Source organism: Ancylomarina longa, assembly GCF_003996985.1.
In the GTDB taxonomy this organism is placed as follows: domain Bacteria; phylum Bacteroidota; class Bacteroidia; order Bacteroidales; family Marinifilaceae; genus Ancylomarina_A; species Ancylomarina_A longa.
This window is the reverse complement of the sequence record NZ_RJJX01000014.1, coordinates 1-57,671: the sequence shown is the minus strand read 5'-3', so window position 1 is coordinate 57,671 and position 57,671 is coordinate 1. Positions and strand designations below refer to the sequence as shown.

At 35.5% G+C, this 57,671-nt stretch carries 39 protein-coding genes and 2 pseudogenes (1 of these 41 running past the window's edge); 15 read left to right on the top strand and 26 right to left on the bottom strand.

Annotated elements, in window-relative coordinates; all coding sequences use genetic code 11:
* The 10 genes from DLK05_RS10900 to DLK05_RS10855 form a co-directional block, all read right to left on the bottom strand.
* Positions 1-318, bottom strand: the start of a protein-coding gene (locus DLK05_RS10900; RefSeq protein WP_127344039.1) for an aspartate aminotransferase family protein. The gene continues 645 nt to the left of window position 1, outside the view; the window shows 318 of its 963 coding nt (coding positions 1-318); the start codon lies at positions 316-318; its stop codon lies off the left edge, out of view.
* Between the two features lie 16 nt (positions 319-334).
* On the bottom strand, positions 335-1,555 hold the full coding sequence (locus DLK05_RS10895) for an ATP-grasp domain-containing protein (protein WP_127344038.1): 1,221 nt from the start codon (positions 1,553-1,555) through the stop codon (positions 335-337).
* A gap of 12 nt (positions 1,556-1,567) precedes the next feature.
* Entirely contained in the window at positions 1,568-2,731 is a 1,164-nt protein-coding gene (locus DLK05_RS10890) for a DegT/DnrJ/EryC1/StrS family aminotransferase (protein ID WP_127344037.1), read from the bottom strand.
* Positions 2,710-4,170, bottom strand: a complete 1,461-nt coding sequence (locus tag DLK05_RS10885) for an MOP flippase family protein (protein ID WP_127344036.1) — start codon at positions 4,168-4,170, stop codon at positions 2,710-2,712. Before DLK05_RS10885 ends, DLK05_RS10890 begins: the two co-directional genes overlap by 22 nt.
* 12 nt (positions 4,171-4,182) lie before the next feature.
* Positions 4,183-5,406 (bottom strand): non-hydrolyzing UDP-N-acetylglucosamine 2-epimerase, encoded by a 1,224-nt coding sequence (gene wecB, locus DLK05_RS10880; protein WP_127344035.1) that lies wholly within the window; start codon positions 5,404-5,406, stop codon positions 4,183-4,185.
* Positions 5,407-5,463: 57 nt separating this feature from the next.
* The gene (gene wecC / locus DLK05_RS10875; RefSeq protein ID WP_127344034.1) at positions 5,464-6,684 is read right to left on the bottom strand and encodes a UDP-N-acetyl-D-mannosamine dehydrogenase; all 1,221 of its coding nucleotides are present in this window, start codon (positions 6,682-6,684) and stop codon (positions 5,464-5,466) included.
* 19 nt (positions 6,685-6,703) lie between these two features.
* The gene (locus tag DLK05_RS10870; protein WP_127344033.1) at positions 6,704-7,228 is read right to left on the bottom strand and encodes a UpxY family transcription antiterminator; all 525 of its coding nucleotides are present in this window, start codon (positions 7,226-7,228) and stop codon (positions 6,704-6,706) included.
* 767 nt (positions 7,229-7,995) lie between these two features.
* Complete coding sequence (locus DLK05_RS10865) at positions 7,996-10,254, bottom strand: NADP-dependent malic enzyme (RefSeq protein WP_127344032.1); 2,259 nt, start codon at positions 10,252-10,254, stop codon at positions 7,996-7,998.
* Positions 10,255-10,578: 324 nt separating this feature from the next.
* On the bottom strand, positions 10,579-11,070 hold the full coding sequence (locus tag DLK05_RS10860; protein ID WP_127344031.1) for a HEPN domain-containing protein: 492 nt from the start codon (positions 11,068-11,070) through the stop codon (positions 10,579-10,581).
* Positions 11,060-12,265, bottom strand: a complete 1,206-nt coding sequence (locus DLK05_RS10855; RefSeq protein WP_209319837.1) for a DUF262 domain-containing protein — start codon at positions 12,263-12,265, stop codon at positions 11,060-11,062. Before DLK05_RS10855 ends, DLK05_RS10860 begins: the two co-directional genes overlap by 11 nt.
* Before the next feature lie 581 nt (positions 12,266-12,846).
* On the opposite strand from DLK05_RS10855, the gene DLK05_RS10850 reads away from it, so the two are divergent.
* The gene (locus DLK05_RS10850; protein WP_127344030.1) at positions 12,847-13,593 is read left to right on the top strand and encodes a hypothetical protein; all 747 of its coding nucleotides are present in this window, start codon (positions 12,847-12,849) and stop codon (positions 13,591-13,593) included.
* Between the two features lie 602 nt (positions 13,594-14,195).
* On the opposite strand, the gene yidC is transcribed toward DLK05_RS10850, so the two are convergent.
* The 3 genes from yidC to DLK05_RS10835 all read right to left on the bottom strand — a co-directional run bounded on the left by yidC (position 14,196) and on the right by DLK05_RS10835 (position 19,884).
* Entirely contained in the window at positions 14,196-16,046 is a 1,851-nt protein-coding gene (yidC, locus tag DLK05_RS10845) for a membrane protein insertase YidC (RefSeq protein ID WP_127344029.1), read from the bottom strand.
* Between the two features lie 35 nt (positions 16,047-16,081).
* A complete protein-coding gene (pyrG, locus tag DLK05_RS10840) occupies positions 16,082-17,680 on the bottom strand; it encodes a CTP synthase (protein ID WP_127344028.1) in 1,599 nt (532 codons plus the stop codon).
* Positions 17,681-17,916: 236 nt separating this feature from the next.
* The gene (locus tag DLK05_RS10835; protein ID WP_127344027.1) at positions 17,917-19,884 is read right to left on the bottom strand and encodes a DUF349 domain-containing protein; all 1,968 of its coding nucleotides are present in this window, start codon (positions 19,882-19,884) and stop codon (positions 17,917-17,919) included.
* A gap of 508 nt (positions 19,885-20,392) precedes the next feature.
* Between DLK05_RS10835 and trmD the strand changes: the two genes are divergently transcribed.
* Positions 20,393-21,070, top strand: coding sequence for a tRNA (guanosine(37)-N1)-methyltransferase TrmD (gene trmD, locus DLK05_RS10830; protein ID WP_127344026.1), 678 nt, complete (start codon positions 20,393-20,395; stop codon positions 21,068-21,070).
* A 48-nt stretch (positions 21,071-21,118) separates the two neighbouring features.
* On the opposite strand, the gene DLK05_RS18055 is transcribed toward trmD, so the two are convergent.
* Positions 21,119-21,280: a rubredoxin-like domain-containing protein gene (locus tag DLK05_RS18055; RefSeq protein ID WP_369073572.1), complete on the bottom strand. Its 162-nt coding sequence runs from the start codon at positions 21,278-21,280 to the stop codon at positions 21,119-21,121.
* Between the two features lie 57 nt (positions 21,281-21,337).
* Positions 21,338-21,647 (bottom strand): annotated as a pseudogene (locus DLK05_RS18050) (rubrerythrin family protein); the annotation flags it as partial.
* 488 nt (positions 21,648-22,135) lie between these two features.
* Between DLK05_RS18050 and dapB the strand changes: the two are divergent.
* The 3 genes from dapB to DLK05_RS10810 all read left to right on the top strand — a co-directional run bounded on the left by dapB (position 22,136) and on the right by DLK05_RS10810 (position 25,074).
* Positions 22,136-22,849 carry a 4-hydroxy-tetrahydrodipicolinate reductase gene (gene dapB, locus DLK05_RS10820; protein WP_127344025.1) on the top strand — a complete coding sequence of 238 codons (714 nt, stop codon included), beginning with the start codon at positions 22,136-22,138 and terminating at the stop codon, positions 22,847-22,849.
* Between the two features lie 49 nt (positions 22,850-22,898).
* Positions 22,899-24,287: a signal peptidase I gene (lepB, locus tag DLK05_RS10815; protein ID WP_127344024.1), complete on the top strand. Its 1,389-nt coding sequence runs from the start codon at positions 22,899-22,901 to the stop codon at positions 24,285-24,287.
* Positions 24,288-24,426: 139 nt separating this feature from the next.
* Positions 24,427-25,074, top strand: coding sequence for a WbqC family protein (locus tag DLK05_RS10810; RefSeq protein WP_127344023.1), 648 nt, complete (start codon positions 24,427-24,429; stop codon positions 25,072-25,074).
* Here DLK05_RS10810 and DLK05_RS10805 read toward each other — a convergent pair.
* Entirely contained in the window at positions 25,063-25,497 is a 435-nt protein-coding gene (locus DLK05_RS10805) for an NUDIX domain-containing protein (RefSeq protein WP_127344022.1), read from the bottom strand. The two genes, DLK05_RS10810 and DLK05_RS10805, sit on opposite strands and share 12 nt — an antisense overlap.
* 21 nt (positions 25,498-25,518) lie before the next feature.
* A complete protein-coding gene (locus DLK05_RS10800) occupies positions 25,519-26,313 on the bottom strand; it encodes a C40 family peptidase (protein WP_127344021.1) in 795 nt (264 codons plus the stop codon).
* Between the two features lie 189 nt (positions 26,314-26,502).
* Between DLK05_RS10800 and DLK05_RS10795 the strand changes: the two genes are divergently transcribed.
* The 4 genes and pseudogenes from DLK05_RS10795 (at position 26,503) to DLK05_RS10780 (ending at position 32,674) form a co-directional block, all read left to right on the top strand.
* Entirely contained in the window at positions 26,503-28,632 is a 2,130-nt protein-coding gene (locus DLK05_RS10795; RefSeq protein WP_127344020.1) for an HD family phosphohydrolase, read from the top strand.
* A gap of 360 nt (positions 28,633-28,992) precedes the next feature.
* Positions 28,993-30,648 (top strand): Zn-dependent hydrolase, encoded by a 1,656-nt coding sequence (locus DLK05_RS10790; protein WP_127344019.1) that lies wholly within the window; start codon positions 28,993-28,995, stop codon positions 30,646-30,648.
* 148 nt (positions 30,649-30,796) lie between these two features.
* Positions 30,797-31,840: pseudogene (locus tag DLK05_RS10785) on the top strand (TonB-dependent receptor domain-containing protein); the annotation flags it as partial.
* Positions 31,841-31,951: 111 nt separating this feature from the next.
* A complete protein-coding gene (locus DLK05_RS10780) occupies positions 31,952-32,674 on the top strand; it encodes a hypothetical protein (protein WP_127344017.1) in 723 nt (240 codons plus the stop codon).
* Between the two features lie 383 nt (positions 32,675-33,057).
* On the opposite strand, the gene DLK05_RS10775 is transcribed toward DLK05_RS10780, so the two are convergent.
* Together DLK05_RS10775 and DLK05_RS10770 are read right to left on the bottom strand one after the other, a co-directional pair.
* Positions 33,058-34,509, bottom strand: coding sequence for a SusD/RagB family nutrient-binding outer membrane lipoprotein (locus DLK05_RS10775; protein WP_127344016.1), 1,452 nt, complete (start codon positions 34,507-34,509; stop codon positions 33,058-33,060).
* Positions 34,510-34,526: 17 nt separating this feature from the next.
* Positions 34,527-37,772 carry a SusC/RagA family TonB-linked outer membrane protein gene (locus DLK05_RS10770; protein WP_127344015.1) on the bottom strand — a complete coding sequence of 1,082 codons (3,246 nt, stop codon included), beginning with the start codon at positions 37,770-37,772 and terminating at the stop codon, positions 34,527-34,529.
* Between the two features lie 535 nt (positions 37,773-38,307).
* Between DLK05_RS10770 and DLK05_RS10765 the strand changes: the two genes are divergently transcribed.
* The 3 genes from DLK05_RS10765 to DLK05_RS10755 all read left to right on the top strand — a co-directional run bounded on the left by DLK05_RS10765 (position 38,308) and on the right by DLK05_RS10755 (position 41,097).
* A complete protein-coding gene (locus DLK05_RS10765; protein ID WP_127344014.1) occupies positions 38,308-39,771 on the top strand; it encodes an aminoacyl-histidine dipeptidase in 1,464 nt (487 codons plus the stop codon).
* 202 nt (positions 39,772-39,973) lie between these two features.
* Complete coding sequence (locus DLK05_RS10760; protein WP_209319836.1) at positions 39,974-40,756, top strand: HD domain-containing protein; 783 nt, start codon at positions 39,974-39,976, stop codon at positions 40,754-40,756.
* Between the two features lie 116 nt (positions 40,757-40,872).
* A complete protein-coding gene (locus DLK05_RS10755; protein ID WP_127344012.1) occupies positions 40,873-41,097 on the top strand; it encodes a (2Fe-2S)-binding protein in 225 nt (74 codons plus the stop codon).
* Between the two features lie 106 nt (positions 41,098-41,203).
* Here the strand turns inward: DLK05_RS10755 and DLK05_RS10750 are convergent, their stop codons facing one another.
* The 7 genes from DLK05_RS10750 to mce form a co-directional block, all read right to left on the bottom strand.
* Positions 41,204-42,760 carry a citrate lyase subunit alpha gene (locus tag DLK05_RS10750; protein WP_209319835.1) on the bottom strand — a complete coding sequence of 519 codons (1,557 nt, stop codon included), beginning with the start codon at positions 42,758-42,760 and terminating at the stop codon, positions 41,204-41,206.
* Complete coding sequence (locus DLK05_RS10745; RefSeq protein WP_127344011.1) at positions 42,750-43,976, bottom strand: aldolase/citrate lyase family protein; 1,227 nt, start codon at positions 43,974-43,976, stop codon at positions 42,750-42,752. Before DLK05_RS10745 ends, DLK05_RS10750 begins: the two co-directional genes overlap by 11 nt.
* Positions 43,977-44,197: 221 nt before the next feature.
* Positions 44,198-45,835, bottom strand: coding sequence for a sodium ion-translocating decarboxylase subunit beta (locus tag DLK05_RS10740; protein ID WP_235831988.1), 1,638 nt, complete (start codon positions 45,833-45,835; stop codon positions 44,198-44,200).
* A 31-nt stretch (positions 45,836-45,866) separates the two neighbouring features.
* Positions 45,867-46,289 (bottom strand): biotin/lipoyl-containing protein, encoded by a 423-nt coding sequence (locus tag DLK05_RS10735; protein WP_127344010.1) that lies wholly within the window; start codon positions 46,287-46,289, stop codon positions 45,867-45,869.
* A 5-nt stretch (positions 46,290-46,294) separates the two neighbouring features.
* Positions 46,295-46,645 (bottom strand): hypothetical protein, encoded by a 351-nt coding sequence (locus DLK05_RS10730; protein WP_209319834.1) that lies wholly within the window; start codon positions 46,643-46,645, stop codon positions 46,295-46,297.
* Between the two features lie 12 nt (positions 46,646-46,657).
* Positions 46,658-48,214: an acyl-CoA carboxylase subunit beta gene (locus tag DLK05_RS10725; protein WP_127344009.1), complete on the bottom strand. Its 1,557-nt coding sequence runs from the start codon at positions 48,212-48,214 to the stop codon at positions 46,658-46,660.
* Between the two features lie 32 nt (positions 48,215-48,246).
* Complete coding sequence (gene mce / locus DLK05_RS10720) at positions 48,247-48,651, bottom strand: methylmalonyl-CoA epimerase (RefSeq protein ID WP_127344008.1); 405 nt, start codon at positions 48,649-48,651, stop codon at positions 48,247-48,249.
* A gap of 522 nt (positions 48,652-49,173) precedes the next feature.
* Here mce and purL point away from each other — a divergent pair.
* The 3 genes from purL (at position 49,174) to DLK05_RS10705 (ending at position 57,483) form a co-directional block, all read left to right on the top strand.
* Positions 49,174-52,863 (top strand): phosphoribosylformylglycinamidine synthase, encoded by a 3,690-nt coding sequence (gene purL, locus DLK05_RS10715; RefSeq protein WP_127344007.1) that lies wholly within the window; start codon positions 49,174-49,176, stop codon positions 52,861-52,863.
* 125 nt (positions 52,864-52,988) lie between these two features.
* On the top strand, positions 52,989-53,393 hold the full coding sequence (locus DLK05_RS10710; protein ID WP_127344006.1) for a hypothetical protein: 405 nt from the start codon (positions 52,989-52,991) through the stop codon (positions 53,391-53,393).
* Between the two features lie 187 nt (positions 53,394-53,580).
* Complete coding sequence (locus tag DLK05_RS10705; protein ID WP_127344005.1) at positions 53,581-57,483, top strand: PKD domain-containing protein; 3,903 nt, start codon at positions 53,581-53,583, stop codon at positions 57,481-57,483.
* Positions 57,484-57,671 lie beyond the last annotated feature (188 nt).

The window sequence follows — 57,671 nt, the reverse complement described above, 5'->3', positions numbered from 1 at the left end:
CTTCTTTAGAAATTCTGCCATTTCATTCTTAATCCCAAAATAATTAATGTACAAAAAGGCTTCCTCTGGTTTTGGTAAACTCTTAATAATAGGATCTAAATTTCTGTCAATATCATAAAATTCATATTCAATTTTGAGTTTATTTAATGGTTCCAGAAGTACTTTGCAGGAATAACAAGGCAGATATAATTTTTTATAATTTCCTGTCCGGAGCAGATACTCCAGACAATTGCGTCCTGTATTTAATTTCAAGAGATGTGGATGATATTCCTTTCCCTTTGATAGTTCCAATTCAAAGTATCCTCCGATCGCCTTCATCTCTATTTTGTATGCTTTAGATATTCCCTACTTTTTCAAAATCGCCAACAATAACTTTGATATGATTCTCAAAACCTTCTATTTTATTTATCATCTCTTTACGCGTCGCAAATTTCAAAAGTAAAACACCGATTGTCGCATCCGAACCCTGAAAAGAGATTACCATATCTCCCGGATTTTTGAAGACATGCTTTTCTACAATATTTTTATCAATATTCTTAGAAAACTGAATTTCTTTAAGTACCCCATCGATATCACTATGAATCACGCAATAAGCATAAAATCCTCTTTTCTGAATAGGAGTTTCAAATTCATAATTCCCCATGGCCACTTCAACAGTAGCCTGAACCATGTCAAAACTACTTGCATACTTTTCTAATTGCGGTACTAAATTTCCTCCATTCCGAGGTCCTACTTCCATTAAAAAAATATCTCCATTATTATTAACTCGTGCTTCGATATTAAAAGCTCCCTGCTTGATTTGCAATAGCTCTATTAATCGCTGAAATTCATTTTCTATTTCTTGCAATACAAAATTATCGTGTTCTGATGGTAGCGTTGTGGAATAGGGAACAAAATAATTTACCCTCTCGTTGTAATGATGATCCCCCAGATAGCAAAAAATCACCTTGCCATTCATCACAAAAGCATCGCCATGAATTTGAGGTCCTTTTTTCTCTACAAATTCCTCAATAACGATTCGCTTTGCTCTTGAATAGTTTAATGCATATTCGAAAGCACTTGGCAAACAAACCGTAGAGTTAATTTTTATAACGCCCTTACTTCCGGAAGAATCTACAGGTTTAACCATTACGGGATAATGGAAATTGCCAATCTCCCTATACGCATCATCTAATTTATCGAATCCTTTCGCTTTAGGGACATTAAAACCATTTTCAGAAAGAAACTTTCGGTAAAGATCCTTTTCTGCCAATATCTTCACAGAATTATAAGGATTTCCAGGCAAATTCATTTTTTCGGCCACATAGGCTGCTGTAGGTGCAGCAGGATCGGAAGCATAGGCAACAATTCCCTCAACTTTCAACTTCCTTGCTAATTCCAATACCAATTCTTTATCCGTAGTGCTGATATTATAATATTCATCTGCGTACTGATGACCTGGATTTTCAGGAATATAATCACAAGTAATCACATAGTAACCTGCCTGTATGGCATATATTATCGAGGGAACTTGAAAATAAGAGCCTCCCAATAGTAATATTTTCCTTTGATTCATTCGATTAGATTTTTACTTTCTGTGAGATTGACGCAGAACTTTAACGGAGACTTTCTTCTTCTGAATTTGAGCCATATTGCGGAGTAAGGAGAGAATAGTATCTACTACCTCATCAGGTAAATCGGGATATAAGGGTAAGCAAATAACCTGTCGTGAAATTTCATGGGCAATATCCAGATTCTTTGCAGAAGCTAAGCCTCGATAGGTTGGAAATTCACTAATCAATGGGTAAAAATATCTTCTCCCAAAAATATTTTCTTTCTTTAAGGCTTCAAATACATCATCTCTGCTGTGCCCAAACTCCAATACATCTATAAATATTGGGAAATAGGCGTAATTGTGATCTACCGTTTCCATTTCTTCCAAAACCCGGATGCCTGCGATATGCTTCAATCCTTCGCGATATTTATTGGTTATATGTTGCCGTGCATCAATAACAGTATCAAAATATTTCAACTGAAGCAAACCGTATGCAGCCTGTAACTCATTCATTTTGGCATTAATTCCCGGAGCCACAACAGTTGTTTCATTGGCGATTCCAAAGTTCTTAAGATAATCTATTCTCCGTTTTGTCTTTTGATCGTGACATATAATAGCGCCACCTTCTATCGTATTAAAAACTTTTGTCGCATGAAAACTCACGATTGATAAATCCCCAAAATTCAAAATACTGGATCCATTCTGCCGTACACCAAAAGCGTGAGCAGCATCATAGATTACCTTTAGCCCATATATATCAGCAAGATTTTGAATTGCATCCACTTCGCATGGATTACCATAGACATGAACCGGAAGAATAGCTGTTGTTTCCGGTGTTATCGCAGCCTCAATCCGTTTTGGATCCAGGTTACAAAAACCAGGTTCTATATCTACAAATACTGGCTTTATTCCATTCCACCATAAGGCATGCGTACTTGCTACAAAACTATAGGGTGTGGTAATTACCTCACCTTTAATATGCAAACATTGCAAAGCGGCCATTAAAGCCAGGGTTCCATTGGCAAATAAACATACGTAAGGAACACCCAAATAAGCTGCAAGTGCTTTTTCAAATTCCTGATGGTATTTCCCGTTATTGGTCAGCCATCTGCTTTCCCAAATATCTGCCAACAAAGGAATAAATTCGTTTAAAGGAGGTAGTTGAGGGCGTGTTACTAATATTTTACGTTTTTCCATCTTCGTAAGGGTATGATTTCTTTTAAAATTAAAATACCATCCACAACAGCTTCTTGTTTGGTAGCAAAAGCCAATAGTAAATAAGTAGAGATACCACTAAGTATCTGATAAGAGAGTGTGAGAATTTGATCCTGAATTAACCAGCCAATACTCATTACTGCTGCCATTATTAAAGTGATAATAAACGTCTGGCTAACATCTTTTAATTGCTGGGGAATGGTATATGCAATCAACTTTCCGGTATAAAAAGCATTGATGAAAAAGCTGATAAATGAGGTACATATTTGTCCAACAACCAGACCGATAATACCCCAATTCAGACCAATGACAATAGCTATTACAACAATCCCCTTTTTAATTATCTCCAGATAAAGGAATAAATCTGATCTTCCTTTTACTTTTAATATATTCAGATTGGAGGCATGCAAAGTGTAGATCATTCCGGCAATACAGAGTAGCTGAAAGTAAGGAACAGATGGCAACCATTTGACTCCTAGAATAAGTACCAATAAAGGTTTTGCGATAATTGCCAATCCTATCATCAATGGGAAATTGATGAAAACCAATAGCTTTATTAGCTTACGGAACCCCACTCTCAAACGCTCATTTTCATCCTGAATTTTCGAGAATGCAGGAAAAGTTACATTTCCAACCACCTGCGCCAAAGTAGCAACAGGCACTTGTTGTAATTTTCTGGCTTGGGCATAAAAGCCAAGAGCTGTTGCGGAAAACATTCGTCCTATTACGAGCAAGTATATATTCTCGAAAGTTTGACTGATTAATCCGGATAATAATAGTTTCGATCCAAAATTAAACAGGCTTTTAAATGATTCTAACGAGAATACAAAAGATGGTCTCCATTCACTCTTTATCCAAAACAGAATGGTCCTAAAAGTATAAATTCCAATAATTTGACCGGCTAAAGCCCACACGCCGAAATCTAATAATGCCATTCCTATTCCAACAATAGCAGATAGTATATTTGCAATTACTACCACTTGCGCTATGGCCTTAAAATTCATTTCGATTTTGAATTTGACGAATTGAATTAAACCAAAAGAATTGACAATTAATATGAGACAAACAACTCTGGTTAAGTTGACCAGTTGTGGTGCTCTAAAAAAATCAGCGATTGCCGGAGCGGCAAAAAACAAGATGATATAAAGTGCAAATCCTATACTGATATTAAAATAAAAAACAGTTGAAAAATCAGTTTGATTTACATCCTTCTTTTGAATTAATGCATTATCAAAACCACTGTCAATAAAGGCTTGTGAAACCGCAATAAAAATTGCTATCATCCCTAATAATCCAAAATCTCTTGGTTCCAGAATTCTGGCCAGAACAATTTGAGAAATCAGCAAAATGAACTGACTCCCGAATTTTTCCAGAAAACTCCAGAATACACCCTTTATGGTTTGGCTCTTTAATTCAGACATCTGTATTATAATCTAAGCTACAATTCGTTCCCTAACAGATATTGCTTTCTTCAGTTCCTGAACAATTCTAATACATGCTTTTCCATCACCATATGGATTGTTTGCGTGTGACATTTTACGGTAAACGGCTTCTTCGGTAAATAACATCTCCACTGATTCAACAATCATCTGCGAATCTGTTCCTACCAATTTAACAGTCCCGGCACTAAGCGCTTCGGGGCGTTCTGTGGTATCTCGCATCACCAATACCGGTTTACCCAAAAACGGAGCTTCTTCCTGAATTCCTCCTGAATCTGTCAAGATCAGATAAGATAAATCCATGAGATATACGAAAGGCAAATAATCTATAGGGTCAATTAGAAATACATTCCTGCTTGTGCTTTCCCCATTAATTCTTTTGTGATCTAAGATGTCGTAAACAGGTTTCTGAACATTTGGATTCAAATGAACCGGATATACAAAATCTACCTCCGGATATTTTTCAGATAAAAACTTGATAGATTCACAAATATTTAAAAATCCCTTTCCAAAATTTTCCCGTCTATGTCCGGTTATCAGTACCATTTTTCGTGCTCGATACACCCAATCAGCAATCAATCTTGTTGGAATTCCTTTCGACTGCAATCCGTTGATAATCTCCATAACCACCTTTGAAGAACGATGTATTTTTGTCAGAGTCAATTGAAGTGCATCTATTACAGTATTTCCCGTAACCAGAATTCTATTCTTACTAATCCCTTCATCCATCAGATTCTTTTGTGCTATTATGGTTGGAGCAAAATGCCACTGCGCCAGTCTTCCTGTAATTTGTCGATTTGCTTCTTCGGGCCAAGGGGAATATAAGTTATAGGTTCGCAATCCAGCCTCTACATGAGCCACCGGAATCTGCTGATAATAGGCGGCCAATGCTGTTGTTGATGATGTGGTTGTATCTCCATGCACCATCACCAAATCGGGTTTTGCGGCATTAAAAACATCCCGCATACCGGTAAGAACTCTACTCGTGATATCATACAAATCCTGTCCTGGTTTCATGATGTGCAGGTCATAATCAGGTTCAATTTCAAATAAATCCAAAACCTGATCCAACATCTCTCGATGCTGACCGGTAACACAGACAATCGTTTCAAAATCATTCGAATGTTTCTGAAACTCCTTCACCAAAGGAGCCATTTTTATAGCTTCGGGTCGGGTTCCAAACACCAGCAATACCCTATATTTATCGTTTAAACTCATAAGTTGGTAGGTTTTAAAAGTGAAATATGTAATCCTTTACTTGTACTCGTGTTCAATTTATACTTGGTGCTTACTTATGCCACAAAAGTCGAGTATCAATTTGTTACTTAATTTAGGGAGATTTAAAAATTCATCGTGAGCTACCAGATAAACCACTAAATCAGCCCTATCGAAAGCCTCCTGATAGTTGGTTAATTTGAAAATATTATGCTCTTTGATATTGGGTTCAACCACCATCATTCCATTTTGCTCTGCCTGCATCACTTTCTGAGCAATGTATTTCGCCGGAGATTCTCTCAGGTCATCAATATTTGGTTTGAAAGCCATTCCCATGAGTGCAATTTTTGGATCGCGTCCATTTTCGAGTCTATATTGCAGTTTGGCATTCTTTATTTTCTCAACACACCAAAATGCTTTATAATTGTTGATTTCCCTTGCCTTTCCGATAATCTGACTTTCGAGGGGATAATCCGAAACTATAAAATAGGGATCCACCGCAATACAATGCCCGCCTACTCCACAGCCGGGTGTTAGAATATTTACCCTTGGATGTTTGTTAGCCAACTCAATTAATTCCCAAACATTAATTCCAGCTTTATCGCAGATGATCGATAGCTCATTGGCAAAAGCGATTTGCACATCACGAGATGAATTTTCGACCAATTTGCACATTTCGGCTGTTCTGGAATTGGTTTTGTGTAATTTGCCTTGAACAAAACATTTAAAGAAATCACATGCTTTTTGTGTCGACTGCTCATCAACTCCTCCAATCACCCTATCATTATGCTTTAATTCGTAAATAATATTACCGGGTAATACGCGCTCAGGACAATAAGCAATAAAAAGTTTCCCCTCCAACTCTGGTCGTTTCGAATAAATGAGGTCTTTAAGCTGTTCTGTCGTTCCAACTGGAGATGTGGATTCTACCACCACAAGGTTACCCTCCTGTAAAATAGGAATGATCGAATTTGTAGCTGCTAAAACATAAGAGATGTCGGGTTCAAAATTACCTTTAAAGGGAGTGGGAACTGCAATAGTGTAAACTTCGGCCTTTTGCGGCTCGAGATACGCCGTTAACATTTTGTCTTCAACAACCTGCTTTACCAGTACATCTAAATCAGGCTCCACAATAATAATTTCTCCTTTATTTACTGCATTAACTGCCTTTGGGTTTACATCAATCCCATTTACCAGGATTCCGCTTTTGGCAATTAAAGTAGCCGTAGGAAGCCCAATATACCCCAAACCAATGGTGGTAACTACTTCAAAATTTTCCATAAGATGATCTGGAATTTATTTAATCGACAAGTTGAACTTGTTTAAGGTGGTGTAGAGCTACATCCGTATAAACACAAGTCCCTAAGGAATCAAACCGAATCACAATCCGATTCTGACCTTTTATTTGTAAGATTTCGCCTTGAACACCTTTTAAGGGGCCGCCTACAACCTCAACTAATTCTCCTTTTTGAAGATTCTCCTGACATAGATCTACCTTACGATTTTCATCTTGTAGAAATGTCCGAAGTGCTTCAATCTGACAATCAGGTATAGGCACAGCTTTGCCACCGAAAGTTACATACCCGACTGCATATCTTGAGTTGATAGCATCGTAGTATTCCCTTTCGCTGACTCTTACAAATAAATAGGATCGAATTAATGGTTCTTCTACCCATTTTGTCCGATCGCTCCATTGCCGGAGCTCCTTTTTTAAAGGAAGGTAGCACTCAAAGGATTTTGAGCACAGATCTAGAAACAGCCTCTTCTCGGCACGCGATCTGGTATAAATCGCATGCCAGGCATAAGGCTTTTTAATGGCACGCATGGTTGATTGAATTAAGGTTTATTACCAGTGAATATTTAAGAGTACAAGAGAAAGACATTTAGATGGTTGAAAACTAAAATTATCTTTTTCAGGAGAGGAGTAGTAGTTAAACTATTATTGGCACGGCTTCGCTCCCTCGGTCACAAGTAAGCTCCTTGCCGTCAATTTAAAATCAGAAAAGTTCAAAACTTTTCGAGTGTAGTTTTATCGTTTTTTTGGGGCGGTAAGATTTTAAAGTAAGATTGCAGTAATATAATTACAGAAGTTTTGTACCATATATCACCCTGTATGCTACTTTCTACTTATAAAATCTAAATAGAATTTCGTGAGATTTTAGGAACTGTACAAATTTGAAGCTGTTATACTTAGAATCAATCTAATCTATTTTGGTGAGAGGATATTCTAAGCTGACCAACGCCCCCTTTTGCCTGATAGTGAATGGATAAGAAATATTAAACAGGGCAGGTATGTTTATTTTATATTAAAACCTTTTTTCAATTCATGAACACATTATTTCGAAAGACTAAGGTATTTTTTGTTATTTTTCTGATTTTCAAAAACCATCTATTTCGGAAATAATTCTTTATTCACAAGAGAATAACTGAGTTATACAAATAGCATATCTGCCTTTACAAAGAAGACCAACTTGTAAATCACGACAATAGAATGACAATAAAAGAAGCAATCTGCTTCTTGCGATGACTTTCCGTTTAGACATCACATCAACAGATTGCTTTAAATTTTAAGCAACAAAAAAAGTCAATTACTTACTGCGCATCCACTACCGCCATAGTTACCATATTCACAATTTCGCGTACCGAACTTTCTATAGGAACGATGTGAATAGATTTGTTTAGACCTAATAATATTGGACCAATGGCTTCTGCACCACCCAATTCCTGCATTAATTTATAAGCAATGTTACCACTACTCAAATTGGGGAAAATGATCGTATTTACTTTACGGTTGGCTAGTTTTGAAAATGGAAACATTTTACTTCTCAATTCTCTATTAACTGCAAAATTCATTTGAATATCACCATCTACAATCAATTCAGGATAATCCCGATGTAATATTTCCACGGCTTGCTGCACTCTTACAGGACTACCAGTTCTAACGGCTCCAAAATTGGAATAGGAAACCATAGCAATCACCGGTTCTATATTAAATTTACGGACGGCCTCAGCAGTTAAAAGTGTAGTATCTACAATAGTTTTGGCATCCGGACGGGGATTTACGGTTGTATCGGAGAAGAATATAGGTCCTCTTTTTGTCATCATTAAATACATTCCTGCAATATGATTGATCTTTGGACGAATTCCCACAGTTTGAATGGCTGGTCGAATTACATCGGCATATTTTGCAGTAGATCCACTAATCAGTGCATCTGCTTCGCCTACTTCCACCATCATTGATCCAAAGTAATTCCGATTGGTCATTTTCTCTAAGGACTCGGAATAAGTCAAGCCTTTTCGGCTTCTCTTCCCGAATAAAATCTGAGCATATGCTTCCCTTCGCACTTGTTCCTCCGGAGCTCTCCAATTTATAATAGAAACATCCTCCAGATCCAGATCATTCTCCTTAATTAATCTATGAATATTATCAGGATTACCGAGTAGTATAGGAATTGCAATTCCTTCATGCTTTACTGTTTGTGCTGCTTTCAGCACTTTAAAATTGGCACCTTCTGCAAATACAACTCGCTTGGGATGATGTTTTGCTTTGTCTGTTAAGGCACGAAGTAATTTATTATCCCGACCCATCCGGTGTTCCAAATCTGCCTTATATTTTTCCCAATCGGTAATCGGAGCATGAGCAATTCCCGAATCCATTGCAGCCTTAGCTACAGCAGGCGCTACAACGGTAAGCAATCTTGGGTCTAAAGGCTTAGGAATGATGTAATCCTTGCCAAAGCTAATATTCATTTCTTCATAAGCCGTATTCACAATGTCCGGCACATCTTCCTTTGCCAAAGCTGCTAATGCTTTTACTGCTGCTATCTTCATGGCTTCGTTGATACCCGTAGCCTTCACATCCAGTGCACCACGAAATATAAAAGGAAATCCAAGAACGTTGTTTACCTGATTCGGACGATCAGACCGACCTGTTGCCAATAGGATATCTTGCCGGGTTGCGATAGCTACTTCATAAGATATCTCAGGAACTGGGTTCGCCAATGCAAATACAATAGGACGATCTGCCATGCTCCTCACCATCTCCGGGCTTACCACATCTGCAACAGACAAACCCAAAAACATGTCCGCACCTTTCATCGCTTCCTCCAGCGTATGTATGTCTCTATTGGTGGCAAATTCTTTTTTGACCTTGCTTAAATTGCTTCGGGACTGATGAATTACTCCTTTACTATCGAGCATAACAATATTTTCGGGCTTTACCCCCAATGAAAGATATAATCGGGTACAGGCTACCGATGCCGACCCGGCTCCATTCACAACCAGTTTTAAATGCTCTATCTTTTTATTTTGTAGCTCGAGGGCGTTCAACATTGCAGCCGCAGATATAATTGCAGTTCCATGCTGATCGTCGTGCATAATTGGAATATCCAACTCTTTTTTAAGTCTATCCTCTATCTCGAAACATTCCGGTGCCTTAATATCCTCCAAATTAATTCCCCCAAAAGTTGGAGCTATTCCCTTCACAATTTTCACGAATTCGTCCACATCTTTGGTATCCACTTCTATATCGAACACATCGATATCCGAAAAGATTTTAAAGAGCAGGCCCTTGCCCTCCATCACCGGTTTTCCGGCTTCAGGACCAATATCTCCCAAACCCAGAACTGCCGTTCCGTTTGATATTACCGCAACCAAATTTCCTTTGGCAGTATATTTATACACCTCCTTAGGATTATCTTTAATCCTAAGGCAAGGCTCAGCTACGCCGGGCGTATATGCCAAGGATAAATCAATTTGTGTTGAATGTGGTTTTGTTGGAACTACTTCTATTTTTCCAGGGCGAGTACCTTCGTGATAACGAAGTGCATCATCAATTGTGAATTTTGACATGATTATTGTTTTTAGTCTTGATTTATATCACTGTTTAATGTCAAGATATTTCTGAATAAGGAAAGATTTCTAAATTGTGCCAATCAATTTTTAGAGGACTAAAAGACAGATGTCTTTGTGTTGTTTTTAGCAAAACTGTCCAACTTCACTGGCCTGCAAACATTCGTTTTGTACTATCAAATTCCGTAAAATTCTGTTTAGATTAAATTTAAATAGAAATACGAAACTGCTTTTTCTATTAAAGATCGGTGAGATAGATAAAGGGCATAAAAAAATTTCCGCTTGGGAAATTTTTCATAAGATAATGTACTGATTTGTTTACTGTTAACTCCCAACCACGTCATCTAATATTTTCAATACTTCAACTGTGTCTTTAAAATACGTTCTTATATTTTCAAATGATGATGGTGGCGTTTGTCCATGAGCAAATGTATTTCTAGCGGTATTTAATGAATCTAAAGAAGATTTTATTCTCTGAGTATCCTCATGCGCCTTAAGTTTATCTTTAAATATATCATTCCAGGAAGTATCAAATTTTTTTAATGTTTTACAGATATTATCTAAGCTCGGATTCATAGAGCTATTCCGTATTGTACTATCCACATAATTTACAATTTGGGGGCTCTGCTCAGAATGTATATCAGAGATGATTGTTTTAAAACAAAATTCAACGGTACCGCAAGATTTTACTATTGCATAGTTTGTTAAAAATGGCACAATAGGGCTAGTGTGCCCGAAACCTTCAATAAGATGAAAGATTCGCTGTAGTTCATCTACACAGCTTTCAATTGAATCAAGAGCTTCTTTATTCTTCATATTTAATTCCAAAAAGATAGTTTAATGCTTTATCAATACGACCATGAATATGTGCAAGTTGCATTGTTCCTTCACTTGTGTATTTTCTAAAATCAGGGTCCTTTAACATTGCTATTCGCTTAATCTCAAGATTATCTTTTGGAATTTCATTTCCTAATCTTTGATAAGCGATTGAAACAGCAGGACATATTGCATCAAAAATAGTTGGGTAAAATCGTTTTCTTATTTTAAATTCTTCTCCAGAAACTATATTATAAAATGCATTTTCACCGATATGCATATGAATAAAATCCATAACGAAATTAAATTTATCACGCCTATTTATTATAGTTTCATGGCTTTGAGAGTTCTCATTTCCCATGAACTCATTTAAGTATTTTTTGAGTGATATAGTTGAAGCTTCTGTAGAATGAATAAATTCTGTATCCAAAGCAAGAAATCTCAAAATAAATTCCATATCTCTCATCCTTGAATCCTCAACTTCTTTTCCAAAAAGGATTCTCCAATATTGATTTTTATTTAAATCAAATAAAAGGTCATTAAAATGGCCTTGATTAACACAGTTTCTAATTTCTTGTGGCATTAAAGCTCTTCCCCCTGTATTAATTCTCTCAAACACTTGATATAAACTTGTATCATTATCTGCAGGTGATCTTTGCTCAAAAACAATCGCATGAATTGTCGTACTCCGTATCCTTCTTTGATCAGCTTTCTCTAATTCTCCAAATGCCTTTCCCCTCCATCGTTCATTTATTTTTTCAGTATTGGAAAGTTTAAATATTTTACCATCCTTAGTCCAAACGCCACTAACATAGTCAAAAACTGTCATTATTCTCTGATAACCATCTATTATCAGTTTTTTCTCATCTTTTGTATTCGCTAAAAAAATACTTGGAACAGGTAATCCCAGTAAAATAGATTCGACAAACCTGCTTGCTTCAGACTTATCCCAAACATATTTTCTTTGAAGTTCAGGTTTTAACAATTCCTCTTCTTCATACATCGAAATTAACTCTCTAAAAGATAAATCTGCACCCCATGAATTTATATTATATAAATCATCATTAGAATACGAATCTTCCAATTCCTCCTTTATTTCCTCAATCTCACCTTGTTCATTCTCTAACATCATATAGTCATTTATTTTTTGGTAGATAATTTCATTTAAATAATACTCACAAATAGCTTCATTCAATCTAATTTTTCCTTAATTGATCAGATAGTCCAATATTAACTTTCCATAAAAAAAACAAATCACAAAATTAACCATTATTTTTTCGACAACTAATTTAATCATATATACTTAAACAGCAAATTGAATCGCTTATTCATTTTCATTTAAAACAAACAGACAAGCGAGTACTATTGCCAATGTAACTTAATGCTTGCACCTACAATAAAAAGACATGGATATATAATCTGTTTTTTTAATTTACGGACACACTTATAGCTTTTAAATTGCCTTTAAAGCATTTCAACATACTTTAAGCAATTGGGTATTTTTCAACACTCCTTTTTCTAATTTACTACCACAAATGTTTTTTTTAACATTTATTATCAAAACTCACCTATCCCTACTAAACATTAACAGTGCAGATAATTCGAACCCCTTTTCCAGCATAATAATTTAATTATTTTTCAACCTCCATTTTGTTATTACATCATAATTTTATACTTTCAAAATCGTTTTACAGAACAGACTAACAAATTTAATTTTTTAACACGTGCAGACGGATTGGTGATAGGGGAAATTATAAACCTTTAAACATTACTGTTATGACAGAATTAGAAGCTTACCAGGAAACATTACCTGAAATTAATGTAGTGCAAAAAGAGGATATCAAGTACTGCAACATGCCATTGGAAATCTTTATCCACGAAGCCAAAGGATTACACAAACGTGCTACTATCGATTTTACGGTATTGAGTAGCATTGGTCTGGCTCAGGAAAAATTAGACAAATTGAGCACGCTGACCGGAGCATTGGTTACTGCTCAATTGAACTGGGAACAAGAAACCACCGAACGGCAAGATGCCATAAAAACATGGAAAGACAATGCATCGGATATGCTTGAATTGCATAACGATTTATTAGAGAACATGAAGTTCGCCTATAGAAATGAGCCTGAATTAATGGATATTCTGAAAGGCATAAAGGAAGGAGATACAAATGCCGATGCGGTAATGGATTTGGACAGACTAGGCACATTGGGAAAAGCACATCCCGAACATCTGCAAGCCATTAACTTCGATCTTACATTATGCGATAAAGCTACTACCGAATCGGTACGTATGGGGGATTTACTAGCATCAGTAAATGGCACCATGTATGTCGATGACGATAAAAAAGTAATCCGCAATAAGGCTTTTACCCTTGTGAAAGAGCTTGTGGATGAGATTCGCGAGTATGGTAAATTCGCTTTTCGCAAGGACGAGGAGCATGCTCGTTTATACGCAAGTAAGTATAATCGCCATCGCAATAAAGAGTACCGTAAGAAACAAGTAGTTGATAATGAAGAATAATCTCTGATTTTAATAATAATTGTTTAATTTTTTATTTTGGTTTGATGGGGAGTCTTTACGACTCCTTTTTTTATGCTGTAATCTCAACAGTTCAATATTTCCTCTCTGCCCAATAATGGCATATTTGGTGAGAAATGGGGGTTCCGGAGTGAGAAATAGTAACTCTCTTGGTGAGAAATACAGGTTCAATGGTGAGAAATTGGCTTCCGAAAGTGAGAGGAATAGGTCTGGAGGTGAGAGGAACAGATTTCAAGATGAGAAAAAGAAATAAAAAGAGGAGAGGGAACTATTGCTTTGTAAGTCTAAATACAAAATCACTGTAACTATTACGGAACAAGTAACGAGTAGGTAAATACTATTGCAATTGAGCATGTTCTACAATCCGTAATTTAAAAAATTGCCTCACCCTATCCCTCTCCTGAAGGAGAGGAGAGTACAGCTCCCAAAAAGCATTATCAAATCAAGAGGTTCAATGGAGATACCCCTCAAGGGTGATACAGTTTACCGCAACCTCTCCTATTCTACTACACATACATCATTTCGTATAACAGAAAAGAGCTCCAAAACTGGAGCTCTTTCTATTTTATATTGATTGATATTGCTTATTTTTTAAGTCCTTTATAACCTTTTTGTTTAGCAGCATCCTCAATTCTTTGTTGAAATTTAGATTTCTTCACAGGCTTCTTTTTGGCAGCATTCAACATTGCCAATACCTTCTTATCATCAACCAAATATTTACGGATTGCCCAAGTTTGAACTACAGTAAATAATGTTGCGATGAAATAGTAATAACTCAATCCGGCTGCATAATTATTAAACCAGAATAGGAACATTAACGGCATTAAATACATCATAGATTGCATTCCCGGCATTTGCGAGGAAGTCTGCATTTGGCTATTCATGCGAGTGTACACCAAATTGGTAGCCGCCATTAATAAACAGAACAAACTTACGTGATCGCCATAGAATGGGATATGCCAAGGTAAGTGTGCTATGGAATCGTAGGATGATAAATCGGTTGCCCATAAGAAGCTTTTCTGACGCAATTCGATAGACGCCGGGAAAAAGCGGAACAAGGCAATCAGGAATGGAAACTGCACCACCATCGGCAAACAACCACCCATCGGGTTTACGCCTGCTTTTTTATACAAAGCCATAGTTGCCTGTTGGCGCTCCATTGCTTTATCCTTAGGTATTCTTTCATTAATCTCATCAATCTGAGGTTTCAGCACTTTCATCTTGGCTGTTGACATGTACGACTTGTAGGTCAATGGTGCCAATAACAATTTAATGATGATGGTCAAAATCAAAATGATAATACCATAATTCGATATATATTTCTCAAGGAAACCAAAGATTGGAATTACAAACCACTTGTTTACCCAGGAGAAAATCTTCCATCCTAAATTAACCAATGATTGTAGTTCTATATCTTTCCCATACTTTTTAAGCGTTGTATATTTGTTTGGACCAAAATAAAACTTCATGGGATAGTTTTCCATATTATTTCCCTGATAAGGAAGGCTTATCTCAGCAGAGAAATCTTTTAAGATAGGCGAAGTTTCGTCCATTGTTGAAGATTTCAACTTAATTCCTTTAAAGGGCGTTTCGGCAATCAGTACCGAGGAGAAAAACTGCTGCTTAAATGCTATCCATTTTACCTTTGTGTTCAATTCCTTTTCTACGTCACCGCCAGCGGACAAATTCTCCACATCATCCTCAAAGAATTTATAGTAAAGTGCTGTATACTGATTCTCGAATTTTCTTCCTTTTTCCTGACCTGGAATATCTGCTTTCCAATTAAAGGTTACAAAATTAGAGTTTCGGGAAATTACATCCTGCATCCCTACTATGCTGACATTAAAATCAACCATATAAGAATCGGGCGCAAGCGTATATTTATATTCGATATATTTATTTTCACCAGCATATAAACGTAAGCTAACTACCTTTTGAGAAGAAGTAGCATCTACTGAAACTTGCTTATCCATTGAAGCAAAAACCAGATCTTGCGTATTCATTGCTTTGTTCTCAGAATAAAACGTTAAGCCGAACTTACTATTTTTCTCTTTCCACAAAATCAATGGCAGGGAGTCATGTGTTTGGAATTTTTTCAACTCCACAGAACTGATACGACCTCCCAGGGTATTCAGATTTATCTTTACCAAGTCGTTCTCCAGGGTAATAATTTCTTCTTTTTGATCTACCGTTTTAGAAAAAGCACCATAAGTCGCTTTACTAATTGTCGAGTCTTTCTTCGCTTCCGAGTATTCTTCTTTCAATTTCTCGATACGCAAAGCCTCTTGTTGATCCTTTTTTAAACGCTCAACTTTAGCTATTGAATCTCGGGTATTTATGGCTTCAATCTCTTTATCAGAAGGTTTGGTCAGGTACGAATACCCAATTAAAATCACTCCAATAATGACTAAGCCTAAAATTGATTTTTTATCCATTTCTATATAATTTCTTTGATGTTTTTTCTAGTGCTCTATTCCATGGTTTGTTTTACAAACTCTACAAACAATGGATGTGGTTTGATAACTGTACTCTTGTACTCTGGATGGAATTGAACTCCTACAAACCATTTGTGACCTTCTAATTCTACTATCTCAACCAATCCGGTATCAGAATTCATCCCCATTGCCTTTAAACCTGCGGACTCAAATTGCTCTAAATACTCGTTATTGAATTCGTAACGGTGACGGTGGCGCTCCGAAATCTCTTTTTGCCCGTAGGCAGTCATTGCTTTCGAGCCATCCTTTAAAGTACAATCATATGCACCTAATCTCATGGTACCACCTTTTTCGGTAACATTTTTTTGCTCTTCCATCAGGTTGATAACAGCATACGGCGTTTTTGGATTCATTTCCAAAGAATCTGCATCTTCTAATTTCAGTACATTTCTTGCAAATTCAATCACCGCAATCTGCATACCTAAGCAAATTCCTAAATATGGGATATTATTTTCGCGTGCAAACTTTGCAGCTAATATCTTTCCTTCAATTCCTCTATGTCCAAATCCTGGTGCAACCAGAATTCCTTTTAAATCCTTTAATTGATCCTGATAATTGCTATCGGTCAACTTTTCGGAATGAACCCATTGAATATTCACCTTGCACTCATTCACAGATCCTGCATGAATAAATGATTCGGCAATAGACTTATATGCATCGTGTAATTCAACGTATTTACCAACCAAACCAATTGTAACTTCGGTTTTTGGATGTTGCAGGCGTGTTAAAAATTTAGTCCATTCCTTTAACTTAGGTTCCTTATTTAATGGCAATCCTAATTTTTCACACACGGTGGAATCTAATTTCTCCTCCCGCATTTTTAAAGGAACCTCATAAATGGTAGATACATCAATAGACTCAATAACAGCCTTAGGCTCTACATTACAGAAAAGTGCAACTTTACGGCGAACATCTGCAGTCAATTCATGTTCGGTACGTAGTACCAAAACTTCTGGTTGCACACCAGTTTCCAATAAAGACTTTACAGAATGCTGAGTTGGTTTTGTTTTCAATTCTCCTGAAGCCGCCAAATATGGCACCAATGTCAAATGAATTACAAGTGCATCATGTCCCAGTTCCCATTTCAACTGGCGAACGGCCTCAATATATGGTAAAGACTCAATATCACCAACGGTACCTCCTATCTCTGTAATCACCACATCAAACTTTTGTTTACTTCCCAAAAGTTTAATATTCCTTTTGATTTCGTCGGTAATATGAGGTATAATTTGAACTGTTTTTCCTAAATAATCTCCTTTTCGTTCCTTATTAATAACATTACGGTATATTCTACCAGTAGTAACATTATTAGCCTGAGAGGTTGGAATGTTGGTAAAACGCTCGTAATGCCCTAAATCCAAATCTGTCTCTGCACCATCATCGGTAACAAAGCATTCGCCATGCTCATATGGATTTAAAGTTCCTGGATCTACATTTAGATAAGGGTCTAATTTTTGGTTCGTTACTGAGTATCCTCTGGCCTGAAGTAATTTAGCCAAAGATGATGCAATAATTCCTTTTCCCAATGAGGAGGTTACCCCGCCTGTTACAAAGATGTATTTGGTGTTTGACACTTTCTTGAACGTTTTATGGATTATTAAAACTGCAAAAGTAGTCAAATTATAGATTTATAAGAAACAATTTCCATGTTTCAAAAGATCTATAAGTCAATTTGAGAATATTTATTTACAGGATCAGATTATTAACATCCACAAGCTTAACATTTAGCCTATCCAACCAAACAATTTCACCTGCAAAAAAGGGGACATTTTATAAGAATATCCCCTTTGTAATTTCAACCAATAATCAACTAAACCAAACTATCAATCACCAATAGCTTTTGGTTTAAAATATTTAAATTCTCCTTTCCCCTTTCAATCTTTTGTTCTATATCTTTCACAACAGTAGAATTCTTTGAGGAGGAAAAGAAACCTATATTATTTTCCCAAAGGGAGATGTCGCTTTCCAATTGTTTTATTTTAGTTACAATCTTATTCCTTTCGTTGATAATCTTATCTTCGGAGTGATCCATTGACAGAAAAGAATCAATTTTAGATCTGAATTTTTGAACCTCCAAATTTTCATTATCTAAATTCATTTTTTCATAAAGAGAATTTATTGCTTTTCTGAAATCGACTTGAATCTTATCTTTTTTCTTAAAAGGAACATGCCCAATTTCTGACCATTCTTTTTGAAAAGATCTGATTGCAGACAAGTTGATCTCATTGTCTTCGGATAATTCATAAGTATTTACCTTATCGATAAGATCCTGTTTTAAATTCAGGTTCACCACATAATCCGAATCTACATTATCGTAGTGTTCCGCCTTGTTATTAAAGAATTTATCACAGGCAGCTCTAAATCTCAACCATAATTCTTCGGATACTTTTCGAGGTACAGGTCCGGTTTTTTTCCATTGCTTTTGTATCGCAATTAATTTTTCTGTAGTCTCCTTCCAATCTGTACTATCCTGTAATTCTTCAGCCGTAACACAAAGGCTGGTTTTTTTGACCAAATTTTCATTCAGCACATCCTTTAGCTGCAAATAATAATCCCGCTTACGGTTGAAATACAAATCGCAGGCAGCACGAAATCTTTGGTATATCCGGTTATTATCTTTTTTGGGAGCAAAACCAATGGTTCTCCACTCCTTTTGCAAATCAATTATTTGCTTTGAAGTGGTATTCCAATCTTTATGAGAACCAATTTCTGCATTCGCAATCGCTTCTGCTTTCTCGCAAAGCACTTCTTTTTGTTCTAGATTTTTCTTTTGATCGGATTTTAAATTCTCATAAAACCCCTGATGTTTTCGGTTAATTATAGTTGTAGCACTTTTAAATCTTGTCCAAAGATCTTCTTTTTGTTCCCTGGGTACCGGTCCAATTTCACGCCATTGTTCATGATGTTTTTGGAGTGTATTAAAAGCTTTTACTACCGAAGGTTCGTCAATTAGCTTTTCCGCTTCCTCACATAAACGAATCTTTAAAGCCAGATTCTTCTTCAAATCTAAATCCCGTAACTCCTTATTTATCTTGATATAATCATAGAAATTCTCAACATGATGATGGTAGGTATCCCACATATTCTTTAAAGCTTGTTGTGGTACCATACCTATTTCATGCCATTTTTTTTGTAGTTCTCTAAATTCATGAAATGTTTTATCGAAAGCCTCTTCCCGATGAACCAAATCCTTTATTCCCTCTATAATCTTGTATTTCTCCTGAAGATTCGATTCTTTTTCCTGTTCTAAATTTCTACTTATCTGCGATCTGCGATCTTTAAATTTTTGGAGCAGTTCCTTCATTTTTACTTGTAATTCATCCCCGCCAATTTCAAAATCCTTCTCAGCCCCACCATCTGCAATAAATTTAGCTTTTGCACTTGCAATTTCCTCCCGGTTCTTTTTATAGAAATTTTGCTTTATCAACTCAACGCGATCTTTTAATCCTGACAAAGATTTATTTTCGAGAATTAACACCATTCGATCCACCAACTCACTTTTCTTCATAGAAGCGTAATTCGGCTCCTCCTGAAGTTTAGAAACAGCATCTGTTACCGGTGGTTCTGCATTCTTAGACGGTGTCTTTTCTTCTTTGGCTTCTTCCCCACCTGATACAGAATCAACAACTTCCTCTTCTACATGGGACAATTCATCATGGTCTGGAGGTGTTTCATTTTTAATTTCGATTTTTTGAGAACCAGTAGACTCTTGTTGTGTTTCTAAATTTTCATTCAACTCATTCTCTGGTGAGGGTTTAGTTAGATCTCGTGCGTCCATACAATCTGGATTAGTTTGGGTTATCTATTCAAAAGAAAAACCGCGTTAGCAATACAATTGTGATAAAAACTCTAATCACTACTCTTACGAATTTAACTAATTATGTGCTAATCCTCAAAGATTTTCCACAAATTTCCATCCCTTTAAAACATTAGTGGTTTTGCAGGGAATTACCTTTCCTAATTATGGCTTAAGAAATTCGGAAACTATATTTAACACTTCCTCCTCCATTGCCACTTATTCTGATAATTGAAATTAACTAAAAATGCATATCAAAACATCCATCAGCCACTATTATTTCACGTCACAACCGCTAGAACAATATGTTTTTCCAACACAAAACACTTCTTTTACTCTCTTAAACGAACCATTCCATGAATCGGAGCAAACATACCTGCACTTTATTTGAAAAATTATTCTTTATCCCTATTTGTTCCTGTTTATAAACCTTACATTATTTTCTTGCAAGACAACAAACGGATATTTACTTTTACACAAAATTTAAAAAATGAGAATCGATATTCTAACAGTTGTTCCGGAATTACTGGAAAGCCCACTTAATCACTCCATCATTCAAAGAGCAAAAGACAAAGGTGTTGTAGAGATACATATTCACAACATTCGTGATTTTTCTGAGGATAAATATAAAAGGGTTGATGATTACGCCTTTAGCGGTGGGGCTGGGATGGTGATGCGTTTAGAACCAATTGTTAAAGCAATTGAGTCGTTAACCAATGAGAGAGAATATGATGAAATTATTTTCACAACTCCTGATGGGGAACAATTCAATCAAAAAAGTGCAAATACCTTATCTCTAAAAAAGAATATAATTATTCTTTGTGGTCACTATAAAGGAATCGATCAACGAATTAGGGATCATTTTATTACAAAAGAAATTTCTATTGGTGATTTCGTTCTTACTGGTGGTGAACTAGCTGCTGCAATAATCACCGATAGTGTTGTTCGGCTACTTCCTGGTGCCATGAGTGATGAAACATCTGCTCTTACTGATTCTTTTCAGGATGATTTATTATCGCCTCCTATCTATACAAGACCTGCAATTTTCAGAGGATGGAAAGTACCTGATATTTTATTATCCGGAAATCACAAGAAAATTGAAAAATGGCAGGAAGATCAAGCTTACAAAAGAACAAAAAAATTACGCCCGGATTTGCTTGACGAATAAAATCAAAAAAGGAGCGAACCTATTGTAATCGCTCCTCTATTCTAAATTTTAATAGTTACTTGGCTTTTTCTCAAAATATGCATGCGGATGCTGACAGGCAGGACAATTCTTAGGAGCTTTTTTACCTTTATGTACATAACCGCATTTTCGGCAATACCACTCCTCTTTTTCCTCCGACTCAAAAACGAAATTATCCTCAATATTTTTCAACAACTTAAGATATCTTTCCTCATGAACCTGTTCAACTTTGGCAATTAATTTAAAAGCAGAAGCAACTTTAACAAAGCCTTCTTCCTGTGCTATTCTTTCAAACTCAGGATATAATTCTGTATATTCCTCATTTTCTCCACTTGCCGCAGCTTTTAAATTTTCTGCTGTAGTTCCTACCATTCCTGCTGGATATGTAGCTGTACATTTCCACATCTCCTCCTTCCAAAAAACTGAAGAAACGCTTTGCATGTTGCATTTCCTGCTCTGCAGTCTCTAAAAATAAAGCTGCAATTTGTTCATAACCTTCTTTTTTCGCCTGCTTTGCAAAATTAGGTATACCTTCCTCTGGCTTGTGATTCTCCGGCAAAAGCCTTTAACAAATTCTTTTCTGTTCTAGAACCCTTTATACTTTTCTCCATTGTTTATATTATGTTTTTTTTGATTAATTTCTAATACGAATATCCGCATTTTTTTTGAGATAAAATAAGCACAATTCAATAAGATTTATTCCTATTTTATATTCAGTAAAAAAAACCAAAGCAATCAATTTCCTTATTATTACTTCCCTGCAATACTTATAGTAATGTCATTATAAGTTGTTCTAAAATCCATACATGGACATTCGGAATCTAAAAAATAAATATATACCAACAGAATATTTAAAGACCATCCATAAATCAAAATTAACTTATTTTAAAATAATCCTATATCCTTATTGTCATCAGATTTACTATTTTTGCACAGGGCTAACAGTAAATTCTTGTTAAGAAAAATAGTTTCTTATTGAATTTTTAATGTTAGAAAGCCACCACCCGGTAAAAAATATTTATTGGGTTGACCTTTTCAATAAAAAAAATGAGAATAGCATTAATTGGATATGGAAAAATGGGCAAAGCAATCGAGCAAATTGCCATTTCCAGAGGACATAGAATTGACTTAATTATTGATCAGAACAATCAAGAAGATCTCTGTAAAGAGAACTTAAAGAATATTGATGTAGCCATTGAGTTTACGAATCCTCAATCTGCTCTAAATAATTATCAGACTTGTTTTGATGCGAATATCCCTATTGTTTCCGGTACCACCGGTTGGCTCGAACACCTTCCTGAAGTCCAATTAAAATGCGAAAATGGAAGTGGATTTTTCTATGCTTCCAACTACAGTCTTGGTGTTAATTTGTTTTTTGAGCTAAACAAGAAATTAACAGAATTAATGGCTCCATTTAAGGAATATAATATAGATATGGAAGAAATCCACCATATTCACAAATTAGATTCTCCCAGCGGTACAGCAATTACATTGGCCGAAGGAATTATTAAAAATCACCCCATTAAGGAACTATGGATTGAAGGAATGAGTTCAGAAGCTAAAGAGGTGAGTATTTATTCTAAGCGTCATGGATCTGTTCCGGGAACCCATACCATAACTTGGCATTCTGAAGTGGATCAAATAAGCATCCAACATCAAGCGTATAGTAGAAAAGGTTTTGCTTTAGGAGCTGTTCTTGCTGCAGAATTTATGCCGAAGAAACAAGGCTTTTTTGGAATGAAAGATCTGCTAAATTTATGAGAAAGTACATATCAAACAAGAAATTATCTAATCATTTAAAACGCATTAAATGAAACAAATATTAAAAAATAAATGGTTTAAGTTTTCAACAACCTTAATCTGCTATTTACTAATGATGCTTTGGATTGGCAATTATTGGCTAATTCTTGGTATTCCTGTTCTGTACGATATTTATATCAGTAAAAAAGTACATTGGGCATTTTGGAAAAAGAAAGGTGTAAAAAAACAAAGTGCTACAGTAGAATGGATTGATGCAATAATTTTTGCTGTAATAGCCGCCACAATTATTAGAATGTTTTTTATTGAAGCATACACTATTCCTACATCGTCAATGGAAAAGTCTTTACTGGTTGGAGATTATTTATTCGTTAGTAAAGTGGCTTATGGACCAACCATACCAAATACACCTTTATCATTTCCTTTTGCACATCATACGCTTCCAGGAACCAAATACACAAAATCTTATTTAGAATGGATCGAATGGCCATACAAAAGGCTTGCTGGTTTTGGAGATATCAAAAGAAATGATGTTGTAGTTTTTAATTTCCCTGCTGGAGATACCATTGTAGTAGGAAATGAAAATCCAGATTACTACTCCCAACTTCGAGGATATTCTTATCTTTTTAAAGAGGATGACATGAAGAAAGGCAGAAGTTTACAATCTCCAAAAGCATATACTGATATGGCTCGAAAATATATTAGTAGCCATAATGAAATTAGAACCCGTCCGGTAGATAAGCAGGAAAATTACATTAAGCGATGTGTTGGTACTCCGGGAGATACTCTGTTATGTGTAGATGGACAAATGTATATTAATGGAAAAATACAGGAGAAAATCGATCAAATGCAATACAATTATATTGTCCGCACAAATGGTACTTTAATCAATCCTCGCAAGTTGGACGAATTGCATATTGCAAAAGAAGATCGTATCAGAAAAGGTTCTGAATATAGTTTGCCATTGACGAATGAGAAAGTAGAACAACTTAAGAAAATGAGTAATGTAATATCCATTATCCGCAGAAACTCAAGCCTTGGTGTTGCTGAGGATGTTTTTCCATTCAGTAATCAGCTTAACTGGAATCGTGATAATTTTGGACCTTTTTCAATTCCTAAAAAAGGACAGACTGTAGATTTAAATCTTAAAAATCTCCCATTTTATGAAAGAGTGATTCATGCTTATGAAAAAAATAATTTGGCAGTTAAAGATTCTGTTATATATATCAATGGAGCTCCAGCCAAGACGTATACCTTTAAAATGAATTACTACTGGATGATGGGAGACAATCGCCATATGTCTGCAGACTCAAGATACTGGGGATTTGTTCCTGAAGATCATGTGGTAGGTAAGGCTTCCTTTATTTGGCTATCGCTTGATAAGGATAAGTCATTTCTGAGTAAAATAAGATGGAATCGAATTTTTAAATGGATCCATTAATAGTTCCTTTTTAATTATATTTGAGTGGTATAGAAAATTACCATTGTAAATATTAAAATATAGAATTAAAGACACCTGGCAGGTGTCTTTTTTCTTCTACTCAATTTTTGTAGTTTCGCAGTTGTTAGCAAAAAATCAAATGGAAGACTTAAAAGGAATACTCTCGACAGCTTATTTTGCACCAATTCAGTATTATTGTAAGCTGATTCAATTTCCAGAAACATTAATTGAACAATGGGAACACTATCCAAAACAATCCTATAGAAATCGTTGCAATATATATGGTGCAAATGGTGTGATAGCTTTATCAGTACCCGTAGTTAAAGCAACAAACAAAAAAGTCTTATTGCGCGATGTAAAAATCTCATACGACACCAACTGGCAAAAGCTCCATTGGAAAGGAATTGAGGCTGCCTATAAGTCATCTCCTTTTTATGAATTCTACATTGATGATTTGGCACAATTCTTTCATCAAAAATGGAATTCCTTATTGGAATTTAATCTGGCTATTCAAGATGAAATTTGTAGTCTGATTGAATTGGATTCAAACTATAAACTAACCAATGATTTTATCGAAATAAACATTCAAAATAGTAATGATTTTCGCTATTCAATTCATCCCAAAACATCAAAAACTGAAGAAGATACCTTCTTTATTCCAAGAGAATATACTCAAGTATTTAGTGAGAAGTTAGGCTTTGAAGGCAATCTTAGTATTCTGGATTTAATTTTCAATTTAGGGCCAGATAGCAGTTCCTACTTGCAGTCGTGTATATCAAAATTGTAGATAATCTAATAAATCACTCAATATCTTTTGATGATCAAAGGCCAATTCGGGTAAATGATTCAAAGGAATCCAATCTGCCTTTAGAGCATCATCCTCTCCCTTTACTATGGGTAGATTTTCAGATTCCAATATAGCATAATATACAACAGAAACGGTTCTTCCGCGAGGATCACGATCAGGTTTTCCATAAGTTTTGAACTGACAAAGTGCCAGCCCTTCGAAACCTGTTTCTTCCTTTAATTCGCGATAAGCAGCGGCATCAATATCCTCGTCAATATCTACAAATCCCCCAGGAAATGCCCACAATTTTTGAAAAGGTGGATTTGCTCTTTGAATTAATAGAATGTGATATATGGATTTAATCTTGCAAAAAATAGCGCAATCGACTGTTAATGCAGGTCTGGGATATTTGTAGGTAAACATCTTCTTTCTTGTATAAATAATTTAATCCTGAATAATTCTTTTAATCACCCTTAATTTATGAGTATATCTTTTTGTATCAGTGTTAAAAATCCCCTGATGATCCACATTATCAATACGTACCTTACCTGACGCATGAATAATTTTATGCCGATCCCAAATGATTCCTACATGAGTAATTTGACCATCTTGATTATCAAAAAAGGCCAAATCTCCAGGCAGAGCTTCTTCCACAAAAGTTAATGGCTCTCCTTTTAAAACTTGCTGATTGGCATCTCGTGGTAAAGAAACCCCATTAAGCTTATAAACAATTTGAACTAAACCAGAACAATCAATCCCATAAGGAGTTCTTCCTCCCCACAAATAGGGTGCATTAAAATATTTTAAAGCGGACTCCACAATAGAATCCCGAACTTGTTTTTCATCACTATTTTCAGCCACATTTCCCTGATAAAAATACTTCTTCTCCCCAATCCTAAAAGACTTTTCCTCCAAATCACAAAATGGGAAGGAACTACCTGGAACAATTAACTTATTGGAATAATCCTTATCCTGAAATACCAAATTGAAAGTATCGTTTGCAACAACAGGTAATTTCGCACATAAATGCTTGAACAAGCCTTCCTCAATAGGTGTTATCATTTTTAAATCTACCCAGCCTTCATAATTATCAAATGCCAAATGTATCCGAGCCCAATTATCGATAATTTCACAGATTTCGAAATGTTCTCCGAATAAAATTTGAGATAACATTTCACTCTTTTCCTCAGGTTCTTTTCGTACCGGGATAATACTTAGATCAGAAATTCCATAATTCATCGATAAATTGGCTTTGTGTTAATTTGAAATCAAATATAAAAAATACAATTATGTTTTCAAATCAAGTTAGATAAATTAAATTCAAAATAAGTGATATAAAAAAATGAAATATTTATATTACGCCACAGGTTAATCATTTAATTTTATGCAAATAATTTTATACCCATTGCATTCAAAAATAATTAAGAAATGAGCAAATATTTTAGATGGATTCGTCAAAATTCAAATAACATTTTCAACTTCCTGATAACTACTGCCACAGTAATCTTGATAACAATGTTATTCCCAAATATTGGTAATTTCAAATATGAATACCAAAAAGGAAAACCATGGATGCACGAAACACTCATAGCTCCTTTCGATTTCTCAATTCTAAAAACAAACAAAGAATTAAAACAGGAACAAGATAGCATCTTATTACAATTCAGTCCTTTTTTCAAAGAAGACACATCAATTTACCCAAATAAGATGAAAAAGTTTGAATCCATTTTCAATAAAAAATGGAAAAAATTCACGAAATCATCTCCCTTTTTAAAGTTAAACTATTCAAGTAAAAGAACTGAAGCAGAAAGAATATTATGCCATAACTTTCTTAAAACAAATTTAAAAAGCATCTATCAGATTGGAATTGCTGATTTTCAAAACGACCAAAAATCTTTAGGAGCTGACTTACCTAAAAATATCAATAAATCAGTAAATAATGTAAACGAACTTGTTAAAACAGAAAACATATATACGACTCAAAGTGCCTACGAATTTTTAATTAAGGAATTAAAAAACACCTACCCTACCAAGGCCTTTCAAGGTTTTATTCAAAATCTGAATCTAGATTCAGATTTGAGCCCAAACCTTTTTTACGATGCCAACATGTCGGAACAAGTAAAAAGTAGCCAACTTGCGAACATTTCTCTTACAAAAGGACTCATTGAGTCCGGAACAAGAATAGTTTTGGTGGGGGATATTATTGATGATAATACATTTCTGATTTTAGAATCACTAAAAAAGGAGTATGAAAGTATATTAGGTTCTTCGCAAAGCCATTATATGATTGTAGGTGGACAAAGTCTTTTAATCATTTCTTGTATTATTTTATTGTTACTTTATCTAAGAAATTTTAGAAGAAAGATTCTGCACGACCTAAAGAAAATGACCTTTCTCTTTCTTCTGGTAATTATATTTGTAGGTATAACCTCACTTGTTCTTAGGTTTCCCAAAATTAATGTCTATATAATTCCCTTTGCACTTATTCCTATTGTTGTACGAACGTTGATGGATAGTCGTACAGCACTGTTTGTTTTCATCGTAACGATATTGATATCTGGCTTTTTAGCACCTAATAGCTTTGAGTTTGTATTTCTCCAATTAGCTGCTGGAATTATGGCTATTTATAGCTTACCTAGGTTGGAAAGAAGAGGACAACTTGTATTAACAGGTGTTATTACATTTCTCACTTATAGTGTTGTTTATTTTGCTTTTGCACTTACTCAAGAAGGTAGTATTAAAGAAATTCAATGGAGTAATTTTATGTGGTTTCCAATTAATGGTTTATTGCTCACCTTTTCCTATTCTTTAATCTATATTTTTGAAAAACTATTTGGTTTTCTTTCAGATGTTACGCTAATCGAATTGTCTAATCAAAATCATCCTTTACTAAGACAATTAACCCAGCATTCTCCTGGAACTTTTCAACATTGTTTGCAGGTTGCAAATCTAGCCGAAGCTGCAATTAACCAAATTGGAGGCAATCCACTTTTAGTAAGAACTGGTGCTTTATATCACGATATTGGTAAAATGAAACATCCTGAATATTTTATTGAAAATCAGCTTTCCAATTCCAATCCTCATGACAAATTGGAATTTGATAAAAGCGCTCAAATAATTACTGATCACGTAAAATATGGAGTTAAGATTGCGAAGAAACACAAACTACCACAGCAAATTATTGATTTCATAGAGACTCATCATGGTGCAGGTAAAGTGATGTATTTCTATACTTCATTTAAAAACAAATATCCGGAAAAAGAAATTGATGAGGAAAAATTCACCTACCCAGGGCCAGATCCATTCACTAAAGAAACAGCAGTTCTAATGATGGCCGATGGCATTGAAGCGGCATCCAGAACCCTAAAAGAAAAAACACCGCAAACCATAAGAGATTTGGTTGAAAATATGATCGATAAACAAATTCGTGAAGATAGATTTGCGAATGCTGATATCACTTTTAAAAATATAAATCAAATAAAGGACATATTTACGAATGCTCTGATTAATGTATATCATGCACGTATAGAATATCCAAAAGAAAAAACTCAACTATAATAGTCACCAAGAAATTTTCTTTAGTACCAATAAGGCAATAATATGCACTTCATCGTATTTTTTTTTATAAAACTCGCCTTTAAAAATTTTAAATTCTGACTTATAACATTCATTCTACTGATAGGGCTGCCAACAAAATTTCAAATACACATAGCTTTTCTACATCTATTCTGAAGGCTATTCATCAGTGAAAATAATGTTTTTTTAGAGCAATGGAGTACATTTTTTTTCCAGATCTATTTTTTGTAACTTATAAAATGAGATGTTTTAATATCAATAAATAAGTTCGACACTTAATGTAAGAATAATCCAAGTTTTATTCCTGACAACTAGTTAATCTAACTTCAAAACCCATCTATTATGATACGAAACTCCATTTTTTTATTTGGCTTAGCCGCATTGATTGCTGTAGCTTTTTCCTGTCAGCCTGAAGCGAAGCAACGAAAGTCGAAAAATTACGACTCTGTCATGCAACGGAAATTAGCCAATTACGCAGAAGTTAAACTTTCTGCCGATTTAAGTAAACTATCTCCTCAACAAATCAAGCTATTCGCACAATTGGTCGAAGCTGCTAATGCTATAGATGAAATCTACTGGCGGCAAGCTTATGGTGTTAAGGCTTATTTATTAAATGATATTTCCGATCCGGACATGAAAAAATATGCCATGATCAATTATGGCCCTTGGGATCGTTTGGATGGATTTACTCCTTTCACGGATGACTTTCCTCCACGACCTTTAGGAGTGGGATTCTTTCCAAGAGATTTCAATCAGGAAGAATTCTTTGCATTAAAAAATGATGCAAAATTTAGCCCTTATACCATGATTACCAGGGATGCCAATGATAAACTGAACGTAGTTCCATACCATATTGAATTTGCTGATGAATTAAAGGAAGCAGCTAAACACCTAAAAGCTGCCGCAATGTTAACCAAATCAAATGAATTTAAGGCCTATCTTCTTCAAAGAGCTGAAGATCTTCTTAACGATAATTTCGATAAAAGTGACCAACTTTGGATGGATTTAAAAGATGTAGATTTAGACTTCATCGCTGGACCTATTGTAAATACGGAAGATCACTTAATCTGGACTAAATATTCTTACGGTGCCATGATTCTATTAAAGAATAAAGAATGGACAAAAAACGTAGAAAAATATTCTTTACTTCTTCCGTTCTTACAAAAAAACCTTCCGGTTAGTGATGAATTTAAACAGGAATCACCTGAAAATTCAGCTGATATAATTATTTACGATGTACTATATAATTCGGGTTATTGTAATGCAGGAAATAAACTAATTGGACTGAATTTACCAATAGGAGATAATCTTATCAAATGCGGAACTAGAAAATTACATTTTAAGAATGTAATGCAAGCTAAATTTGAACAAATATTAACTCCTATCACTAATATCGTAATAGAAGAAAAACAAAAAAAACATGTTAAATTCAAGTCTTTTTTTCAAAACACAGTTTTTTATGAGATTAGCAATGGTTTGGGTATTACACAAACTATCAATAATAAAGGCAGCGTAAAAGAAGCACTAAAAGATCATTACAATGTGATCTCAGAATTAAAAAATGATGTATTAAGGATGTTTTTATTAGGCAAACTACTCGATATGCGTGAATTGAAAGACACTGATTTAATGGACAACTATGTAACCTATATGGCGGATGTATTCAGATCTATCAGATTTGGAGTTACCGACTCACAAGGTGTAGCTAATATGATAAGGTTTTACTACTTTGAAGAAAATGAAGCTTTTAAATACAATCCACGAACAAGAACCTACTCTGTTAATTTCTATAAAATGAAGAAAGCAATTGAATCATTATCTAAATTAGTTCTGGAGATTGAAGGTAATGGAGATTATGAAGCAGCTGACAATTTAATAAAAGACAAGGGATATATTCGAAACAATCTACTTCAGGATTTATATAAAATTCAAAGAGCAAAAATCCCTAAAGATTTGGTTTATGATCAGGGAGAAAAGGAAATAATAACTCAAAATTAAAAAACTATTCTCATCTCATATAAAGGCATCAGAAATGATGCCTTTTTTCATTCTCAAGTTGAGATATTAATCATATATTTGAAATAAATTAAAATTATAGAGGTCAGTAGATAAATTAAATAAAAATTGTTCTCTCTTTTATGGAGCAGAATGGACTCATAACTTCCTAAAATCAAAAGGATTTGAAAATAATATTTCTTCAAATGTACGAGAAGAAATCTCCAGTCGTTATCCCTATGGATCAACGTATTTGAGTTTTGCACTATACTCAAATTTCAAATGGTTGTTAAATCCTGTTTGGATAATAAATTCAGGAATTAGATATTCCCAAAGCTGGATTAATGCAAAGCTAAATACTAGCTTTTATCCTTTTCCTTTTGATAATTTAAATCTTTCTAATGGAGCACTAACCGGAGCTATTGGCGTTACTCATCAACTATCAAACAAATTGAATTCTACAACAGGCTTTCGTGCACCTAATATAGATGATGTAGGCAAAGTATTCGATTCTGAACCTGGCAAAGTTATTGTTCCTAATAAAGATCTAAAACCGGAGTATGTTTATAATTTAGAAGGAGATATTAGTAAAACATTCTTTAACCAATTATTTCTGGATGTAAATATCTTTTATTCCTATTTAGATCAGGCAATGGTAAGGGAGGAGTTTACTTTTAACAGTAAAAATACAATTCTATATGATGGCGAATTGAGTGAAGTACAAGCACTAGTAAATGAAGATAATACTAAAATTTATGGGACTAGTTTTCAGGCCATTTTAAAAATTTCAGATAAATTAAATGCTTCTTCTTTTATTAATTCTACTCAAGGAAAATACAAAAATGGAAGTCCTGTTCGCCATGTTCCTCCAATTTTTGGCAACTTTATACTAAAATTTAAATCTCAAAAATTCACATCAAGATTAACAATGCAATTTAACGGCCATATTAATTATAAAAATTTAGCCGACTCAGAACGAGGTAAAGCCTATTTATATGCCAAAAATTCAAATGACCTACCGTATTCTCCCTCTTGGACAATTCTAAACACAAGTGTTTCCTATCAATTTAAACACCATGTTCATCTTCAATTTACCATAGAAAACCTCCTAAACAAACGCTACAGACCTTACTCTTCGGGAATATGCGCTGCAGGAAGGAATATAATAGCATCACTAACCTACAAAATAAAATAGTAATAGATAGATTATCAAGCTTTAATAAAAATGGGAGGAGGCTATAATATTAAAATAAATTCCTTAAATTTAAATTATTCTATGAGTAAATCGAATTAATATTTATTTATTATGAAAACTAAACATTATTTATTATTCCTTTTTGTATTGATTTATTGTAATTCTTTTGGGCAACATACTCCCCAAAAATTATATAATAATTTAAATTTATACGACCCTGCAGTAGTGAAAAAATACAATGATATGGTTATCAGTAAGAAAATGTCGAATACTGATATCGAGCAAATAACAGGAACTCCCTACCTTTCTAAAAATTTTGAGAAAGGTAATATCATTACAAAAGATAGTACTCTGTATAGTGGAATTTATTTGCGGTACAATGCCTATGAAGATATAATGGAATTTAAAAAAGATTCGTTTGCTCTCGAGATATCAAATAAATTTCCAATAAAACAACTATCTATTAAAGGTATTGTTTATGAAAAAAAGGTATTCAAGTACGACAATTCCCAAAAAATTGGTTATTTTGAAAGGCTTGAAAAAGGATCTATCAATTTATATGCTCGAAAAACAATCGCCTATATTAAAGCTAAACCCTCTAGAGGCTATCAAGATGCAAGACCTGCAGAATTTAAGAAGAATAAAACGGAATTTTTTCTTACTAAGGGAGAAACTCCAAATGTTAGCTTCATTGCCAATAAATCTACACTCATAAATCTTTTAGGTGAAGAGAAAAAGCAAATTAGTAATTATATAAAATCCAACAGATTAAATATTAAGAAAGAATGCGATTTGCGTAAGATAATTACCTACTATAATTATTTAAAAAAATAAAGTACTGCAATTTAAAACTAGAATATAAACAAATTTGAGGAATTATTTCCACTTCATTTTACATCCTCTTAATTTGAATAATTCTTAATATTAGAACAATATGTAATTGTATCCTAAGCAATTTTTATAACCTCCTTTAACTTCTAAAATCTAGATTTTTAAAGGAGGTTTCTTTATTCCTTGTTTACTATCATATTGAAGTTATCCTACTTGAGTATAAGTATTCGCTGGATTTAAAATTGTGTGTGAGTATCTCAAAGTTACTTGATCACTCCATCTATTCGCTTCACAAGATTCAAGTCTATTTCCTACCACATTAAATATTAGTAATAAAAAAGAGGCTGCCAAATGGCAGCCTCCAATATTATTAACGAGAATAAAAACTAGTTTTTATCCCAGAAAATTTTAGTTGATTTTAAATCACCACCTATTGCGGTTGCAGCAGCGTCAAGTTGAGCACCATTCAAAACAGCCTCTTCAATAGGATAGATAAAGCGAGTAGGAATATCTGATAAAGACATATCTGGAGGAGCTACCAAAATACCGGTAAAATCTAACAATCTCCATGCAGTCCATCCTTCAAAACCCATATTATACATTGCTAACCATTTCTGAGAACCAATCTTTTGTTTCCAAGCACCAGGTGCAGTAGTATAGGCAACATCAGCTTCCAAAAGATATGCATCGGCATCAGCAGTACTAACACCCCATTCATCCATAGATGCTTTGATTGCAGCATCATAATGCTCTTCAGCAGTTCCACCAACAGCATAACCACGTTCAACAGCTTCTGCTAATAGAAATTCTGTTTCAGAATAAGAAAGAATAGTACCTAATAGATCTGGTTCTTTAATGATATCACCGATTTGTGAAAAACCTGATGAAGCATTTGCGTCACCATAAACACCACCAGAATAAACACCACTAGGATCACTAAAATAAATAGGTCTTCTTGGATCATTCACATTATTCATATAGTCAGTCAAAACTGATGAAGGAATAAAATCTTTTCTTCCACTAGCTACTAAATCAACCCATAATGGATTGGTATTAGGAGAAGCATCGGTATATTGAATACCAAAATTTCCACCATTGTCAGCAATTACACCAGAAGCAGCTTGTTCTGCCATAGTTTTAGAAGTAGCAGGATCAACATCAGCTAAACGAAGTGCTAAACGAAGTTTCAATGAATTAGCCATAGCCAACCACTTAGCCATATCTCCATTATAAATAGGATCAGCATTATCAAAACCGACATTAGCAGGATCAATAGAAGCAATAGCTGCATCCAATTCAGCAATAATAGCAGTATAAATAGTAGCTGCATCATCATATTTTGGAGATGGATTTTCTATATCCAAAGCCTCAGTAAATGGTACATTACCAAAAATATCAACCAAAGTAGAATAAGCGTATACCTCTGTTATATCAATTACAGCTAACTTATTCTTCTTAACAGCTTCTTCAACTGGAGTAACTGTTTCCTGTAAGGAGATTATCTCCTTAGCACCACTAATATCCTTCAAAGTATTTCTGTACAAAGTTCGCCACATATTTCGGCCGATATTCCTTGTAACTTGATTGTATTGACTTTCGTCAGGATAAGTAGTTTGTGCCCAATACTGCGCATATAAACGAAATACGTTTTCATTTACATTCGTACTGTTCATTAAATCGAACATCTCTCGAACTCCATTAGTAAATAGCGGTTCTCCAGGAACCTCCGATGGATTTTTAGTATCGACATTTAACTCTTCAAGCTGACTATTCAAGTCACACCCGAAAAACGATACTACAAGCAATAATATGCTTAGTTTATATAAATATTTTTTCATTTTCTTTCAATTATCAATTAAAAATCAACCTTAACATTAAATCCAAAACTTCTTACTGTTGGATAAGATCCAGACAAATAACCTTGAGCTAGACCTGCAGATAGACCTGATTCTGGATCTGCGTAAGGCACATGCTTACTGATGATCCATAGATTTCTACCTACCAAGGATAATGAAACATTATTAGCGAATCCGCTAACCAATTTTTTAGGTAAATTATAAGTTAAGGACATTTCTCTCAACTTCACGAATGATGCATCATAAACAGTAAGCGCAGCAGGGTTTCTTGAAGAATTACCCCAATAATAAGCACCGCCATAAAAATCAGCACGAGCTCGGGTTGTATTAACAGCACCATCTTCGGTTACACCAACATTTAAAATACCACCACCATCGGCAACAGGATCTCTCTTAGGATTTCCCAATTCATTTAAACCAGCAGTATGAGCAAGAACACCTGTTCCTTGTCCGTAGTGCATATCCAAAGAATATACATCACCACCTTGTTGAACATCAATAAGGAAACTTAAAGTAAGTCCTTTATAGCTAAGTGTATTGGTTACACCACCTGTCCAATCAGGATTTTGATTACCAATTACCTGGTCTGATTGAGATTTATAATAACCTGAAGAATTAATAACTTTATTTCCATTCTCATCGAAAACGAAACCAGTACCACGAATAGTTCCTAAAGCTTCACCTTTGGTTGCATTAATTGAAATACCACCTTGATAAGAATTGATCACGATATTATCAACACCTGAGAATAAATCAAGAACCTTATTACGGTTTCTTGCCCAGTTTGCGCTAATTTCCCAAGAGAAATCTTTTGTTTTTACCGGAGCACCATAAACAGCAACCTCAAAACCTTTATTCTCAACTGTCGCAGCATTTACCCAACGGAAAGAATAACCGGTAGCCTTAGATACCTCAACAGGAATCAACATATCTTTGGTTTTCTTGTAGTAATAAGAAACATCTACACCCAAACGATTATTGAACATTTTAGTTTCCAAACCAGTTTCAAATTCTGAAGATAATTCTGATTTTAAATCCTTATTGTTCTTTGTAGAAGGAAATGAGAATAATGTGTATGTACCAAAATTATCCAATTTAGTAAATGTATCATTTACATTTAAGGCATCAGTATCGTTACCTACAGTTGCATAACTCATTCTTAATTTACCAAGGTTTAACCAAGGAAGCTCTAATTGAGAAGAGAACAAGTAACTAGCTGCAGCTGAGTAATAATTATAAGTGTTTTCACTTGTAGGAAGAGAAGATGACTTATCAACTCTATCAGTTAAATCAAGATAAACTAAATCTTTGTATGAGAAAGTAGCTTGTGCGTATAAGCCATAAACTCTTTTCCTACGCAATGTCTCAACAGGAGCAGAAGGAGTAACCACAGAATTACTTAAAGAATACAAATCCGGTACAACTAGTCCACCAAGAGTAGAAGCATAATATTGACCGGTTGCTTCATCTCTCATGTTGAAACCAACAAGTCCAGCTAAAGCAAAATCTTCATTTAAATCGAAATGATAATTGGCCATTAAGTCATAGTTGATTTCTTTAAATGAAATCTCACTTCTCTGATAACCAGAACCTTCATCAGCTCTTAATAATCCAAAAGGAGCAGCAACAGAACCTACAGCTCTACGTTCTTCACGCAAAGTGTTATAAGTATCAATAGACACACGACCTGTAACATTCATCCAATCCGTAGCTTCCAAATTGAAATAAGCATTACCGAAAATTCTATCACGATTATCTGTTTCGTAATTTTCGAATCTCGACCAATATGGATTATCCCAATACAAACCAGTCACTGCATCACCACCAATAGTAGAAGTGTTATTCCAAGTGTAATTTTTTCTGGTTTGCTTATAGATAGATTCCTGAGCTTTAACATCAGTATTTACTTGCCACCACTGACGCATAGATGACATGATATTGTCTGAATAACCAGTAGAGTTACGTCCTTTGGTATATTGGAAAGACGTATTGGCACTAACACCAACTTTTAACTTCTCGTTAATCTTATAATCACCATTAAAAGCAATTGTATTTCTATTCAATTTAGAGTTTGGTAAAACACCATTTGTATGGAAATTAGTATAGCTTAAACGGAAATTACCTTGATCATTACCACCGGTAAATTCAACATTGTTAGAATAGCCAACTTCTGTTTCAAAAAAGTCAACAGGATCATGTTCTGCACCTTTATATTCATACTTTTTCAAGTAATTTGGAGATTCAGGAACAAACGAATCCCACTGGTAAACACTTGTTCCATCAAACTTAGCACCATAAGAAGCATCATCGTAATTTGGCACAGCTAAATCAAGAGTTCCATCACCATCTACATCAATATCTTCAAAGTATCCGGTTGATCCATAATAAGGACCATAACCTCCACCATATTCCTTTTGATACTTAGCAAAGGTATCTTTATCAATCTTACCAATAGTAATACCAGAATTTACACTGATACCAACACCTTTTCTTTTTGTACCTTTTTTGGTTGTAATCATCACAACACCATTAGCACCACGTGAACCATAAATAGCGGTTGCGGCAGCACCTTTCAAAACACTCATGTTAGCGATATCGTCAGGATTGATATCTGATAGAGCGTTACCATAGTCATAACCAGTACTACCACCACGTTGAGCTGCAGAGTTAAAAGTACCTCCACCAACAGGAACTCCATCCACAACAAATAATGGCTGATTTCCGCCATAAATGGAAGAATTACCACGAATGGTCATATTGGTAGAACCACCAAAGTTATTAGATTGTTTAATTTGAACACCAGCAACCTTACCTGATAATGAACTTACAAGGTTTTGTTGCTTTACTTTAGTTACATCGTCACCACCTAAGTCAGTAACGGAGTATCCTAAAGCTTTCTTCTTACGAGTAATACCTAATGCAGTAACAACAACCTCATCAACACCTATCGATTCAGTTTCTAAAACCGCATTAATTACAGTTTTGTTTCCAACGGCAATTTCCTGAGAAACCATACCTACAAAACTAAACATCAAAACATCTGATGATTTAGCTTCTAAAGAATATTTTCCGTCAATATCAGTACTAGCACCTATGGTAGTACCTTTAAGAACAACAGATACTCCGGGCATGCCCAGACCATCGTCAGCACTGGTTACAGTACCAGTAATCTGTTTGCTTTGCGCATTTACTATTTGTAGTCCCATAAAGATGAGAAAGACAAACAGTCCAATCATTTTTTTCATAAAAAAAACTTTTTAGTTAGTAATTAAGTAAAGATGCAAAATGGTTAATGGTAATTCTAGGCTCTAAAAATAGCATTTTAAATGCTTTTAACAAAAATTAACAAGTTTTTAACTACTTAAACTTCATGACTTTTATCAGCTATTAGATGATTCCGTCCTATTTTTAAAAAGTGTTTTATAACATAAACAAAGCCGTTGCTATCTCACTTAGGATTCAAAATCAAACGAGTAACGACATTAATCGCCTCCTTTTGAAAATAAACATTGGAAAGACCAATTTAGCCTGTTTTTTTTAAAAAAAAACTATCGATATTTCTTCTCTTATCTAATTCTACACCTTAACTGCTCTACATTTAAATATTTATAGCACTAAATCCGATTGCATTTCTTACCTCTAACTCTTATTACATTCCTCAAATAATATCTTAAACCAAAACATAGATTGAATATTGAGACTAAAAAGATCAAATAATTTCAAATTCTACTGAAAGTACATATTCAATATTTATTACATTTGAAAAAAAATTAAGCAACAATGAAAAATATTCTAACAGAACTGAGTCCTAAAGAAATTTGGGCACATTTTGAGGACATATGCAAAGTTCCAAGACCATCTAAGAAAGAAAATCAAATAATTGAGTTTCTACTTAATTTTGGAAAAGCAAACAATTTGGAGACCAAAAGAGATGAGATAGGCAATGTTTTAATTAAAAAACCTGCTACTCCAGGAAAGGAAAAACTTAAAACAATTGTTCTTCAATCGCATATGGATATGGTTTGTGAAAAAAACACTTCCACACTTCATGATTTTGAGAAAGATCCAATTATACCATGGATAGATAATGGTTGGGTAAAAGCTAAAGGAACGACACTCGGTGCTGATGACGGCATTGGTATGGCAGCAGAAATGGCTTTACTAACTTCAACTGACATTGAACATGGTCCGATTGAATGCCTGTTCACGGTTGATGAGGAAACAGGTTTATCGGGAGCCTTTGCTTTACAACCTGGATTTTTTGAAGGCAATATCCTTTTAAATTTGGATTCTGAAGACGAAGGTGAAATTTTTATCGGCTGCGCAGGAGGAATTGACACCATCGCAAACCTATCCTTTACAGAAGAACCCGTTCCAACAAATCATTTTGCATTAAGAATTGATGTAAAAGGATTACTTGGTGGCCATTCAGGAGATGAAATTAATAAAGGAAGAGGAAATTCTAATAAAATACTGAATCGATTCCTTTGGCAAATCAATAAAAAATATGGAATTAGAATAGCTGATTTTAATGGAGGTAATTTAAGGAATGCGATACCTCGTGAAGCATATGCCATCATAACGATTCCATCAAAATTTAAAGAGAATGTTCGTGTAGATTTTAACATTTACACTGCTGACATGGAACATGTTTGGGAAATTTATGAACCAAAACTGAAAATAAGTTTAGAATCCATAGAGAATCCTCCTTTTGTAATGGGCAAAATGACTTCAGACAATCTAATGAACGCAATCTATGCTTGCCCTCATGGTGTATTTAGCATGAGTTCAAGAATGCCTGGTATGGTTGAAACATCTAACAACCTTGCGTCTGTTAAAATGATTGATGGCAATAAAATTGAAATTACAACTTCTCAACGAAGCGATTTAGATAGCGAAAAGTACAATATTGCACAAATGGTTGGCAGTGTGTTTACGCTAGCAGGTGCACAAATTGAACATTCAGATGGATATCCCGGATGGTCACCAAATCCTAATTCAGAGATCCTTACGATTGCAGTAAATTCCTATAAAAAACTATTTGGGAAGGAGCCTGTTGTTCGTTCCATCCATGCAGGATTAGAATGCGGACTTTTTCTTGAAAAATATCCAAACATGGATATGGTTTCTTTTGGTCCAACACTCAGAGATGTTCACTCTCCTGATGAAAGAATCAATATTGAAACAGTTGAAAAATTTTGGAATCATCTGGTCGACGTTATACAGAACATACCGGAAAATTAAAATTTCAATAAAATGCGATCTAAATAAGATCGCATTTTTTCTACCGCCTATTTTCTATATAGATATTCCTAACCATATAGTGTAAAAAACGTTAGTCAAGCTGATTTACGCTAGATTTTTCGCATCATTTATTTTCATAAAAAATCCTTTTCTGGTCAAGATAAAAAATGTACTTTTGTGGGCTATTTTTAAAGAATATATGGTGAATCAGGAAATTTACGACAAAATTAAAACATGGTTTGATGGCTATGTCAATAGTTTTTCAACTGAAAACAAGGAGCTTGAACAAAACATTGAAATAATACGTGATCATTCCTATCGTGTAGTAGGATTAATTGAGGAATTTGTGGAACAAGCCAATTTAAGCGAATCGGATTTTCTTTTAGCCAAAATAACTGCTTTACTTCATGATATTGGCAGATTCAATCAGCTTATTGTTCATGGTACTTTTGCGGATACAGATAAGATCAATCACTCTGCTATTGGAATCTTATTACTGACTGAACAAGAATCAATTACAAATACTCTAAGCGAAGAAACTAAAAGTATTTTAATTGAATGTATTCGTTTTCACAATTTACGTGAAATACCTAAATCTGTAAATGAAAGGTCTTTACCAATATTATTAGTACTCCGTGATGCGGATAGACTTGACAATCTGGAATTAATGGCAGAATACTATTCAGAACACAAATCAGGTTTTAACAAAAGACTAGAATTAGAATTAGCTGACAATACTAACATCTCCAAAAAAGTTCATCAATCTATTATGGAGGAGAAAGTGGTTGACAGTAAACACATTCTCGGTTTAAGTGATTTCAAACTTCAACAAATGTCGTGGATTTTTGATTTTCAATTTAAACGTAGCTTTCAAATTGCTAGTGAAAAAACATATTTGAAAAGAATGTATGAATGTTTACCAAAAAAAGATATTGTAATTGATATGTATCGTCAGATGAAGATTTACATGGAAAACCAACTCTAATTTTCTTTATTTCCAACCTCTTATATAGAATCATTAAAAATAACTAACAAGGAAGAGCTATTTTAAATAGTATAATGCATATATTTACAAGCTAGAATTTGTAACTGTAATTTTATATGAGAGAAATAGTTTGTAACTGTCAGTTAGTTGACAGAAAGACCATCAATAAGGCAATTCATGAAAAAAATGCTACCACAATTGAGGAAATACGAAGATACACTGGAGCAAATACAGGTTGTGGAAAATGCATTGGATATATAAATAGTATTCTGGATCTGGAAGTTCCAAAGATTGTGCAAAAGATAGAAAATACGACACAAAATAAATTTAAACTTTGGTAATATAAAAAAGCTTCGGTAACCCGAAGCTTTTTTATTTCATGATATTTGACTATTATTTATTTCTTCAAAAATATTCAATCCCTATTTTTAAATCAAGGCAGTTTAATCATGAAACTACTTTCCGCACTACATCAATAATAGTTCCATCTACCCATTTTATTGCAGCAACAATCTCATCGGACAAAACCGGCGCGTCCATTTTTCCACATATAGCTTCAGCCTCCTGCTTTAATTCCCGAAGGGTTTTTATAGGCAAATCACTATGCTTCATTTTTTCGATAAGATCGATACGGAGAGGATTAATAGCTATCCCCCTTTCTGTTACAATCACATCTATCAATTCCCCAGGACCACATATTGTCGTTACCTCATCCCTAATAATAGGAATTCGATTTCGGAATAGCGGTATCGGTAATATTACGGTTTTGCTAAAAAGACAATTTTGCCAACCACCTATTCCATGCAACAAATAACCATCAGAATGAGTCACTACATTTGCATTGAAATTTAAATCAACTTCGGTAGCTCCCAAAATCACAACATCAACCATTCCTGCAAAATTACCTTTACCGTGATAATTGTAACTTGTAAATGGACTTGTCCAAACATGATTGGAATTTTCTCTCATAGATCTTACTCCATCTAAATCGAATGTTTGACCATCTAGAATATAATCAATCAATCCCTCTTCCAACATTTTCACCAAATACTTATTACTGCCACCTCTGGCAAATCTGGCTTTTATTCCTTTCTCGCTCATTATTTTGCCAAAGTAGTCACCAATTGCCAAGGAAGTACCACCTGCTCCAGCCTGAAATGAGAATCCATTTTTAATGATTCCCGCCTGATCGCAGAATTTTGCAGTTAATTCAGCAATAAACAATCGATCTGGACTCTTTGTGATCTGTGTTGTTCCAGATATTATTTTTTCAGGAATACCAATTTCATCTAACAGAACTGTAAAATCCACGTAATTACCTTGTATCTGCCATGGTACACAAGGAAATTCAACCATATTATCAGTAACAACTATTACCTTGTTTGCATATTGAGAATCAGCCAAAGCAAAGCCCAACAAACCTGATGCAGATTTACCATTTAATCCATTGGCATTCCCGAATGAATCAGCTGAAGAAGCACCAATAATAGCTATATCAATTTCTACTTCTCCATCCTGTACAGATTGATACCTTCCTCCATGAGAACGCAACACAGCAACACCCTTCATCTTACCTTCGGAACAATATCTGCCAAGCGGACCATTCATACTCCCCTCAATTCTTGCGATGGTACCGTCTTCTAAATATTGAATCAAATGCTCGTGACATGGAAAAGAAGCTGAAGGAAACCAAATTAAATCTTTCACTCCTAATTCATGTGCAATATCAAACACTTTATTTGCAATTAAATCCCCGTTTCTAAAGTGATGATGAGTCGAAATTCTCATTCCATCTTTTAAACCAGATTTAATCATTGCTACCTTCAAGCTTTTCACTTGCTTGTTTCCATCCAAGGGATAATCAGCACTAGTTTCAATTTGAGAATTAAATTTTCGCTTATTTGGCTTGTACTTACCTACACCCATAAATGGAACAGCTTCCTGTCCATTAATTTGCGTTGGTACCATCCTACCGACAGCATTTTTAATCATCTTAGTTCCCATATGTATCCTTCCAATTTTTTTCGATTAAACCAAGTTCTATTGCCAGTTCCAAGACTTTTAATTGACGCTTTACAACTGGAGGATCTATCATTTTCGTCCCTACTGAAACAACAGCAAATCCTTGCTTTTCTGCATTCAAAAACGCATTTACGATTTTCTTAGCCTTAGCAATTTCAAGTTCAGAAGGTGAAAAATTATCATGGATCACCTTTATTTGCCGAGGATGAATACATCCCATACCCTGAAAACCCAATGATTTAGATCGTTGCACATTCACGGCAAGAGCTTGCATATCACCCACATCAGAAAAAACAGAATCAATAGGTTGAATTTTTGCTGCGTGACAAGCATTGACAATCCGCATTCGAGCATACAAAGATTCTGTTCCTTCATTTGTACGTTCCACTCCAATATCAGCAGTATAATCTTCCAAACCAATAGCCATAGCTACAATATTCTCAGAAGCAGTTGCAAGTAAGAAAGCATTTTCAACACCTAATGCACTCTCAATAATTGGCATCAAATGGAAGTTCCCTTTAATATTTTTATCCTTTTTAATTTCCTCAATTACTCTCTCTACCTGAATGATATCCTCCACATCTTCACATTTTGGAATGAGAATTAAATTAACCTTTTGAGGTATTACAAATTCCAGATCTCGCCATCCTTCCTTTCCTTGATTTATTCTTACCATTCGCTCTGCACCATAAAAATTTTGGGAACGCAGAGCATTTCTAACTAAATATCTAGCCTCCTCTTTTTTATCAAAAGAAACAGCATCTTCTAAATCTAATATAATCCCATTGGCTTGAAAAAGACCAGCATTAATCATCATGTATGGGGTATTTCCAGGCAGATAAAGTCGCGAAAAACGATTTCTATCCCTAGCACTCGCAAGATGATTTACATTTAAAAACTCACTCAAAATTTCATTATCAGAGGATATAACTTGTTTTATTGCAGCTTCTAATCTCGCGGCAATAACATAAGATAAAGCCCCATTATCACGAACCGTAACACATGCATTTTGAATAGAAAAAGTCTTCATGGCAGTTATACAAAGCTGCCTAATTGAATTTCCGTAAAACGTCTTCACCTTTGAGAATATCTCTATTTCGATTCCGCCCTCTGTGGTAAGTTCAAATTCAATTTGACAATCGCCTTTTATTTTGAAGCCATAATTACCAACAATCCCTTTGGAGTTTTCTCTTTGCATAAGCCATGGATTATAGATCTTGATGTCTCAAAAAAGAGGAAAAGTGAGGCCAATCAAAAATCAACTTCTCTTCCCCTCAAAACCATTTTTCATCTGATCTAATTAATTCTTATAAATATAAGATAGCATTGGATGAAAAACAATGATAATTTTCAGCATCACAAAAAAAAGGGTTGCCAATGAAGACAACCCTTTAAAATACTAACTCTTTGAATGTATTTCTACATCAAGAAACTCAATAATATACCTGCACCTACTGCAGAGCCAATAACACCAGAAACATTTGGCGCCATCGCATGCATAAGAAGGTGATTGGTTGGGTCATTTTGCAAACCCATATTTTGTACAACTCTTGCACTATCAGGCACTGCAGAAACACCTGCAGCTCCAATCATCGGATTGATTGGTCTGTCCTTAGGAGAAAGCCAGTTCATAATCTTACCAAAAATTACACCACCAGCAGTTGCTACAATAAACGAAGCAGCACCTAAACCAAATATTAATACAGAATCAGTTGTAAGGAATACATCAGCTTGCGTAGATGCTCCTACCGTAACTCCTAAAATAATAGTGATGGTATTAATCAATGCATTACTAGCAGTATCTGCAAGACGATTGGTTACTGTAGATTCCTTCAACAAATTACCAAAAAACAACATTCCTAATAATGGTAGAGCTGTTGGGGAAATAAAAGCTGTAAGCAACAATCCAATAATTGGAAAGATTATTTTTTCCAAACGAGAAACCGCACGAGGAGGTTTCATCTTAATTAATCTCTCCTTTTTAGTAGTTAAAAGATTAATTACTGGAGGTTGAATTACAGGAACCAATGCCATATATGAATATGCAGCAATTGCAATTGGACCAATAAGGTTTTTAACAGTTTCTCCATTAGCCATTATATTTAATCCGTTCGCTAGTTTTGAGGATATAAAAATTGCTGTTGGTCCATCCGCACCACCGATAATTCCAATTGCACCAGCCTCTGGTGGAGCAAATCCTAACCATAAAGCTCCTAAGAAAGTAGCGAAGATACCAATTTGAGCTGCTGCACCTAAGATCATTAATCGGGGATTACTGATTAACGAAGAGAAGTCTGTCATCGCCCCAATACCCAAGAAAATCAATGGTGGATACCATCCATTTACCACGCCAGAATATAAAATATTCATGACTGATCCTGGCTCGTAAATTCCTAGTTTCAGATTGAAGTCAATAGCTTGGAACATTGGAATATTACCAATGATAATACCCATACCAATAGGAATTAAAAGCAGCGGCTCATAATCATATTTAATAGCAAGGAAGATAAAAAACAATCCGATTAAAATCATGAAAAGGTGACCACCTGTAACGTTTGCAAAACCGGTGAATTCATAAAAGTATTTTAATCCAATAAGTGCGCCGGCATTATGTTCGCAGTCCATTTTTGGATTATTTGCAAATCTCAAATAATCTCCATCCAGAGTTCCAATACGAACACCCATATTAAGCGTTTCTTTACTGGTTTTATAACCAGCATTCATCTTATTTGGATCTGTATTTTTGAACAGATGAGTTACAACTTTAGGATGGAAAGTCATAATAACTTTATTACCTTCCAATTTCCACTCTCCGGAAAATCGCTGTTTTATTGAATCCAACATGAAAGAATGATCTTCCTTAAACTCAAAAGACTTGTACCGTTTTACATTCCGTTCTGATTTTCCAATAGGATTAGGGATATATCCATCAGTGTGGTTTACCCATTTCCCTGTCGTTAATTTTGCTGAGGTATCTGATGACTTTTGAGCAATGGAGTTAAAAGCTAACCCCATTACCAAAATCATTGAGAATACCAATGTATAAAGTTTTCTCATTATATAGTCTTTGACTTTTATTTCAATAATGTTAAGCTAGCTCAACAAGAACATCTTCTTGAAGCACACTGTCGCCAACAGCAACCTTGATGGCTTTAACTGTACCTGCTTTTTCTGCCAAAACATTATTTTCCATTTTCATTGCCTCCATCACCAAAAGAGTATCTCCTGGATTAACGGTATCACCAACGGCAACATCAATTTTAATAATACTTCCTGGAAGTGGTGCTTTAACAACAGATGCTCCGGCTCCTGATTTTTGGATTTTGCCTTCACCTGGCTTATTCACTACAGCCTTCCGAACCAATCTTGGAGTTTTAGATGCCTTTTCCTCAACATGAACTTCAACATCATAACTTGTTCCATTCACCTCGATTTTGGCGTTCGATCCTTGAAAGTCTTTGATTTCAACATCGTATTCACGCCCTCTTATTGTAAACTTGAATTCCTTCATTTTCTTTATCTTGGTTGATTCATTACTCCATAAATTTTAGAACTCCATGGAGAATAATTCTTAGTAACTTTTTTAATTGTAATGATGTTGCTTTCCTCATCGTGAATTTGATCAAAATGCATATACAAAGCCATAGCAATAGCTGCATTAACATTTGCCTCCACATTTAGATCATCAACTTCAGCACAGGGTCTGCCTTCTCGCACCAATTTCTTTCTCAAGTTAAGATGCAATAGTTTGGGCAAATTGACAAAAACAACAACCAATAAAACTAAAGCTAGGAATACGATAAAATACCCTACAATGGCAATTGTCCATCCACCCTGACTTCCTATAGATAAAATATTCATAAACATAGAATGTATTTTTTACAATGGAATATTAGAATGTTTTTTAGGTGGGTTCACCTGCTTCTTAGTTTGAAGAGACTGGAATGCACGAATTACTCTAAATCGAGTATTACGTGGTTCAATCACATCATCAATATAACCATAGGAAGCGGCATTGTATGGATTTGCAAATGCCTCATTGTATTCTTTCTCGGTTTTGATGATGAATTCAGATTTCTCTTCTGCATTCATGTCAGCCATTTTTCTTCCATGAAGAACTTCGATCGCACCTTTTGCACCCATAACTGCAATTTCAGCTGATGSCCAAGCATAATTTAAATCACCACGAAGTTGCTTACATGACATTACATCATGAGCTCCACCATATGATTTTCTTAGTGTGATAGTAACTTTTGGTACAGTAGCTTCACCATAAGCAAACATTAATTTCGCACCATGGGTAATGATACCTCCAAATTCCTGTCCTGAACCAGGTAAGAAACCAGGAACATCAACCAAAGTAAGGATTGGAATATTAAAACAGTCGCAGAAACGGATGAATCGGGCTGCTTTTCTAGAAGACTCGATATCTAGAACACCAGCAAGGAAACTAGGTTGATTTGCAACCACACCTACTGACATACCACCCATACGAGTGAATCCTACAATAATATTTTTAGCATAGTGACGGTGAACTTCCAAAAATTCTGAATCATCAGCAATTGCATAAATAACATCCTTCATATCGTAAGGCATGTTAGGATTTTCTGGAACTAACTCATTCAAAACATCCTCTAGTCTGTCGATTGGATCAGAACAATCCAACAATGGAGGTTCCTCCAAATTATTAGAAGGCATGTAAGATAATAACTTACGAATGATCATAACACCTTCCTCTTCGTCTTCCAACATGAAATGAGAAACACCAGATTTAGAAGCATGCATTTTCGCACCACCAAGATCTTCTACTGTAATATCCTCGCCGGTTACAGTTTTAACAACCTTAGGACCAGTCACGAACAYATAAGACTTTTCTTCAGTCATCATGATAAAATCGGTAAGTGCTGGAGAATAAACGGCACCACCGGCACAAGGACCAAAAATTGCAGAAATTTGAGGAATAACTCCAGATGCAAGAATGTTTCTTTCAAAAATCTCAGCATATCCTGCTAAAGCAGTTACACCTTCCTGAATACGAGCTCCACCAGAATCATTTAAACCGATAACAGGAGCTCCCATCTTCATTCCCATATCCATGACTTTACAAATCTTCTGAGCAAAAGTCTCAGAAAGGGAACCTCCGAAAACAGTAAAATCTTGCGAAAAAACGAAAACCAATCTTCCGTCGATTGTTCCTTGTCCGGTTACCACACCATCTCCCAAGAATTTGGTTTTTTCCATTCCAAAGTTGGTACAACGGTGAGAAACAAACATGTCGAATTCCTCGAAGCTTCCTTCATCAAGAAGCATGTCGATTCTTTCGCGAGCAGTGTATTTACCTTTCTTGTGCTGGGATTCAATTCTTTTCACACCCCCGCCAAGCTTCGCCTCTTCTCTTAAATCAATTAATTTTTTAATCTTATCCTGACTAGACATAACTTATTGGTTATTATTTATTATTGAGTTCTTTATTTTTTACCACAAATTTCAGTCAATACTCTTTGAGTAGACTTAGGATGTAAAAATCCAATTTTCAATCCTTCTGCTCCATCGCGTGGAGTTTTGTCGATTACCTGACAACCTGCCTCCTGGGCATCAGTTAATGCTTCCTGAACATCTTCAACAGCGAAAGCAAGATGATGCATACCGCCTCCTGTTTTTGCTACAAATTTTCCAATTGGACCTTCAGGATCAGTAGACTCCAATAACTCAATCTTAGTTTGTCCAACTTGAAAAAAAGCAGTTTTCACTTTCTGTTCAACAACCTCCTCTACAGCATAACATTCCAATCCAAGAACTTTTTCATAGAATGGAATTGCTTCCTCTAAACTTTTTACAGCTATACCGATATGTTCAATATGCGATGGTTTCATATTTATCTAATTTTTAAATTAACACCTGACAAAAATATCTAATAGAAAAACGCTAACCAATGATCTTTAACATTATAAAACTTGTTTTTCAACATATCTTTTAAATATCACTAAAGCGTCTTAACCACTCTGTACTAAACTAATAAAAGATAAAACTATATCTCAAGTTGCGAATCTACCACTAATTCTCCGAAAACCTTTGCGTAAAATTAGCCTATCTCTCCTTCACCTGTATTTTCAGACGTCAAAGGAAACAGCTTTTCCAAAAATACAGAAACTTTTTTAGCTATTCTTCAACATATCTTGGCGAACAAATATCATGTCCTAATTTAGATTGGACAATCCTCTCTTTCGTAAAAAAAATATTACTCCTTGAATTATTTCAGATTAAAGTCAAAACAGATTAAAATAAGTCTTACATATTCCTTTTGCAAGACTAATGCTTATAAAGTCTTTTGCCTATATTTGCATTTTACTAGCAATATGCAACCATTATTAATAAATTCATAAGTAGATTCTAAGATGATACTATTCTTCAAAAAAGACGAAGTATACTTTGTAATTCAGTCCATTAAAGAACCAAACGGATTAGATTTAAGCAAACTATCCTGGCTGTTTGGTGATGCTTCCCAAATCCGAGACAAAGAAATTGCAGGGGCATTTGTAGGTCCAAGAAAAGAAATGATTACTCCCTGGAGTACCAACGCAGTTGAAATAACCCAAAATATGGGAATTTCGGGAGTAATGAGAATAGAACAGTTCTTTTCTGAGGATTCCGTTAAAGCAGATTTTGATCCCATGTTGCAAGCCAAATTCATTGGCCTTAACCAGGAAATTTTTAAGATTGAAAAACAGCCTGATCCAATTCTATATATTGAAAATATTGAAGAGTATAATAAAAAGGAAGGATTGGCTTTAAGCGAAGAAGAAATTGGCTATTTAAAAGGTGTTGCAGAGAAAATTGGCAGAAAGCTAACGGACTCCGAAGTCTTTGGATTCTCACAAGTAAATTCAGAACATTGCCGTCATAAAATTTTCAATGGCAGCTTTATTATTGATGGAGAAGAAAAAGAATCCTCCCTATTTCAATTAATCAGGAATACTTCCAAAGCAAACCATAACAGAATTGTATCAGCATATAAAGATAATTGTGCTTTTCTGGAAGGTCCGATAGCAGAGCAATTTGCTCCTGCAACTCACGATAAAGCAGACTTTTTCTATACAAAAGATATAAATACAGTTATTTCTCTGAAAGCAGAAACGCATAATTTCCCAACTACCGTGGAACCATTTAATGGAGCTGCAACAGGAACAGGAGGAGAAATCAGAGATCGTATTGCAGGTGGAAAAGCATCCATTCCGATGGCAGGAACCGCAGTATATATGACCTCTTATCCAAGATTGGAAGCTTCTCGTACATGGGAAAATGCTACCGAAGCCAGAAAATGGTTATACCAAACACCTGAGGAAATACTGATCAAAGCATCGAACGGTGCCAGCGATTTTGGAAATAAATTCGGACAACCACTTATTTGTGGTTCGGTTCTTACCTTCGAACATTTCGAAAACAACAAAAAGTATGGATACGATAAGGTGATCATGCAAGCCGGTGGTGTTGGTTATGGCAGAATGGAACAAGCCCAGAAAGATGTGCCGGAAAAAGGAGATAAAGTAATTCTTCTTGGAGGAGATAACTATAGAATTGGAATGGGTGGAGGAGCTGTTTCATCGGTTGCTACTGGTGAATTTGCAAATTCTATCGAATTAAATGCAGTACAACGTTCTAATCCCGAAATGCAAAAACGAGTTTGCAATGCCATTCGTGCCATGGCAGAGACAGATGAGAATCCAATTATCTCAATACACGACCATGGCGCTGGTGGTCATCTCAATTGCTTATCCGAGCTGGTTGAAGAGACTGGCGGTAAAATTGATTTAAATGCCCTTCCTGTTGGTGATCCAACCCTATCCGCTAAGGAAATTGTTGGTAATGAGTCGCAAGAGAGAATGGGATTGGTAATAAAAGAAAAGGATGTTGCTCTCCTAACTCGTATTGCTGAACGGGAACGTGCACCGATTTATCAGATTGGAGAAACTACTGGTGATATGAGATTCACCTTTGAAGATAAGAACACCGGTAAAAACCCAATTGATCTTGGTTTATCTGAAATGTTTGGGAAACCACCGAAAACCATAATGGAAGATAAAAGTATCAGCAAAGCGTTTAAATCGCTGGAATACGATATTAAGAATCTGGAAGATTATATCGAGGAAGTTCTACAATTAGAATCTGTTGCTTGTAAAGATTGGCTTACCAATAAAGTGGATCGATCGGTTAGTGGGAAAATTGCCATGCAGCAATGTGCCGGACCGCTTCAATTGCCTTTAAATAACTTGGGAGCTGTGGCAATCGATTATCAAGGAAAAAAAGGTATTGCAACCTCTATTGGGCATGCTCCTATAGCAGCATTAATTAATTCAGAAAATGGAAGTCGTCTCTCCATTGCAGAGGCTTTAACCAATTTGGTTTGGGCTCCTATTGAAAAGGGATTGGGAGGAGTTTCATTATCTGCTAACTGGATGTGGCCTTGTAAAAATGAAGGAGAAGATGCTCGTTTATATCAAGCAGTGGAATCCATCAGCAATTTTGCGATTGAATTGGGAATTAATATTCCTACAGGTAAGGACTCCTTATCCATGACTCAAAAATATGCTAATAATGATGTAGTATATGCTCCTGGAACTGTAATCATTTCGACGGTTGGCGAAATAATTGATATCAATAAAATGATTTCTCCGGTTCTGAAAAATGAACCTGATTCTCATTTGATTTACCTTGACTTTTCGAAGGATGAATTCCATTTAGGAGGAAGTAGTTTCGCTCAAATCCTAAATCAATTGGGAAAACAAACTCCAAATATTGAAGATTCTACTTATTTCGCAAGAGCATTTAAAACTCTTCAAAACTTAATTTTGGAAGGCAAAGTATTGGCTGGTCATGATATTTCTGCTGGTGGTATGATTACTACTTTGCTGGAAATGTGCTTTGCAGACAATCAACTTGGTGCAAGTATTGATTTGAATTCTATAGCTGAAAAAGACCTTGTTAAATTACTCTTCAGTGAAAATCCGGGAGTTATCTTTCAGGTGAAGGATAAAGAATCCGTTGCTAAAATTCTTACTGATCAGGAATTGAACTTCCATGTCATAGGAAATCTGTCGGAGGCTGGAAAATTACATATTACACAGGGTGAAAATGCTTACAATTTAGATGTTGCCAGCTTACGCGATCTGTGGTACAAAACCTCCTACCTTTTAGATAGAAATCAATCGGGACATGATCTTGCTTTAGAACGATTCGAATCCTACAAAAAAAATAGCTTAAGCTTTAAATTCCCGAAAGGATTTACCGGAAAATTTGCTCAATATAGCATCGATCCCAAAAGAAAAACTAAATCGGGAGTGAAAGCTGCCATAATCAGAGAAAAAGGAGTAAATGGCGATCGCGAAATGGCATGGATGATGCACTTGGCTGGAATGGATGTGAAAGACATTCATATGACTGATCTGATCACTGGACGCGAAGATCTGAGTGATGTGAACATGATTGTATTTGTTGGCGGATTTTCGAATTCGGATGTGTTGGGTTCAGCCAAAGGATGGGCCGGAGCATTTCTATACAACGAAAAAGCTAAAGCCGCTCTTGAGAATTTCTATCAAAGAAAAGATACTTTAAGCCTTGGAGTTTGTAATGGTTGTCAGCTGGTTTCGGAACTAGGATTGATTTATCCGGATCACGAAAAGCATCCAAAACTATTGCATAACGATTCCCACAAATTTGAATCAGGATTTATTAATGTGACAATTCCAGAAAATAACTCCATCCTACTATCAAGTCTGGCTGGCAGTAAACTGGGAATTTGGGTAGCACACGGAGAAGGAAAATTCGATCTGCCATATGACGAATCAGCGTATCACATTCCAATGAAATATACTTATAATGACTATCCTGCAAATCCAAATGGCTCTCCTTATGCTACTGCAGCCATCTCTTCAAAAGATGGTCGCCACTTGGCCATGATGCCACATCTGGAGCGAGCAACCTATCCTTGGAACTGGGCTTACTACGATGAAAATCGCAAGACCGATGAACTGACTCCCTGGCTAGAAGCTTTTGTAAATGCTAAAAACTGGATATTAGATCAGAATTAAAATTATAAGTTAGCAACTCAATACCTCCTTATTATAAGGGGGTATTTTTTTTGCAATACGGTATAATATTATATTGTTTCAGAAAAATTTATAACTTTAGGCAACTAATTAAATCACATAATAGTATGAGAAAATTTATACCGATCATTGCTATTCTGGCTTTTAGCGTGTGTTGCACACCTCAAAAGAAGTTGAGTGGCACTACTGTTTCTAACGATCAGAATAAAAAAACAGAAATGAGTAGACAAACTGCTCCCGGTACCTGTTCCCTGGTTCTTTCGAATTGCCAAATATCCACAGATAAGAATATCCACTGGCTCACCGGGAAAGTAAAAATCGTAAATGCATACGGTGCAGGCTTTTTAGATGTTATCAAACGTAATCAAGATCTTACAATACAGGTAAATAATGAGCAAATTAAAGCCTTGCAAAACATATCAGAACTATCGTGCACCATTCGTAAGAAAATGGGATTGAGCAACGATTCTGCTTATGAACTACTAAAATTCAATTCATCCAAATTAAACTAACAAGCCTAACCCAAGCCGGAATAACAAAGTAGAAATAACAGCAGAACAAAAACAATTTCTAAAACTTTTTTGTAGTATATCTGTTTATTTAAAAATGAAATTCATCCAGATATCTAAGCTAGATTTAAGTATCAATAGATTCGCCTTCTGCATATATTTCCTTCAGCCGGATTAAATAAAAAACCATATGAAACAAATTTTTACCCTCGTAACAATGCTCCTTTTCACTTTTACACTAAGTGCCCAAAATGGAGTCGGTTTACAAGCAAAAAAAAGCTCTACTGTTGGAGTGAAGAGTATTGTTATCAGTGAAAAAACCTATAACAATCTTACCAACCCGAGGCTCAACAAGCGAAAACTTTCCAAGATAGCAGATAAGAATGCCGGGAAGCCAAAACGTGTGGATGATCCTATTGCCAGAGTGCAATACGAATTGAATAAACTAAAAAATCCCACAACAGGGCAAATCCCATTAAATATTCGCGCATTAGAAAAACAATATGTGCTTTCCTCTGCTTCCGGATTACAATCGCGACTAAAAGCAGGTGGTTTGACTTTTGCAAACAGTGGCCCTAAGAATGTTGGAGGTAGAACCAGAGCACTGGCGGTTGATATTTCAGATGCTACCGGAAATACTATTCTGGCTGGTGGAGTTACCGGAGGAATGTGGAAATCGACCAATAACGGGACTTCATGGACTCGCACCACTACTTTGGATCAACATCCCAGTGTTACCGCTATTGCACAAGATCCAAGATCAGGACAAACCAATACCTGGTATTATACAACCGGAGAATACAGTGGATCGGCAGGTGCTACAGGTGCTTTTTATGCAGGAAATGGTGTTTTTAAATCTACAGATAATGGGGACAGCTGGACTCCACTAAGCGTCACTGCCACCGATAAATTCTCTACTTTTGATAACTTATTTGATATTTGCTGGAATGTTTGTGTAGATCCTAATAATGGAGATGTATATGTGGCTACTTATGGTGCCATTTATATCTCGAAAGATGGTGGAGCTACCTGGACAAATGACCTGCCTAGTTCTTCGGACAAACAATATTCTGCTTATACCGATGTAATTTGTACTGCTGATGGAGTGAAATACGCTGCCCTAAGTAGTAGTGGTGATCAAAATAAAGGTATCTGGAGAAAGGGTTCGGGTGCAACAGATACTTGGATTGATATTACGCCAAGCAATTTTCCAACTAGCTATAGGCGAATTGTATTGGCAAATGCTCCAAGCAGTGCCAGTGCTGAAATCGTTTATTTACTAGCTCAAACATCCGGTTCAGGAACAAATGGACATAGTCTTTGGAAATTAAATTACCTGACTACTGCAAGCTGGACCAATCTTTCCCAGAACATACCAGCAGGTGGTGATGGCGACCGCGATGTAGATGGTTACGATTCTCAAGGCTCCTACGATATGGTTATCAAGGTAGCTCCCGATGATGAGAATATGGTTTTTATCGGAGGAACCAACCTTTTCCGTTCCGATGACGGATTTGCATCTACAAGTAAAACCTTTTGGATTGGCGGATATGCTACCGAAAACAATGTGAGTCAGTACGACAATCACCACCCAGACATACATGCTTTAGCTTTTAAAGCAGACAATACTAGTTTGCTGTGTGGACATGATGGTGGAATTAGTTTAACTATCAACTATAAAAAGACCAGCGATTCAACCCCTGGCGATGATCACAACAAACCGGTAGATTGGAAATTTTTGAACAATGGATATCTAACTACACAGGCTTATACAGTTGCTATAGACAATGATATCACTAGCAGCGAATTTATGTTGAGTGGTTTTCAGGATAACGGAACATGGTTGGCAAGAAGTTCTTCTCCAAATATGAACTGGGATGCCTTTGGTTCGGGAGATGGTAGCTTCTGTGCGATTTTCGATCAAGGCAAGCATTTTCTTTCTTCTTCTCAAAATGGAACTGTATACGTAGAGACAGATCCTGATGCAGAAAATTATAATTGGACCAGAGTAGATCCTGATGGCGCTGTTGACCAGCTCTTCATCAATCCGTTTATTGTGGATGCCAATAATAGCGAAATCATGTACTATGCCGATGGTTCCTATGTATGGCGCAATACCGATATCTTTCAAATACCACGAATGTCCACTTCCAGTGCAACAAAAAACTGGGAGAAATTGGAAATTTCAAAAGCAAGCGGAACAGTATCTGCATTGGAATCTTCTGTATATCCTGCTCACATTTTATATTATGGAACAAGTAATGGAAAAGTATATAAGCTGGAAAATTCTCATTCCCCTTGGGCAAAACAAAGCGATATTACCGGAACAAATATGCCTGATGGCTATGTTAGTTCCATCGATGCCAATCCACTTAATGCAAATGAAGTGCTGGTAAGTTTCTCCAACTACGGAGTAGAAAGTATTTTTTATACCAAAGATGGCGGTGCCAACTGGACTCCGGTAAGTGGTAATCTGGAAGATGGTTCTGATACCGGTAATGGTCCTTCCGTTCGGACAGTATCCTTTATGGTATCTCCTACCGATACAACTTATTATGCCGGTACCAGTACCGGATTGTACAGCACTACTACCCTGAGCGGTGCAGCTACAGTATGGACTCAGGATGCGATGGATAAAATCGGAACTACCGTTGTGGATATGATTAAAAGCCGACGCGATGGTTTTATCGCGGCAGCAACACATGGTAATGGAATCTTTACTGCAAATGATGATTTTAGCGCCTCTGCTCCTGTTGCCTTAATTGGTATGACTCAGGATTCTGTATTTTTTGGCGAATCGGTTGATTTCATGAACCGTACCATAGGGGATGGAACGATTACTTATGAATGGACTTTTGAGGGAGCTGAAACAACCAGTTCTACAGACGAACATCCACAGGATATAGTATATAAAACACCAGGAACCTATATGGTATCTTTAACTGCCACCAATAGTATCGGATCTACTACCCAAACCATTAATTCGGCAATAGTAGTTAAATCGGTGCAAGCCAAATTTGCAGGCAGTCCAACTACCGTGGATGTCGGCAAGCAGGTTACCTTTACTGATAAAAGTAGCGGTACACCAACCAGTTGGAACTGGAGTTTTCCGGGTGGAGATCCTGCCACTTCAACAGAACAAAATCCGGTAGTAACTTACAATACGGTTGGTACTTTTGATGTGAGCCTGAAGGTTGGTGATGCTTCCTTTACGGATACCGATCTTCAATCCGATTATATTACCGTTCTCGATCCCGATGATTTTGATGACAGATGGTTGTACAATATACTTCCGGAATTTGAAGATCAGTTGAGCCAATTTGTTTTTACCGGCGACAATTCGGGATATGTAACAGGACATAATAGCTTTAGCATTCCGCAGTATGCTGAGAAATTCACCATTCCCAATCCTAATTTAAATGCAGTAAAACAGGTACAGATTTACCCATCGGTATTAGTAACGAAATCTACCGATCCAAAAATCAATATTAAAATATGGAATGGAACCACCGAACCAGAAACTGAGGTTTACAAAAAAGCGGTTTCCTTTTCGGATTTAACCAAAGGACAATTCACGACGATTGATCTTGATTTTCCGGTTGCTGTAAATGAAAATTTCTTTGTAGGATACGAGGTATTATACGATACTCCTGTAGATTCCTTTGCAGTTGCTCATTTACCTTTGGATACCATTGCCAATTACGATAATACTGCCTACATGCAATTTGATGGTTCGTGGACTGCCTACAATCAGATTTTTGCAGGAAATCCGAATACAGCCCTTGCAATTAAGGCTTTGGTAGGATTTGATGCTGGTGCAACAGGTATTGATGATAAATTAACAGATAAAAAAGTGGAAAAACTGACAATCTATCCGAATCCAATGGTAGATAATGCTCATGTAGTATTCCCAAATCAGAACAATCAAAAATATCGTTTGGTAGTGGTTGATGCCACAGGACGAGTCGTTCGAATCATCGATAACATCACAGGAAATAATGTAATCATCAACAGGGAACAGCTAAAACCCGGATTGCATATCATTAACTTATCGGGAGAAAAGATTTATCGAGGAAAACTCCTGGTGAAATAACAGCTACTTTTCCGAATCAATAAAAAAGAGCTTGTCCGATTGGGAGGGCACTGAAAATCCCCTTTAAATTTCCATCGGGGTGAAAATATATAAGGTTGTAGAATGAGTATTTCACATACTTCCAGCTACAACCTTATTTTTTTGAAGTAAATTCCTGGTGCCTCAAATCGACGCTATTTGAGTTTTTA

What these genes read in the sequence shown, in the direction of transcription:
- purL (WP_127344007.1), top strand. Translation starts at nt 49,174, where the DNA reads ATGATACTATTCTTCAAAAAAGACGAAGTATACTTTGTAATTCAGTCC.
- trmD (WP_127344026.1), top strand. Translation starts at nt 20,393, where the DNA reads ATGAGAATCGATATTCTAACAGTTGTTCCGGAATTACTGGAAAGCCCA.
- DLK05_RS10765 (WP_127344014.1), top strand. Translation starts at nt 38,308, where the DNA reads ATGAAAAATATTCTAACAGAACTGAGTCCTAAAGAAATTTGGGCACAT.
- DLK05_RS10755 (WP_127344012.1), top strand. Translation starts at nt 40,873, where the DNA reads ATGAGAGAAATAGTTTGTAACTGTCAGTTAGTTGACAGAAAGACCATC.
- DLK05_RS10810 (WP_127344023.1), top strand. Translation starts at nt 24,427, where the DNA reads ATGGAAGACTTAAAAGGAATACTCTCGACAGCTTATTTTGCACCAATT.
- DLK05_RS10710 (WP_127344006.1), top strand. Translation starts at nt 52,989, where the DNA reads ATGAGAAAATTTATACCGATCATTGCTATTCTGGCTTTTAGCGTGTGT.
- yidC (WP_127344029.1), bottom strand. Translation starts at nt 16,046, where the DNA reads ATGGATAAAAAATCAATTTTAGGCTTAGTCATTATTGGAGTGATTTTA.
- DLK05_RS10850 (WP_127344030.1), top strand. Translation starts at nt 12,847, where the DNA reads ATGACAGAATTAGAAGCTTACCAGGAAACATTACCTGAAATTAATGTA.
- mce (WP_127344008.1), bottom strand. Translation starts at nt 48,651, where the DNA reads ATGAAACCATCGCATATTGAACATATCGGTATAGCTGTAAAAAGTTTA.
- DLK05_RS10865 (WP_127344032.1), bottom strand. Translation starts at nt 10,254, where the DNA reads ATGTCAAAATTCACAATTGATGATGCACTTCGTTATCACGAAGGTACT.
- DLK05_RS10780 (WP_127344017.1), top strand. Translation starts at nt 31,952, where the DNA reads ATGAAAACTAAACATTATTTATTATTCCTTTTTGTATTGATTTATTGT.
- DLK05_RS10795 (WP_127344020.1), top strand. Translation starts at nt 26,503, where the DNA reads ATGAGCAAATATTTTAGATGGATTCGTCAAAATTCAAATAACATTTTC.
- DLK05_RS10705 (WP_127344005.1), top strand. Translation starts at nt 53,581, where the DNA reads ATGAAACAAATTTTTACCCTCGTAACAATGCTCCTTTTCACTTTTACA.
- DLK05_RS10860 (WP_127344031.1), bottom strand. Translation starts at nt 11,070, where the DNA reads ATGAAGAATAAAGAAGCTCTTGATTCAATTGAAAGCTGTGTAGATGAA.
- DLK05_RS10775 (WP_127344016.1), bottom strand. Translation starts at nt 34,509, where the DNA reads ATGAAAAAATATTTATATAAACTAAGCATATTATTGCTTGTAGTATCG.
- DLK05_RS10740 (WP_235831988.1), bottom strand. Translation starts at nt 45,835, where the DNA reads ATGAGAAAACTTTATACATTGGTATTCTCAATGATTTTGGTAATGGGG.
- DLK05_RS10730 (WP_209319834.1), bottom strand. Translation starts at nt 46,645, where the DNA reads ATGTTTATGAATATTTTATCTATAGGAAGTCAGGGTGGATGGACAATT.
- DLK05_RS10870 (WP_127344033.1), bottom strand. Translation starts at nt 7,228, where the DNA reads ATGCGTGCCATTAAAAAGCCTTATGCCTGGCATGCGATTTATACCAGA.
- DLK05_RS10835 (WP_127344027.1), bottom strand. Translation starts at nt 19,884, where the DNA reads ATGGACGCACGAGATCTAACTAAACCCTCACCAGAGAATGAGTTGAAT.
- wecC (WP_127344034.1), bottom strand. Translation starts at nt 6,684, where the DNA reads ATGGAAAATTTTGAAGTAGTTACCACCATTGGTTTGGGGTATATTGGG.
- DLK05_RS10890 (WP_127344037.1), bottom strand. Translation starts at nt 2,731, where the DNA reads ATGGAAAAACGTAAAATATTAGTAACACGCCCTCAACTACCTCCTTTA.
- DLK05_RS10800 (WP_127344021.1), bottom strand. Translation starts at nt 26,313, where the DNA reads ATGAATTATGGAATTTCTGATCTAAGTATTATCCCGGTACGAAAAGAA.
- DLK05_RS10805 (WP_127344022.1), bottom strand. Translation starts at nt 25,497, where the DNA reads ATGTTTACCTACAAATATCCCAGACCTGCATTAACAGTCGATTGCGCT.
- DLK05_RS10770 (WP_127344015.1), bottom strand. Translation starts at nt 37,772, where the DNA reads ATGAAAAAAATGATTGGACTGTTTGTCTTTCTCATCTTTATGGGACTA.
- DLK05_RS10885 (WP_127344036.1), bottom strand. Translation starts at nt 4,170, where the DNA reads ATGTCTGAATTAAAGAGCCAAACCATAAAGGGTGTATTCTGGAGTTTT.
- lepB (WP_127344024.1), top strand. Translation starts at nt 22,899, where the DNA reads ATGAAACAAATATTAAAAAATAAATGGTTTAAGTTTTCAACAACCTTA.
- dapB (WP_127344025.1), top strand. Translation starts at nt 22,136, where the DNA reads ATGAGAATAGCATTAATTGGATATGGAAAAATGGGCAAAGCAATCGAG.
- DLK05_RS10750 (WP_209319835.1), bottom strand. Translation starts at nt 42,760, where the DNA reads ATGGGAACTAAGATGATTAAAAATGCTGTCGGTAGGATGGTACCAACG.
- DLK05_RS10895 (WP_127344038.1), bottom strand. Translation starts at nt 1,555, where the DNA reads ATGAATCAAAGGAAAATATTACTATTGGGAGGCTCTTATTTTCAAGTT.
- DLK05_RS10790 (WP_127344019.1), top strand. Translation starts at nt 28,993, where the DNA reads ATGATACGAAACTCCATTTTTTTATTTGGCTTAGCCGCATTGATTGCT.
- DLK05_RS10745 (WP_127344011.1), bottom strand. Translation starts at nt 43,976, where the DNA reads ATGCAAAGAGAAAACTCCAAAGGGATTGTTGGTAATTATGGCTTCAAA.
- wecB (WP_127344035.1), bottom strand. Translation starts at nt 5,406, where the DNA reads ATGAGTTTAAACGATAAATATAGGGTATTGCTGGTGTTTGGAACCCGA.
- DLK05_RS10735 (WP_127344010.1), bottom strand. Translation starts at nt 46,289, where the DNA reads ATGAAGGAATTCAAGTTTACAATAAGAGGGCGTGAATACGATGTTGAA.